The organism is Haloflavibacter putidus (genome assembly GCF_006546625.1).
Classification (GTDB): Bacteria; Bacteroidota; Bacteroidia; order Flavobacteriales; family Flavobacteriaceae; genus Mesonia; species Mesonia putida.
In genome coordinates this window covers 115,343-173,013 of the sequence record NZ_VIAR01000001.1, presented here as the reverse complement: position 1 = coordinate 173,013, position 57,671 = coordinate 115,343, and the positions used below count along the sequence as shown (strand labels likewise).

Annotated in this window: 46 protein-coding genes (2 of these 46 running past the window's edge); 22 read left to right on the top strand and 24 right to left on the bottom strand. The window is 36.6% G+C overall.

Annotated features, from left to right (window positions below; all coding sequences use genetic code 11):
* A protein-coding gene (gene gmk, locus FKR84_RS00730; RefSeq protein WP_141420266.1) for a guanylate kinase crosses the window boundary here: on the bottom strand, positions 1–276 show its 5' end (the start). Its footprint begins 303 nt before the window's first position; 276 of the gene's 579 nt are visible here — the first part of the coding sequence; it begins with the start codon at positions 274–276; the stop codon falls past the left edge of the window.
* Positions 276–1,151: a YicC/YloC family endoribonuclease gene (locus FKR84_RS00725; protein ID WP_141420265.1), complete on the bottom strand. Its 876-nt coding sequence runs from the start codon at positions 1,149–1,151 to the stop codon at positions 276–278. Before FKR84_RS00725 ends, gmk begins: the two co-directional genes overlap by 1 nt.
* Before the next feature lie 137 nt (positions 1,152–1,288).
* On the opposite strand from FKR84_RS00725, the gene FKR84_RS00720 reads away from it, so the two are divergent.
* Positions 1,289–1,780, top strand: coding sequence for an acyl-CoA thioesterase (locus tag FKR84_RS00720; protein WP_141420264.1), 492 nt, complete (start codon positions 1,289–1,291; stop codon positions 1,778–1,780).
* A 6-nt stretch (positions 1,781–1,786) separates the two neighbouring features.
* Here the strand turns inward: FKR84_RS00720 and FKR84_RS00715 are convergent, their stop codons facing one another.
* Positions 1,787–2,137, bottom strand: coding sequence for an arsenate reductase family protein (locus tag FKR84_RS00715; RefSeq protein ID WP_141420263.1), 351 nt, complete (start codon positions 2,135–2,137; stop codon positions 1,787–1,789).
* 17 nt (positions 2,138–2,154) lie between these two features.
* Positions 2,155–2,952: a DUF3298 and DUF4163 domain-containing protein gene (locus FKR84_RS00710; RefSeq protein WP_141420262.1), complete on the bottom strand. Its 798-nt coding sequence runs from the start codon at positions 2,950–2,952 to the stop codon at positions 2,155–2,157.
* A 95-nt stretch (positions 2,953–3,047) separates the two neighbouring features.
* Here FKR84_RS00710 and FKR84_RS00705 point away from each other — a divergent pair, with 95 nt between their 5' ends.
* Positions 3,048–4,190, top strand: a complete 1,143-nt coding sequence (locus FKR84_RS00705; protein ID WP_141420261.1) for a trans-sulfuration enzyme family protein — start codon at positions 3,048–3,050, stop codon at positions 4,188–4,190.
* A 76-nt stretch (positions 4,191–4,266) separates the two neighbouring features.
* Here FKR84_RS00705 and FKR84_RS00700 read toward each other — a convergent pair whose 3' ends face one another.
* A complete protein-coding gene (locus FKR84_RS00700) occupies positions 4,267–5,055 on the bottom strand; it encodes a THC0290_0291 family protein (protein ID WP_141420260.1) in 789 nt (262 codons plus the stop codon).
* A gap of 207 nt (positions 5,056–5,262) precedes the next feature.
* Between FKR84_RS00700 and gdhA the strand changes: the two genes are divergently transcribed.
* The 9 genes from gdhA (at position 5,263) to FKR84_RS00655 (ending at position 17,480) form a co-directional block, all read left to right on the top strand.
* On the top strand, positions 5,263–6,606 hold the full coding sequence (gdhA, locus tag FKR84_RS00695) for an NADP-specific glutamate dehydrogenase (RefSeq protein WP_141420259.1): 1,344 nt from the start codon (positions 5,263–5,265) through the stop codon (positions 6,604–6,606).
* Between the two features lie 126 nt (positions 6,607–6,732).
* Positions 6,733–9,030 carry a type IX secretion system anionic LPS delivery protein PorZ gene (gene porZ, locus FKR84_RS00690; RefSeq protein ID WP_141420258.1) on the top strand — a complete coding sequence of 766 codons (2,298 nt, stop codon included), beginning with the start codon at positions 6,733–6,735 and terminating at the stop codon, positions 9,028–9,030.
* The gene (gene recO / locus FKR84_RS00685) at positions 9,030–9,746 is read left to right on the top strand and encodes a DNA repair protein RecO (RefSeq protein ID WP_141420257.1); all 717 of its coding nucleotides are present in this window, start codon (positions 9,030–9,032) and stop codon (positions 9,744–9,746) included. Before porZ ends, recO begins: the two co-directional genes overlap by 1 nt.
* Before the next feature lie 473 nt (positions 9,747–10,219).
* Positions 10,220–11,248, top strand: a complete 1,029-nt coding sequence (locus FKR84_RS00680; RefSeq protein ID WP_141420256.1) for a ligase-associated DNA damage response exonuclease — start codon at positions 10,220–10,222, stop codon at positions 11,246–11,248.
* Positions 11,245–12,837, top strand: a complete 1,593-nt coding sequence (locus tag FKR84_RS00675; RefSeq protein ID WP_141420255.1) for an ATP-dependent DNA ligase — start codon at positions 11,245–11,247, stop codon at positions 12,835–12,837. The genes FKR84_RS00680 and FKR84_RS00675 overlap by 4 nt, the downstream gene beginning before the upstream one ends.
* Before the next feature lie 87 nt (positions 12,838–12,924).
* Positions 12,925–15,405, top strand: coding sequence for a ligase-associated DNA damage response DEXH box helicase (locus tag FKR84_RS00670; protein ID WP_141420254.1), 2,481 nt, complete (start codon positions 12,925–12,927; stop codon positions 15,403–15,405).
* Positions 15,406–15,577: 172 nt separating this feature from the next.
* On the top strand, positions 15,578–16,039 hold the full coding sequence (locus tag FKR84_RS00665) for a protease complex subunit PrcB family protein (RefSeq protein WP_141420253.1): 462 nt from the start codon (positions 15,578–15,580) through the stop codon (positions 16,037–16,039).
* On the top strand, positions 16,039–16,680 hold the full coding sequence (gene pdeM, locus FKR84_RS00660) for a ligase-associated DNA damage response endonuclease PdeM (protein WP_141420252.1): 642 nt from the start codon (positions 16,039–16,041) through the stop codon (positions 16,678–16,680). Before FKR84_RS00665 ends, pdeM begins: the two co-directional genes overlap by 1 nt.
* The gene (locus FKR84_RS00655; protein ID WP_141420251.1) at positions 16,677–17,480 is read left to right on the top strand and encodes a tryptophan-rich sensory protein; all 804 of its coding nucleotides are present in this window, start codon (positions 16,677–16,679) and stop codon (positions 17,478–17,480) included. The genes pdeM and FKR84_RS00655 overlap by 4 nt, the downstream gene beginning before the upstream one ends.
* Before the next feature lie 250 nt (positions 17,481–17,730).
* Here the strand turns inward: FKR84_RS00655 and FKR84_RS00650 are convergent, their stop codons facing one another.
* Positions 17,731–19,086, bottom strand: a complete 1,356-nt coding sequence (locus tag FKR84_RS00650) for a dihydrolipoyl dehydrogenase family protein (protein ID WP_141420250.1) — start codon at positions 19,084–19,086, stop codon at positions 17,731–17,733.
* Between the two features lie 507 nt (positions 19,087–19,593).
* On the opposite strand from FKR84_RS00650, the gene mfd reads away from it, so the two are divergent.
* Positions 19,594–22,986, top strand: a complete 3,393-nt coding sequence (mfd, locus tag FKR84_RS00640) for a transcription-repair coupling factor (protein WP_141420249.1) — start codon at positions 19,594–19,596, stop codon at positions 22,984–22,986.
* An 85-nt stretch (positions 22,987–23,071) separates the two neighbouring features.
* On the opposite strand, the gene FKR84_RS00635 is transcribed toward mfd, so the two are convergent.
* From FKR84_RS00635 to FKR84_RS00600, 8 genes are all read right to left on the bottom strand, one after another.
* The gene (locus FKR84_RS00635) at positions 23,072–26,983 is read right to left on the bottom strand and encodes a BspA family leucine-rich repeat surface protein (RefSeq protein WP_141420248.1); all 3,912 of its coding nucleotides are present in this window, start codon (positions 26,981–26,983) and stop codon (positions 23,072–23,074) included.
* Positions 26,984–27,065: 82 nt separating this feature from the next.
* Entirely contained in the window at positions 27,066–27,425 is a 360-nt protein-coding gene (locus FKR84_RS00630) for a YraN family protein (protein ID WP_141420247.1), read from the bottom strand.
* A gap of 163 nt (positions 27,426–27,588) precedes the next feature.
* The gene (locus FKR84_RS00625; protein ID WP_141420246.1) at positions 27,589–28,566 is read right to left on the bottom strand and encodes a YfaP family protein; all 978 of its coding nucleotides are present in this window, start codon (positions 28,564–28,566) and stop codon (positions 27,589–27,591) included.
* Between the two features lie 116 nt (positions 28,567–28,682).
* The gene (locus FKR84_RS00620; RefSeq protein ID WP_141420245.1) at positions 28,683–29,438 is read right to left on the bottom strand and encodes a succinate dehydrogenase/fumarate reductase iron-sulfur subunit; all 756 of its coding nucleotides are present in this window, start codon (positions 29,436–29,438) and stop codon (positions 28,683–28,685) included.
* Positions 29,439–29,445: 7 nt separating this feature from the next.
* Entirely contained in the window at positions 29,446–31,368 is a 1,923-nt protein-coding gene (locus tag FKR84_RS00615) for a fumarate reductase/succinate dehydrogenase flavoprotein subunit (protein ID WP_141420244.1), read from the bottom strand.
* 3 nt (positions 31,369–31,371) lie between these two features.
* Positions 31,372–32,028 (bottom strand): succinate dehydrogenase cytochrome b subunit, encoded by a 657-nt coding sequence (locus tag FKR84_RS00610; protein WP_141420537.1) that lies wholly within the window; start codon positions 32,026–32,028, stop codon positions 31,372–31,374.
* An 88-nt stretch (positions 32,029–32,116) separates the two neighbouring features.
* Entirely contained in the window at positions 32,117–33,019 is a 903-nt protein-coding gene (locus tag FKR84_RS00605; protein ID WP_141420243.1) for a S66 peptidase family protein, read from the bottom strand.
* Between the two features lie 87 nt (positions 33,020–33,106).
* Positions 33,107–33,691, bottom strand: coding sequence for a hypothetical protein (locus FKR84_RS00600; RefSeq protein WP_141420242.1), 585 nt, complete (start codon positions 33,689–33,691; stop codon positions 33,107–33,109).
* A gap of 106 nt (positions 33,692–33,797) precedes the next feature.
* Here FKR84_RS00600 and metG point away from each other — a divergent pair, with 106 nt between their 5' ends.
* Positions 33,798–35,870: a methionine--tRNA ligase gene (gene metG / locus FKR84_RS00595; protein ID WP_141420241.1), complete on the top strand. Its 2,073-nt coding sequence runs from the start codon at positions 33,798–33,800 to the stop codon at positions 35,868–35,870.
* A 17-nt stretch (positions 35,871–35,887) separates the two neighbouring features.
* Positions 35,888–36,790, top strand: a complete 903-nt coding sequence (locus tag FKR84_RS00590) for a histone deacetylase family protein (protein WP_141420240.1) — start codon at positions 35,888–35,890, stop codon at positions 36,788–36,790.
* 2 nt (positions 36,791–36,792) lie between these two features.
* On the opposite strand, the gene FKR84_RS00585 is transcribed toward FKR84_RS00590, so the two are convergent.
* Together FKR84_RS00585 and FKR84_RS00580 are read right to left on the bottom strand one after the other, a co-directional pair.
* Positions 36,793–37,254 carry a CBS domain-containing protein gene (locus tag FKR84_RS00585; RefSeq protein WP_141420239.1) on the bottom strand — a complete coding sequence of 154 codons (462 nt, stop codon included), beginning with the start codon at positions 37,252–37,254 and terminating at the stop codon, positions 36,793–36,795.
* 185 nt (positions 37,255–37,439) lie between these two features.
* Positions 37,440–37,775, bottom strand: coding sequence for a single-stranded DNA-binding protein (locus tag FKR84_RS00580; RefSeq protein ID WP_141420238.1), 336 nt, complete (start codon positions 37,773–37,775; stop codon positions 37,440–37,442).
* A gap of 185 nt (positions 37,776–37,960) precedes the next feature.
* On the opposite strand from FKR84_RS00580, the gene FKR84_RS00575 reads away from it, so the two are divergent.
* Positions 37,961–38,734: an amidohydrolase gene (locus FKR84_RS00575; protein ID WP_141420237.1), complete on the top strand. Its 774-nt coding sequence runs from the start codon at positions 37,961–37,963 to the stop codon at positions 38,732–38,734.
* Here the strand turns inward: FKR84_RS00575 and FKR84_RS00570 are convergent.
* On the bottom strand, positions 38,721–40,334 hold the full coding sequence (locus FKR84_RS00570; RefSeq protein WP_141420236.1) for an Ig-like domain-containing protein: 1,614 nt from the start codon (positions 40,332–40,334) through the stop codon (positions 38,721–38,723). The two genes, FKR84_RS00575 and FKR84_RS00570, sit on opposite strands and share 14 nt — an antisense overlap.
* Positions 40,335–40,373: 39 nt before the next feature.
* A complete protein-coding gene (locus FKR84_RS00565; RefSeq protein ID WP_233357615.1) occupies positions 40,374–40,943 on the bottom strand; it encodes a ComF family protein in 570 nt (189 codons plus the stop codon).
* A gap of 180 nt (positions 40,944–41,123) precedes the next feature.
* On the opposite strand from FKR84_RS00565, the gene FKR84_RS00560 reads away from it, so the two are divergent.
* Together FKR84_RS00560 and FKR84_RS00555 are read left to right on the top strand one after the other, a co-directional pair.
* The gene (locus FKR84_RS00560; RefSeq protein ID WP_141420234.1) at positions 41,124–42,005 is read left to right on the top strand and encodes a hypothetical protein; all 882 of its coding nucleotides are present in this window, start codon (positions 41,124–41,126) and stop codon (positions 42,003–42,005) included.
* A gap of 66 nt (positions 42,006–42,071) precedes the next feature.
* A complete protein-coding gene (locus FKR84_RS00555) occupies positions 42,072–43,613 on the top strand; it encodes a glycine--tRNA ligase (RefSeq protein WP_141420233.1) in 1,542 nt (513 codons plus the stop codon).
* A 223-nt stretch (positions 43,614–43,836) separates the two neighbouring features.
* On the opposite strand, the gene FKR84_RS00550 is transcribed toward FKR84_RS00555, so the two are convergent.
* Positions 43,837–47,244 (bottom strand): hypothetical protein, encoded by a 3,408-nt coding sequence (locus FKR84_RS00550; RefSeq protein WP_141420232.1) that lies wholly within the window; start codon positions 47,242–47,244, stop codon positions 43,837–43,839.
* A 122-nt stretch (positions 47,245–47,366) separates the two neighbouring features.
* On the opposite strand from FKR84_RS00550, the gene FKR84_RS00545 reads away from it, so the two are divergent.
* Both FKR84_RS00545 and FKR84_RS00540 read left to right on the top strand, forming a co-directional pair.
* A complete protein-coding gene (locus tag FKR84_RS00545; RefSeq protein ID WP_141420231.1) occupies positions 47,367–48,128 on the top strand; it encodes an exodeoxyribonuclease III in 762 nt (253 codons plus the stop codon).
* A 3-nt stretch (positions 48,129–48,131) separates the two neighbouring features.
* On the top strand, positions 48,132–49,091 hold the full coding sequence (locus FKR84_RS00540; RefSeq protein ID WP_141420230.1) for an OmpA/MotB family protein: 960 nt from the start codon (positions 48,132–48,134) through the stop codon (positions 49,089–49,091).
* 275 nt (positions 49,092–49,366) lie between these two features.
* Here the strand turns inward: FKR84_RS00540 and radA are convergent, their stop codons facing one another.
* The 5 genes from radA to panC are packed head-to-tail and all read right to left on the bottom strand — an operon-like array spanning position 49,367 to position 54,160.
* On the bottom strand, positions 49,367–50,728 hold the full coding sequence (gene radA, locus FKR84_RS00535; RefSeq protein WP_141420229.1) for a DNA repair protein RadA: 1,362 nt from the start codon (positions 50,726–50,728) through the stop codon (positions 49,367–49,369).
* 1 nt (position 50,729) lies between these two features.
* A complete protein-coding gene (locus FKR84_RS00530; RefSeq protein ID WP_141420228.1) occupies positions 50,730–51,872 on the bottom strand; it encodes an alpha/beta hydrolase in 1,143 nt (380 codons plus the stop codon).
* Positions 51,873–51,908: 36 nt separating this feature from the next.
* On the bottom strand, positions 51,909–52,826 hold the full coding sequence (locus FKR84_RS00525) for a lysylphosphatidylglycerol synthase transmembrane domain-containing protein (RefSeq protein ID WP_233357614.1): 918 nt from the start codon (positions 52,824–52,826) through the stop codon (positions 51,909–51,911).
* 58 nt (positions 52,827–52,884) lie between these two features.
* Positions 52,885–53,232, bottom strand: coding sequence for an aspartate 1-decarboxylase (panD, locus tag FKR84_RS00520; RefSeq protein ID WP_141420226.1), 348 nt, complete (start codon positions 53,230–53,232; stop codon positions 52,885–52,887).
* Between the two features lie 22 nt (positions 53,233–53,254).
* On the bottom strand, positions 53,255–54,160 hold the full coding sequence (gene panC / locus FKR84_RS00515; protein ID WP_141420225.1) for a pantoate--beta-alanine ligase: 906 nt from the start codon (positions 54,158–54,160) through the stop codon (positions 53,255–53,257).
* Between the two features lie 60 nt (positions 54,161–54,220).
* Between panC and FKR84_RS00510 the strand changes: the two genes are divergently transcribed.
* The 3 genes in view from FKR84_RS00510 to glmS are tightly spaced (at most 2 nt apart) and all read left to right on the top strand, a layout consistent with a single transcriptional unit that may run on beyond the window.
* Positions 54,221–55,045, top strand: coding sequence for a glycogen/starch synthase (locus FKR84_RS00510; protein ID WP_141420224.1), 825 nt, complete (start codon positions 54,221–54,223; stop codon positions 55,043–55,045).
* Positions 55,026–56,582, top strand: coding sequence for a DUF4270 domain-containing protein (locus FKR84_RS00505; RefSeq protein WP_141420223.1), 1,557 nt, complete (start codon positions 55,026–55,028; stop codon positions 56,580–56,582). The genes FKR84_RS00510 and FKR84_RS00505 overlap by 20 nt, the downstream gene beginning before the upstream one ends.
* A gap of 2 nt (positions 56,583–56,584) precedes the next feature.
* A protein-coding gene (glmS, locus tag FKR84_RS00500) for a glutamine--fructose-6-phosphate transaminase (isomerizing) (protein ID WP_141420222.1) crosses the window boundary here: on the top strand, positions 56,585–57,671 show its 5' portion. Its footprint extends 761 nt past the window's final position; 1,087 of the gene's 1,848 nt are visible here — the first part of the coding sequence; its start codon is at positions 56,585–56,587; the stop codon falls past the right edge of the window.

The following is a 57,671-nucleotide window of genomic DNA, read 5'->3' as shown; positions in this document are numbered from 1 at the left end:
GATGCGCTCTACTTCGCGTTTTAAAGTGCCGTAAAAATTATCGCGGTAAACTTCTTCCCATTCTAAAAAATCATCGTTTTTTATGTGTTGTTTAAACTCACTTAACGACATAAAATAATAATCTTTACCGTGCTCTTCGCCTTCACGCGGCTCTCGGGAAGTTGCAGAAATAGAAAAGTCTAAATTAAGCTCTTCTTGCTTTAATAAATGCTGTACGATGGTGGTTTTTCCAGACCCCGAAGGTGCCGAAAATACAATTAATTTGCCTTCTATCATTAGAGTACGTTTAGGAGTTGCTCTTTAATTTTTTCTAATTCGTCTTTCATTTGTACCACCAATTTTTGCATTGGTGCGTGGTTAGATTTGCTGCCAATGGTATTTATTTCTCTGCCAATTTCCTGACCAATAAAACCTAACTTTTTACCATTACTATCGGGAGAGGATAAGGTTTCTAAAAAATAATTAAGGTGGTTGTCTAATCTGGTTTTTTCTTCGGTAATGTCATACTTTTCAATATAATATACCAATTCTTGCTCAAAGCGGTTTTCGTCTACTTTTTCGATCAAATCGCTTATGGCTTTTGTTAGGCGTTCTTTTACGGCATCTATGCGGTTAGCATCTATTGCGCTAACTTTTTTTAGAAGTTCTTGCAAGTTTTTTATACGCAAAAGGAAATCTTTTTCTAAAGCTTCGCCTTCGTCTAAACGGTATTGGTTTATAGCCACCAAAGCTTCTTGTAAAGCATTTTCTATATGCAAAAACTCGTCTTGGCCTATGGTTTCTTTTTGCGTTTTTAGCGCATCCGGTAATTTCATGGCAATTTCTAACAACTGGGCGTCAGAAGAAGAAGAACCTATTCCGCTTAAATTTAAATCTCTAAATTGCTCTATATAATTTGTAACCACAGGTTTGTTAACTACGGTAGACGTGTTTTCTCCAATCAATTCGGTATTTAAAGAAAAATCTACTTTCCCGCGTTCTAAACTTTTAGCAATACGGTTTCTAAAAATTAATTCTTTTTCTCTGTATTGCGAAGGCATCCGCGCGTTTACATCTAAATTTTTACTGTTTAAAGATTTTATTTCTATTGTTATCTTTTTGCCGGAAAGCTCTAAAGTGCTTTTTCCAAAACCGGTCATTGACTTGATCATAGGCCTAAATTAAAAGTTGTGCAAAGGTAATAAAAACAATGTTTGCAGCCGAAGTCTTTGGCTGTTCTGCGTTAAAATTGCCTTATTTATTATGCGTGCATATTATAATTTTAGTAGTTTTAACCAAAAAATAAAAAATGTATACAAAGCAATTTGAAATTAGATGGAGCGATATAGATGCTAACCGGCATCTGGCAAATTCTGCCTATATGAATTTTATGAGCCATACCAGAATGAGCTATTTGGTAGAAAACGGTTTAGGACAAAACGATTTGGCAAAGCATAATATTGGGCCGGTGGTTTTTTACGAGCACATCTATTATTTTAAAGAAGTTTTTTCTAACGAACCCGTTACAGTTACTTTACAGCTAAAAGGTCTCTCAGAAGACGGTAAATATTTTGAATTTATACACGATATTTACGATAAAAACGGCAAGCATTCTGCCCAATGCGAAATGATGGGCGCTTGGATAGACTTGAAAAAAAGAAAAGTAACCGCGCTTCCTGAAAGTATGTTGCAAAGCTTAAATAATCTCGAAAAAACAGACGATTTTAGAGTTTTAACAAAAGAAGATACCCGTAAATACGGCAGAATGCCAAAAGACCAACCTTCTTTAAAAATAGAATAAAATATACTAAAACTGTTGTGCTTGCAATTGCGCAACAGTTTTTTTACTGTTGCCAACAAAAATCTTTTCGCCGTTTACAATTACCGGTCGTTTTAAAAAAGTATAGTGTTCTAAAATAAGTGCTTTATAATCTTCTTCTTGTAAATTTTGTGCTTTTAGGTTACGTTCTCTGTAAAGTCTGGCGCGCTTATTAAACAAAGCTTCATAACTTCCGCAAAGTTCTTTTAACTGCTCGAGTTCTTTTGCGCTGATATTTTCTTTTTTCAAATCTTGTTTAGGGAAACTTTCCGGCAGATTTATTGTTTTAAATATTTTTTTGCAGGTATCGCAAGTAGAAAGGTAATAAGCTTTTTTCATATTTTTTTAAAGGGTTTTTAATAGGCTAACCATTGCTGTATTTTATCTTTACGGAAACGCAACTTCAAACTACCTTCGGCATAACTGGCGGCTTCGTAAGGATGATATAGCAGCAATACTTCATCTTCCGTAAAGCCAATATTTTGGGGTAATTTAAACTCATTTTCTTCAAATAGAAACCCGGTTGCGTTAATAGATTCTCCCTTTGCAATATGGTATTTTTCACGGAATTTTTCCTCAGCATACTCTTGAAAAGCATCTATATCTGTAAACAAATCTTTTTTGGTAAGAATTTTACCGCTTTCCCGGTCAAAATTCAAATAATTTGTAGCTCCGTATCCGTGTGCGCCGCCGGTAAAAATATAAAACTTAGTTTTAAAAGAAAGAAGCTGGGGCGTTTCTGCCAAAAGGCTTTGTTCCATTTCTAATTCGTAACCAATATTGGTGGCGTCAAATTCAGTTTTAAACTTAAAATAATCTTCAATAAAATAATTTACAGCTTTTTTGAGGTCAGCATTGTTTAAATCCATCTGTAAGTTGGCATCTACAATACCAACTAAATGTCTTTTTAAAGCTTGGTTCAGCTCTGCGGCGTGGGTATAATTGCCTTTTACTTCTGCATACGTAATCCTAATTTCAGGACAAGCTTTGTCTTTACAAGCTGCAAAATCCTGCACCGATAAATTTTTAGGAATCAAACTAAAACTCTCTTTTTCTTCGGTGTGTGGTTGCGGTTCCGGCTGTGATTTTGGGTCTTCTTTACAACTCCAAAAAATGCTAAAAAATAAAAGTAAGAAGCAGGTCTTTTTAATCATAAGGCGGGCGTGTTAAACATCGTTTAAAGATAAGCGACATTTTGTATATGCACAACGGGAATGCTACTTTTGTTTAAAATAGGATTCTCTTTATTATGAAATTTAATACCAAAACAATTCACGGTGGCCAAGAAAATATAGATCCGGCATACGCATCTGTTATGCCGCCAATTTACCAAACTTCTACCTTTGGGCAAAAGACGCCTGGCCAACACAAAGGTTTTGCCTATTCGCGAAGTGGTAATCCTACTCGTTCTGCTTTAGAAAAAGCTATTGTCAGTTTAGAAAATGCCAATTACGGTTTGGCATTTGGTTCTGGTATTGCCGCTATAGATGCTATTTTAAAACTACTAAAACCCGGAGATGAAGTAATTTCTACCAACGATTTGTACGGCGGTTCTTATCGTTTATTTACCGAAATTTATAAAGATTTCGGAATCAAATTCAAATTCGTGGGAATGGAAAAAGCGCAAGAAATTGAACAACATATAAGTAGCGCTACCAAATTGCTTTGGGTAGAAACACCTACCAATCCTATGATGAATATTATAGATATTAAGGCAGTGGCGAAAATTGCTAAAAAGCATAATCTACTTTTAGGAGTAGATAACACTTTTGCAACCCCTTATTTGCAAACACCTTTAGATTTGGGAGCAGATATTGTGATGCACAGCGCTACAAAATATCTGGGTGGTCATAGCGATGTGGTTTTGGGCCTTCTGGCAGTAAAAGAAAAAGACTTGGCAGAGAAACTGTATTTTATACAAAAAGCAAGTGGCCCTATTGCCGGTCCGCAAGACTGTTTTTTGGTATTGCGCGGCATTAAAACACTGCATTTGCGTGTGCAACGCCATTGCGAAAATGCTAAAGAGGTAGCAGAGTTTTTAGCAAATCACCCTAAGGTAGAAAATGTATATTGGCCGGGATTAAAAAAACATCCAAATCATGAAATAGCCAAAGAACAGATGAAAGATTTTGGCGGAATGGTTTCTTTCTCTACCCGCAGTAATAAAAAAGCAGATGCTATGAAAATACTAGAAAATTTAAAGATTTTTACCTTAGCGGAATCTTTAGGTGGTGTAGAGTCTTTGGCAGGGCATCCGGCAAGTATGACACACGCTTCTGTTCCTAAAGAAGAGCGGGAAAAGTTAGGAATTGTAGACTCGTTAATCCGGTTGAGTGTTGGCGTAGAAGATAAAGAAGATTTGATAGAAGATTTAAAACAAGCTATTGGTTGAAATTCTAAATTAAACTCGCGCATAAAAGAAGCCTCGAAAAATCGAGGCTTTTATATTTATAAATATTGTTGTTCATTTAAAAATAATAAACGTAACCAAAATTAATCCAAGCAATCCAATCGTTGTGCTTATTTTGTGGTTTATCGTGGTTTAAACCGTCTACAAAATCAGAACCATAATAATGTGCTCTAAGTTCTAAAATTAAATCACCTGTAGCGTTTAAACGGTATCTTGTTCCTGCGCCTAAAGCAAGTGCAAACGTAGAACCGCCAGAAGTATCAATGTACGGAGCTTCTCCCGGAGGAGCTAAAAAATCGTAAAAAGTAACCTCCTCATCATACCCAAGTCTACCGGACAAGTCTGTTTCGGCCGAAGGATTAAAGTTTACATAATGAATACCAATACCTAAAAAGGGCGCAAAGTTAAAAGAACCGCCGTCAAAATCTATAATACTTCTTGGGTACCATTCTAAATGCGAGCCTAATTCAAAAACCCTTGCTTTTCCGTGCATGGCACGTAGTTGTTTGCCGGCTAAACTGTTAGATTCTGCTTCTTTCCCGTAATGATCTAAAGCGGTTACGTGGTAACTAAGCTCTGTTCTTACTTTAAAATGATCGTTAAAATAGGTGTCTTTTGCAAAGCACTCACAGTCATCTCGATAAGAGAAGTTGATAAAATGAGCAAGAGCGATTCCTAATCCAACATTCCCAAAATTGGTTTCGCTGTTACCGCGCAAACCATAATCAGATTTAAATTGGAGCGGTCCGGCTACTAAACCCAATTCTTGCGAAAAAGCCTGAGCTTTCACACTTTGGTGACCGGCTATTGCAAAAAGGAAAACCAAAATAAGGTTTTTAATTTTCATAGAATGGTTGTTTTTTCTGGTAAAGCAAATATATAAAAATAGAGCGTACAACGAAATAAATATGGAGCAAAGCTTGGAAAAATGATTTCTTACTTCATAAAAAATATTAAATTATATTAAAATTTTGATAATAAAAGCATTAAAAAACAATAAAAGATATCTTTGGGGAAATAGTTTATTGAAAATTTAAACCTAACTTTATAAAATATGCGTCAAACTTTACAAGATTTTCTGAAAGAAGTAGAAAATAAAAACCCAAATCAACCAGAATTTCTACAAGCTGTTTCAGAAGCTGCCGAAAATATCTTTCCTTTCATAGAAGAAAATAAAAAATACCAAAACCAAGCAATTTTAGAGCGCATGGTAGAGGCAGAGCGTATTATAATTTTTAGAGTAGCCTGGACAGACGATTCTGGTGCCATTCGGGTAAACCGCGGTTATCGGGTGCAAATGAATTCGGCTATCGGGCCATACAAAGGCGGTTTGCGTTTTCACCCAACGGTAAATCTTAATATTTTAAAATTTCTAGCTTTTGAGCAAGTTTTAAAAAACAGCCTAACAACCTTAGCTTTAGGCGGCGCAAAAGGAGGTTCAGATTTTAATCCGAAAGGTAAATCTGATGCCGAAGTGATGCGTTTTTGTCAAAATTTTATGACAGAATTGGCCAAACACATTGGGGCGCAAACAGATATTCCGGCTGGCGATATTGGCGTTGGCAATCGGGAAATTGGTTATTTATTTGGGCAATATAAAAAACTACAAAACAATTTTACGGGTGTACTTACCGGAAAAGAGATTGCTTATGGCGGCTCCTTAATTCGGCCGGAAGCTACCGGCTACGGCACGGTTTATTTTGTAGAACATATGTTGCAAGGCCAAAACAAAAGTATAAAAGGCAAGCAAGTATGCATTTCCGGCTCTGGCAACGTGGCGCAATACGCAGCAGAAAAAGCGATAGAATATGGAGCGAAAGTTATTACACTTTCTGATTCTTCCGGCTATATTCACGATAAAGAGGGTATAGACCAAGAAAAACTCGATTATGTAAAAGAGCTTAAAAATGGCAAACGTGGCAGGATTAAATCTTATGTAGAAGAATATCCGCACGCTGTCTATCACGCTAATAAAGCACCTTGGGAAGAAAAATGTGAAGTTGCTTTGCCTTGTGCTACAGAAAATGAGCTCAACGCCACAGCCGCGAAAACATTGGTTAAAAATGGCTGTTTAGCTATTGGCGAAGGTGCAAATATGCCGTGTACCAAAGATGCTGTAGATATTCTGCAAGAAGCAAAAATACTTTACGGAATAGGAAAGGCAGCTAACGCCGGCGGAGTAGCGGTTTCCGGATTAGAAATGTCACAAAATGCAATGGGCGTTCGTTGGTCTGCCGAAAAAGTAAACGAGGAACTTAAAAAGATCATGAAAGAAATTCACCAAGCCTGCGTAGAATATGGTACATTAGAAAATGGTGAAATAGACTATATAAAAGGTGCAAATATTGCCGGATTTAAAAAGGTAGCAGATGCTATGTTGGCGCAAGGAGCTGTATAGATAGGCGTAATTAATTCCGTAAAGCTCTTTTTATTAATCTATTTAAAGCGCTTTTTAAGAAAAGCATACCTTTGCAAAAAAATAATATTGCGCGGTATTTTTAGTTATAAGCCATATATCTACCAAATGAAATTTTTTACAGTAATTTTCTTTCTTTTTTCCGGATTTCTTTTTGCCCAAGAACAACAAGATTTTTCAGACTCTTGGTCAGATTTATATTCTTATTATCAAGTAAAAGATATTACGGCAGGTAATAATAAAATCTATGCGGCTGCTCAAAATGCGGTAATAGCATACAATTTATCTTCTGGCGAAATAGAAAAAATATCTTCTGTAAAAGGTCTTTCTGGCGAGAAAATTTCTACTATTCATTATGCAGAAAATTTACCTTATATAGTGCTTGGATACGAAAATGGTCTTATAGAAACCTTTAATACACAAACCGGAAAAGTGTATTCATTTATTGACATCTTAGAAAAACAAACCATAGCGCCAGATAACAAGCGTATTAATCAATTTAAAGAAGGACAAAACAAAATTTACATTGCTACAAATTATGGCATTTCTGTGCTAAATCTTGCCAACTTAGAGTTTGGCGATACTTTTTATATTGGTAATAACGGCAGCCAATTGGCAGTAGCAGGTATAGAAATTTTTCAAAATAAAATTTATGCTGCAACACAAGGAGGCGGCCTTAGATACGCCAATATAGATAACCCTAACCTTATAGATTATCAGGTTTGGCAAAGTATTGGGTCTAATTATTTAAAAGAAATTACCCGTCTGCAAGACAAATTATACGTACTTACTTTAGATAACAGGCAGTTTCAAATTGTAAATAATGCGTTTGTTTTTGCAAACCAATACAATTCAGATGTACGCGATTTTAGAAGTTTTGACGATAAATTGGTAGTCAGTTTACAAAATGAAGTGTTAGTATTAGATGCTTCTATGTCGCAATTGGCGAGTTTTGGCGGCACACAAGATTTTACTGCCAATTTTAATACAGCACTTTTGGCAGGAGAGCGTATTTTTATTGGCGACCAAAACGAAGGTTTGCTAAAAGCCAATACCGCTGTGGCTGGAAATTATGAATATTTGAGTCCGCCGGGACCTTTAATGAATAGAATTTTTGCCATGGAAGCTATTCCAAACGAGCTTTGGCTTACCTTTGGCGAATATTCTCTTTACTTAAATCCTTTTCCGTTAAATAAACGTGGCTTAAGCCATTTAAAAAATGAGCAGTGGATAAATTTTCGTTACCAAGATTTGCCACAAGCACGTTCTATTGTAGATGTTACTATAAATCCTAACCGAACAGAACAAGTGTTCTTTAGCTCTTATTTTGACGGGTTGTTAGAAATAGTAAACGACGAGCAAGTATTTTTGTATGATGAGAATAATTCTAATTTAGAACCTATAGACAATGCAGAAGCAAGTCCTGACGATCTTAGAATAGGAAGTAGTGTTTTTGATAACGCCGGCAATCTTTGGTTTACCGAAGCTTTATATACCAAAGGTTTGCTAAAAAAAGCACCCGAATCTACTAACTTCGAAATGTTTGATGTTTCAGAAGTCATTCAAGATCCGCCTAACCGAAATGCCGGTTTCCCCGATATTATTAGTGATAATCGAAATAATTTATTTTTAGGAAGTTACTTAGATGGCATCATTGGTTTTAACATCCAGACAGAAAGCTTTGCCAAAGTAAGCGGCGACGAAGGCGCAGGAAACTTACCATCTAACCAAGTTAACACCTTGGCGTTAGATAACAACAACCAACTCTGGATAGGCACTAACCGCGGTATACGCGTATTATACAACCCCGCCGCCATGTTTGAAGAGCCCAATTTACAAACCGATCAAATTATTATTTTAGACGACGATGGCGTGGCGCAAGAACTATTGGCTAATACCAATATTGCTGTAATTCGGGTAGATGGCAACAACAACAAATGGGTGGGTACAGAGGCCGGCGCCTTTTATTTATCTGCTAACGGACAAGAAACTATTTATCGTTTTACTAAAGAAAACTCCCCTTTGCCTTCTAATATAATTACAGATATTGCCATAGACCAAGCTTCGGGAGAGGTTTATATAGGAACAATAAATGGCTTATTAAAATTTAGAGGCAAAGCCACCGCTTCTGCAGAAGATTTTAGCAAAGTAAGAGCCTATCCCAATCCGGTGCGACCGCAGTATCACGGCGCAGTAACTATAGACGGTTTGCAAACCGGCGCCAACATAAAAATAACAGATATAGAAGGTAACTTGGTGTACGAAACTACCGCTCAAGGTGGCAGCATACAATGGGATACACGCGCCTTCGGAAAGCATAAAGTAGCCTCTGGCGTATATATGGTTTTAATAACCTCTCAAGACCAAACCGAAACCAAAATCACCAAAATAATGATTGTTCGCTAATGTTGGTAAAAACAAAAGCCATTGTCTTACAAGCCATAAAATACCGCGACAACGATTTGATTGTTCGTTGTTATACCCAAAAAAGCGGCATAAAATCTTACCTTCTACGCGGCATTTTAAAATCAAAAAAGGGTAAATTTCGCGCTGCAATGTTTCAGCCCTTAACCCAATTAGAAATAGAAGCCAATCATAAAGACAAAGAAGGCTTAGATTACCTAAAAGATGCAAAAGTGGCCCGACCTTATGCCTCTTTGCAAACCAATATGTACAAAGCCTCAATCTTGCTTTTTCTAGCAGAAATTTTGCGCAATTCCATTCAGGAAGAAGAGGAAAATCAAGCCTTATTTAAGTATTTAGAAGAGAATTTAAATTGGTTAGACCAAGCAGAAAAATTTGCCAATTTTCATTTGTTATTCTTAGTCCAACTAACCCAATATTTGGGTTTTTATCCCAACTATACAAAAATAGATTTGCCTTATTTTAATTTACTTGACGGCAACTTTCAGTACGAAGAAATTAACAAATATTGCATTAGCAACCCAAATTCAGAATTGCTCAAACAATTTTTGCAAACCAATTTTGAGCAATTACACCACATAAAACTCAATCAAACCAAAAGAAAAGACTTTTTAGAAATGCTTATTTTATACTACCAATTGCATTTACAGGGTTTTAAAAAACCAAAATCTATAGAAGTTTTACACCAGTTATTTTAATATGGGCGTGCCCCCTCATAAAATCGGGGTCGGGCTTTCATTACTCGCTTTTCACCGGCTACCGCCGTTGCAAGAGCTCAAACACGCCATTCAATCCCTCACGCGAAAAAAATTGGATAGTTTACCAATTTATTTCTCACCTAACACCTAAGGTTTAATTTCTACAACTTATAGCAAAAAGGAAATTTATTATCCTGCAAGGTTTTTTCTGCACTTCCAATTATCCTGCAAGTTTTTTGCAACCTTGTAGGTATCTTCAAAAGTGCTGCCTTCAAGAAAAGAATATTTTTTTATTCTTCACGCTAAGAAAACCTACAGGGTTTTAGAAACCCTGCAGGTTAAATTTTGCAAAATTTCTATTTTCCAATCCCCATTTCACCATTTCACCATTCTCCATCTACCATCTCTTAAATTTCCGCTAAGATTTCCGTAAAGCAAAAAGCCTAAACATATTTTTCTTTAAATTGTTGGTTATGAAAACACCCTTACTTCATTTTAACCAAAAAGGCATCTATTGCCAACAAGCCGATGTTTATTTAGACCCGTGGAAACCGGTAAAAAAAGCAATCATTTCGCACGGGCACGCAGACCATTCGCGCTGGGGGCATCAGCAATATATTACGCACCGTACCAACGTGCCAATTATTAAACATCGTTTAGGAGATATTAATGTTTCGGGAGTAGAATGGGGAGAAACATTTAGTATAAACGGCGTGAAGTTTTCGTTACATCCTGCCGGTCATATAATTGGCTCGGCACAAATTAGAGTAGAATATAAAGGAGAAATCTGGGTTTTTACAGGAGATTATAAAACCGAAGATGATGGTCTGGCCAAGCCGTACGAAGTGGTAAAATGCCACAGCTTTATAACCGAATGTACTTTTGGTTTACCGGCTTTTAAATGGCAACCTCAACAAGAAGTTTTTAGCGAGATAAATAACTGGTGGCAGCAAAATAAACAAGACGGCAATACCTCTGTTTTGTTTGGCTATTCTTTAGGAAAGGCGCAACGCTTGCTTAAACACTTAGATACTTCTATTGGCAAAATATATACGCACGGCGCTATAGAAAATATGAACGAGGTAGTGAGAGAAATCGTTACTTTGCCGGAAACCATTAGAATTACTAAAGATACCAAAAAAGAAGAGGTAAAAGGTAATATGGTTTTGGCACCACCAAGTGCACACGGTTCTCCGTGGATAAGAAAAATGGTGCCATTTGTTACGGCATCGGCAAGTGGTTGGATGACGTTTCGTGGCGCGCGTAGGCGCAGGGCTGTAGATAGAGGTTTTGTACTTTCAGACCATTGCGACTGGCAAGCTTTGCTTTCTTCTATAAAAGCAACCGGCGCAGAAAAAATAATTTGTACCCACGGTTATACCGATATTTTTTCACGCTTTTTATGCGAGCAAGGTTATGACGCGCGCACAGAGCAAACGCAATTTGAAGAAGAAAGCGCAGAGCAGGCAAAAACAACTTTATCTAAAAAAGAAAACGCATGAAACAATTTGCAAGCCTCATAAAAAAATTAGACAGCACCAATAAAACTACGCTAAAAGTAAATGCCCTAAGTAAGTATTTTGAGCAAGCACAGCCAAAAGATAAGGTCTGGACAATTGCAATCTTATCGCATAGAAGACCGCCACGACCTGTAAATACAAGGCTTATGCGAGAGTGGGCGTCAGAATTGGCAAAAATACCACTTTGGTTGTTTGAAGAATCTTACCATATTGTAGGCGATTTGGCAGAAACCATTGCCTTGATAATCCCGCCTTCCGAAGAATCTTCCGAAAAGAGTTTGCATCAATTTTTAGATGAGATTATTCGTCTTAAAATAAGATCGGACCAAGAGAAAAAAGAATATTTGTTCGAGAATTGGCTTAGCCTGAATTATTACGAACGTTTTGTGTTTACTAAACTCATAACCGGCAGTTTTCGTATTGGCGTTAGTCAAAAATTAATGACGCGTGCTTTGGCCAAAGCTACTCAAATAGACGAAGATATTTTAGCCTATAAACTGATGGGTAATTGGAATCCGGCCAAAACCAGTTTTAAACGTTTGGTTTTAGAAGAAAATAAATCGGATTATCTCTCCAAACCTTATCCTTTTTATTTGGCTTATGCTATAGAAAATGCTCCGGAAGATTTAGGTCCTGTGCAAGAATGGGCAGCAGAGCACAAGTGGGATGGTATCCGCTCGCAGGTAATCATCCGCGAAAGCGAATTGTTTGTTTGGAGTAGAGGAGAAGAGTTGGTAACCGATAAATATCCTGAGTTTGATGCCTTTACGGAAGTAATTCCGGACGGGACGGTTTTAGATGGCGAAATTCTACCCTTTCCTAACGGAGAGATAGGTACTTTTAAAGATTTACAAACACGTATTGGCCGAAAAAACATCAGTAAAAAATTACTTGAGAAAATACCTTGTATTTTGAAGGTTTACGATATTTTAGAATGGAAAGGGGAAGATATCCGGCAGCGTTCTTTTAAAGAAAGAATACAGATTTTAGAAAATTTATACCACCAAGTAAAAAATCTAAATATTCCGCTTCATCTTTCTAAAACTATATCTTTTTCCAGTTGGGAAGCGGCAGCGCAAGAACGCGATCGTAGTAGAAAAGTAAAATCTGAAGGCTTAATGCTTAAACGCTGGGATTCTCCTTATTTAATAGGTAGAAAAAAAGGCGATTGGTGGAAATGGAAGGTAGATCCGCTTACTATAGATGCAGTATTAACCTACGCAATGCGCGGTCACGGCAGACGTAGTAACTTATTTACAGATTATACTTTTGGTTTGTGGGATAAAGAAAAAAAGGAGTTAGTAACTTTTGCCAAAGCTTATTCCGGTCTAACCGATGCAGAGTTTAGAAAGGTAGATGCGTGGATTAAAAAAAACACTTTAGAACGTTTTGGTCCGGTAAGAAGCGTAACGCCACACCATGTTTTTGAAATTGCTTTTGAGGGCATAGCCGAGTCGAAAAGACATAAAAGTGGAGTTGCTACCAGGTTTCCAAGAATTTTACGCTGGAGAAAAGATAAAAAAATTGAGGAAGCAAATACATTAGAAGATTTAAAAGCGCTGATTCCGTGATATAACCACACCGTTTTCACCTGTGAAAACAAAGTATTACATCAGTTTGCCGATGACGGAAACGTAAAAAAATACGAAACACCATTAATGCATAAAAAACAACTTTTAAATACTGCCAATACCTGGTTTAAACAGCAAAATTGGAAAGCTTTCAAGTTTCAAAAAGACACTTGGGAGGCTTACTTAAAAGGAAAAAACGGTTTATTAAACGCTCCTACAGGAAGCGGAAAAACTTACGCCCTTTGGGTGCCTATTGTTTTAGAAATTTTGCATCAAAAAAGTAAAAAGAAAAAGACGGGTAAAGGTTTAAAAGCGATTTGGATTACACCGCTACGAGCCCTTTCGGTAGAAATTGAACAAGCAGCCAATAATTTTGCACAAGACATAGACCCCGAAATTAAAATTGGCATTCGTACAGGAGATACGCCACAAAAAGTACGTGCTGCGCAAAAGCGCAAAATGCCAGATTTACTTATTACCACACCAGAAAGTTTGCAACTTTTACTTTCTTCCAAAAAATATGATAAAACCTTTAAAAATCTAAATGCCGTGGTGGTAGATGAGTGGCACGAATTGTTGGGCAGTAAACGTGGCGTACAAATGGAACTGGCTTTAAGCCGATTAAAATCTGTTGCAAATAATCTAAAAATTTGGGGCATTTCTGCAACTATTGGCAATTTGCAACAAGCCCGAGAAGTTTTGCTGGGACCGCAAACGCCACAGTTTGAAAATTCGGTTTTAATAAAAGCCAAGCTTGCTAAGAAAATAAAGGTACAGTCGGTCATTCCTAAAAAAATGGAAAAATTTCCCTGGCGGGGACATCTGGGCTTGCATCTGCTCGATGAGGTGGTACCAATTATTAAAAATTCTAAAACCACTTTACTATTTACCAATACGCGCTCGCAATGCGAATTGTGGTTTCAAAAACTACTAGAAAAATATCCTGAATTTGCCGGAGAAATAGCCATGCATCACGGCAGCATAAATAAAGAAACCCGGTTGTGGGTAGAACAAGCTATTAGAAATGAAACCTTAAAAGCTGTAGTGTGTACTTCCAGCTTAGATTTGGGAGTAGATTTTGCCCCGGTAGAAACTATTGTGCAAATAGGAAGTCCAAAAGGCGTGGCTAGGTTTCTTCAACGGGCAGGAAGAAGCGGCCACCAACCTAAAAAAACCAGCGTTATTCATTTTTTACCCACCCACGCTATGGAGCTTATTGAAGCTTCTGCCTTACAAAAAGCGGTAAAAAAACAAGCTGTAGAAGATCGCGTTCCGTATGTACAAAGTTTTGATGTGTTGTTGCAATATCTAACTACTTTGGCGGTTTCCGATGGATTTTATCCGAAAGAAATTTATCCGGAAGTGCGTTCTAGCTTTTGCTACCAAGCATTAACCGCAGAACAATGGGAGTGGTGTTTAAGTTTTATTAGCACCGGCGGCAAAAGTCTGCATACCTACGACGAATACCAAAAAGTTGCTATAGAAGAAGATGGCAAGTTTAAGGTAAATAATCGCGGCGTTGCTATGCGGCACCGTTTGCAAATTGGCACTATTGTTAGCGATGCCGTTTTAAGTGTAAAATATATAAAAGGAGGTTTTATTGGCAGTATTGAAGAGTTTTTTGTTTCTAAACTTAAACCGGGAGACGTATTTATGTTTGCCGGAAGGAATTTAGAATTTGTACGCATAAAAGGTATGCAAGTGCAAGTAAGAAAATCAAAACAAAAAACTGCTAAAGTACCTAGTTGGGCAGGAGGCAGGATGAGCTTTTCTGCGCAAATGAGTGCCTTGCTTCGCGAAGAAATGTACGCGGCTGCGGCCAGTGTAGGTTTGCAAACAGCAAAAGATAAAAAGCTTAAAGCATCTAAAGAGTTAAAAGCTTTACAACCTATTTTTGAGCGACAATTGTTAGAATCTATTATTCCTACACAAAATGAATTTTTAATAGAAACCTTTAAAACCCGCGAAGGTTACCACGCGGTGTTTTATCCGTTTGAAGGCAGATTTGTGCATGAAGCTTTGGGAAGTTTACTGGCGTATAGAATTAGTTTATTGAGTCCCATTTCGTTTAGTATTGCCTTTAACGATTATGGTTTTGAATTGCTTTCTGACCAAGAATTAAATATGCAACAAGTATTGGATAACAACCTATTTTCTAACAAATTTGTGATGGACGATTTATACAAAAGTCTAAATGCAACCGAAATGGCGCGTAGAAAATTTAGGGATATTGCCGTAATTGCCGGTTTGGTTTTTACCGGTTATCCCAATAAGCTCATTAAAAGCAAACACTTACAGTCCAGCTCGCAATTATTGTTTGATGTGTTTCGGGATTACGAACCCGAAAATTTATTATTCCAACAAGCCTTTACGGAAACTTTTGAGCATCAATTAGAAGAAGGTAGGTTACGATTGGCTTTAGAACGTATTGAGCAGCAAAAGATAGTTTGGAAAAAATGTGAAAAACCCACACCTTTTTCGTTTCCTATTATTACTGATAGGTTGCGCGAAAAACTATCTTCAGAAAAATTGGAAGATCGTATTAGAAGGATGATTAAAAAACTCTAATTCGTTTTTCTTACGAAAATGCGGAAATATAAAAATTGTGATTTGCAAGAAAACCGGCTTGGGTAACTTCTTTTTAAAAATTCGCGGAAGCGAAAAAAGAAGTTTAAAAATTCTGTTAATCCTATCTGTTAAGCCTTCAGAAGATTTTATCTTGTAACAAAGTTTGAATAAAATGAAGACGTCTATAAGCTTCTTACTAATTTTGGTTTTTACGGCTTGCAGCACCCTGCAGCAGCAGGAAATTACCAAAGAATCTTTGGTGAAAATAGGCCAAGGAAATTTACACGGCGTGGGCGATGAAAAACTTCGGGCACAGCAAAAAATGATTGATTCTGCCGAAGAATGGCAAAAAATGAAGAGGAAATTAGATGCCGTAAATCCCACTACCAAAAACTTTAAAAATCTACCGGTAAATTTTCAACACGAGATGGTGTTGGTTTTGATAAGTGATTTGAAAAGTAGCGGCGGACACAGCATTATAATTGAAAAAATTGAAGAAACCCAAAAACAAATCGAAATTGTTTACCGCGAAAAATCTCCCGACGGAATTGCCACTACCGTAATGACACAACCATTTTTTGTAGCGAAAACCCCGAAAACTAACAAAAAGGTACGTTTTATAAAATTAAATTGATGCTAGAGGTAAATTTGCAAGAAGAAGCTTTTATTTTTCATCCTAGTGGCGCTTTATACTGCAAACGTTTGCAAACATTGCTTATCGCAGATGTACATTTAGGAAAAATTGCGCATTTTAGAAAACACGGCAGTGCGATTCCTCAAAAAGCGATTTTAAAGAATTTTCAGCAGCTTAAAAAAGTGGTAAACACGTTTAAACCGGAGAAAATCTACTTTTTGGGAGATTTATTTCATAGCGCTTTTAATACCGAGTTTACTTATTTTAAAACTTGGGTGCAAAAGCAGCAAGCAGATTTAACGTTAATAGTGGGGAACCACGATATTATTGCGCCAACACATTTTGAAAATTTAGGAATTAAAGTCGAAAAAGAAATTTATCTCGAAAATTTTCTCCTTACCCATCACCCGGAAATACGCGAAGGTTTTTTTACTATTTGCGGTCATATACATCCTGGGTTTCGCTTACGCGGAATGGGAAAGCAGCACGAAAAATTGCCGTGTTTTTTTAAAAGCAAACAACAATTAATTCTTCCCGCTTTTGGTACCTTTACAGGGAAATATTTGATGCAACAATCAGAAAGTGACCAAATTTACGTTTGCACAGAAACCGAAGTAATACCTATACCGCCAAAACTATGAAACCAAAAATACTCGCTGTCCTTAATTTTATTTCGGTGCTTATCGCAATTGCCACCAGTTACGTTACGCAAGCATTTCAGCTTAACGGAAACACTATTGGCAGTTTAAGCAAACAACCAGAATATGCCAATTTATTTACGCCGGCGGGTTATGCTTTTGCCATTTGGGGCATTATTTATTTGGCTTTATTGGCATTTAGTTTTTATCACTTATACCAAGTATTTAAGAAAAAAGAAGTAAAAACTTTTTTACAACAAACTGGATTTTGGTTGGTGGTGGCCAATTTGGCAACCTCGGCTTGGGTAATTGCTTGGTTGTATGAATATACTGGCTTATCTGTGCTATTTATGCTATTGGCTTTGGTTTCTCTACTCAAAATTATTCTGAATACAAATATGGAACGTTGGGAGGCGCCCTTAAAGACCATCGCTTTTAATTGGTGGCCAATTTGTTTGTATTCTGGGTGGATTGCCGTTGCAACTATTGCTAATATATCTGCTTATTTGGTAAAAATTGACTGGCAACCTTTTTTGTTTACAGAAATACAATGGACAATTATAATGGTAGTTATTGCTACACTGGTTAACCTGGCAGTGATTTATTTTAGAAATATGCGCGAATTTTCCGCCGTTGGTATTTGGGCATTCATCGCCATTTATGTAAAACAACAAGAAAATGTACAAAGCGTGGCTTACACTGCTTTGATTGGAGCAATTATCATTGGATTGTACGCCGCTTACCACGGTTTTAAAAATAGAAAAACCAACCCGATGTTTAGGATGATGAATAGTGGTGAGTAGTTAGTATTTAGTCTTGAGCATTGAGATTTTTCTGACATCATAAACCTGTTTCATTATTTTAGAAATAGAATTTGAAACAACTCGAGCAAGAGATCCTGAAATAAATTCAGGATGACAGGTCGCTGGAAACCTTAGGTGACTAGAAATACAAGCTTTTGTCTAGTTTTTAAAACCTCGCTACTGCTTTATCTTCAATTTCGATTTCACCTTCACTCATCTCTAACTACTCAATACTAACCACTAAAATCTATCAAACCATTCCCTTAATATCATTGCCCCAGGTTGGATAGGCAAAAATCATCGCTTTTAAATCTTCGCAGGTTAATTGTCCGCACATAGCTACGGTAAAAAGATTAATCATTTCGGCAGCTTGCGGACTTATAATATGAGCGCCCAAAATCTTTTTGGTCTTTTTATCTACAATGGTTTTATAGCCATAATGCTTTTCGTTAATGCGTTTTGCATTGTACCAATCTAAATTTTGCTTCTCTTCTACAACTACATCATAACCTTTTGCTTTGGCTTCTTCTTCCGTCAAACCTACAGAAGCCAATTGCGGATTGGTAAACACCACAGATGGTTGCGGCGGGTAGGTAGCTTTCTCTTTAACGCTATTGCCAACCAGTTGCGAAACAACCACTTTAGCTTCTTGCGACGATAAGGGCGTTAGCGGCAAACCATCACTATCCGAAACATCGCCACAGGCATAAACACTTTTATTGCCAGGGTTTTGTAGGTATTTATTAACGCTTATTCCTTTTTTGGTAAAACTTACGTTACCTTTTTCCAAATTTAATTCGTCTATAGAAGGTACTCGGCCGGCAGTATTAAAAACCATTTCGGCTTTAGCTTCTATTATTTTATCGCCCTGTTTTGCACTTACGCGGAAATATTTTTGCAGTTTTTCAATCTTATTTACTCCGGCGTTAAATATAAAATCGACACCCAATTCTTCAAAAGATTCTACTAAAGGGTTTACAATGGCTTTTTCAAAATTGGTAAGTGGTCTTTCGGCCATATCCATCATAGTTACTTTTACGCCAAGACTGGCAGCTAGGTGAGCAAACTCCATTCCAATATAACCCGCACCGATAAAGAGCATACTCTCCGGGAGTTTGGACAAGTCTAAAAAGTCGTCGCTCACTAATGCGAGATCCCTTCCGGGAATTTTTAATTCTAAGGGTTTATTACCGGTAGCAATCACGATTTTTTTGGCACGTACGGTTTTTCCTTCCACCGAAAGGGAATTTTCATCTAAAAACTTGGGCGATTGGTGGTACATTTTAATACCTAGCTTCTTTAAATCTTTTTCGGTTGCAGCGGGAACGGCATCTACAAATTGCTTTTTGTAGTCCTGTAATTCTTCCCAACTAAATTCAGGCATTTTGGTAATTCCTTTTCCCTTCATTTTTTGGGAACGATCGATAATTTCAGAAAGACCAACCAAGACTTTTTTAGGGTCACAACCTCTATTGGGGCAAGTACCGCCAAACTCTCTGTTGTCTGTAATAGCTACTTTTTTACCAGCTTCCGCGCAAGCTTTGGCTACGGTTTTTCCTGCAGTTCCGGTTCCTATTACAAAAACATCATACGCTTCAATACTCATAATTTCCTTTTTAGGCTAAAAAGATACAGGTATTTGTAAATTTAGGCTGTTAGTAAAATGGTAAAATATAAAGACAGATAGGTTAGTATAAAAAAGTACATTATTTATTACCTTAATTTTATGGAGACAGTAAATTAGACCAATTTTCGCTCCAAGCTAAAACATTGGTTTGATGTAGTTATAGACGATATGAGCGAAGCTATCATTAAACGTAAGGCGGCAAAAACCTCGTTCTTATATCTATGGATAAATACAATTCTTTAAAAGAAACCAATTACTTATTAACGGGTAAAAACAGAGATGTTTTATTAAAATCGATTAAAGAATTAGAGTCTGGTAAATGCTTAAAATAATCTTGCTATAACCAAATTGCCGTTACCATTGCGGTAAATAATTTTGCAGATTACTACCTCTAAATAATTCTATTTCAATTAAAAAAATACTTATAAAGCGTTAAAATAATTCTGCCTATTGCGAACCAAACCGGAAGCAATTATCTTTGCAAGAATGAGTTTATCTAAAATTACCGAAAAATTTTCACAGCTCCCGCAACAGCAGGAACTGGAAAAAGCTATTGCCCAACCCAAAGAACTTACCGCCAAAATACACGCCAAAGGACTGGTAGGTTCTGCCCTTTCTTTTGCAATAGCCCAAGCTTTTAAAACAACAGAAAAACCATTTTTGTTGGTGTTTAACGACAAAGAAGAAGCTGCCTATCATCTTAATGATTTAGAGCAATTGGTCGGTGAGAAAAACGTGTTGTTTTACCCCGGTAGTTACCGGCGGCCGTATCAATTAGAAGAAACAGATAATGCTAATGTTCTGCTTCGTGCGGAAGTGCTTAATCGCATCAACTCGCGAAAAAAACCTGCGCTTATTGTGACCTATCCGGATGCTTTGTTTGAAAAAGTGGTTACCAGAAAAGAGCTGGATCGCAGTACCTTAAAAATCAATCTGGGCGATGAACTTTCTATAGATTTTGTAAACGAAGTCTTGTTTGAATACAAATTTAAGCGAGTAGATTTTGTAACAGAACCTGGAGATTTTTCGGTGCGGGGGGGCATTATTGATGTGTTTTCTTTTAGCAACGACGAACCTTACCGTATAGAGTTTTTTGGCGATGAGGTAGATAGCATTCGTAGTTTTGATGTAGAAACGCAACTTTCTACAGACAAAGTGAAGAAAATTTCGGTGATGCCAAATGTAGAAAATAAACGTTTGGAAGAAGTAAGGGCTGGTTTTTTAGAATACGTAGCCGGTAAAACGGTAGTTTTTGTAAAAAATCTTGATTTATTAGGCGCACAACTCGATAAATTGTTTGAAAAAGCAGAAGAAGCTTTCAAGAAATTATCAGAAGATATTCGGCACCAAAGTCCGCAAGAATTATTTTGCAATGCAACAGAATTCAAGAAGCAACTTGTAAGTTTTTCGGCGGTAGAAGTTGGTAGTCAGGCGTTTTTAAATCCGCAGCAGCGTATAGAATTTCACACCAAACCACAACCTTCTTTTAATAAGAATTTTGATTTACTTATAGAAAACCTTCACAAAAACCATGCGGCTGGTTTTACCAATTATATTTTTTGTGGTAGCGAGCAACAAGCCAAGCGTTTTCGGGATATTTTTAAGGATAAGGAAGAAGAAGTGCATTATAAAACCGTGGTTTTTCCTATGTTTCAAGGTTTTATTGAAGAAGATGCAAAAACGGTTTGCTATACAGATCATCAAATTTTTGAACGTTATCATAAATTCCACTTAAAAAATGGTTATGCCAAAAAACAAGCAATAACTTTAAAGGAGTTGACCAATTTGGATGTAGGCGATTATGTAACGCATATAGACCACGGGATTGGAAAATTTGGCGGCTTGCAAAAGATAGATGTTGAGGGAAAAAAACAAGAAGCCATTAAGCTTTTTTATGGCGAAAGAGATATTTTATACGTAAGTATTCATTCCTTACATAAAATTTCGCGGTATAACGGTAAGGAAGGGAAAGCACCTAAAATTTATAAGTTAGGCAGCAAAGCTTGGAAAAAGCTAAAAACAAAAACCAAAGCCCGTGTAAAACACATTGCCTATAATTTGATAGAATTATATGCCAAAAGGCGCTTAGAAAAAGGTTTTGCTTTTGGGCCCGACAGCCATTTGCAACACGAGTTGGAAGCCTCTTTTATTTATGAAGACACACCAGACCAAAGCACGGCCACACAGGCGGTAAAAGAAGATATGGAGAACCAGAGACCAATGGATAGACTGGTTTGTGGTGATGTTGGTTTTGGTAAAACCGAAGTTGCTATTCGTGCCGCGTTTAAAGCGGTAGATAATGGCAAACAAGTAGCAGTTTTAGTGCCAACCACCATTTTGGCTTTTCAGCACCAGCAAACCTTTACAGAACGACTAAAAGATTTGCCCGTAACGGTAGATTATTTAAATCGTTTTAGAACGGCAAAAGAGAAACGGCAGGTTTTAGAAGAGTTGGAAAACGGTAGGATAGACATTGTAATTGGCACGCATCAATTAGTCAATAAAAGTGTGAAATTTAAAGATTTGGGCTTATTAATAGTTGATGAAGAGCAAAAATTTGGCGTTTCGGTAAAAGATAAACTAAAAACCATTAAAGAAAACGTAGATACGCTTACCTTAACGGCAACACCAATACCGCGTACCTTGCAGTTTAGTTTGATGGCCGCACGCGACTTGAGCACTATTACCACGCCGCCGCCCAATAGATATCCTATAGAAAGTCACGTAATTAGGTTTTCGGAAGAGAGTATACGCGACGCAATTTTGTATGAAATACAACGTGGCGGACAAGTGTTTTTTATTCATAACCGCATAGAAAACATTAAAGAAGTTGCCGGAATGTTGCAGCGTTTAGTACCCGATGCAAAAATTGGCATAGGGCACGGCCAGATGGAAGGCAAAAAATTAGAAAAGTTAATGCTAAGCTTTATCAATGGCGAATTTGACGTGCTGGTTTCTACCACCATTGTAGAAAGTGGTCTGGATGTAAGCAACGCCAATACGATATTTATTAATAACGCCAACAATTTCGGGTTGTCAGATTTGCACCAAATGCGTGGTAGGGTTGGCCGAAGCAATAAAAAAGCTTTTGCTTATTTTATCACGCCACCACATTCTGTAATGACAGAAGATGCCAGAAAAAGAATAAGCGCTTTAGAGCAGTTTTCTGCGCTTGGCAGCGGATTTAATATTGCGATGAAAGATTTAGAAATTCGCGGGGCCGGCGATTTGTTAGGTGGGGAACAAAGCGGCTTTATTAACGAAATTGGTTTTGATACCTACCAAAAAATCTTAAACGAAGCTATTGAAGAGCTTAAAGAAAACGAGTTTAAAGATTTATATGCCAATCAGGAAAAAGCAGAAGACAAGATTTTTGTAAAAGAAACCCAGATTGATACCGATTTTGAAATTCTCTTTCCAGACGATTATATCAATAATATTACAGAACGCTTAAATTTATATACCAAACTAAACGAGCTAAGCACCGAAGCAGAATTACAAAAATTTGAAACCGAATTAGAAGACCGGTTTGGCGAGTTGCCGGCAGAAGCGGTAGATTTGCTCAATAGCGTACGTATAAAATGGATTGCCGCACAAATAGGAATTGAAAAAATAATATTAAAGCAAGGCAAGATGATAGGTTATTTTATAGCCGACCAGCAATCTGCTTTTTACCAGACCAAAACCTTTACCAAAGTATTGCAATTTGTACAAACGCATCCGCACCAATGCGTTATGAAAGAAAAGAAAACCCGCAACGGTTTACGCTTATTGCTCACGTTTGGAAAAATTACCACGGTAGATAGAGCGCTAGAAGTATTGCAGCCATTAAAGGTGGAAAAACAAGAAAAAGGTAAAGCTGTAGCGGAAAATTCTTGATTTATTCTTTCTAGAGAAAAATGAAAAATAACAAACTACAACCAAATATCGCCTCTTTATTTGAGGCGATATTCAATTATAAAATTTATTGTTTAAGAATCTGTTGATTAATAGAACCTTGGTTTGTTTGCACTTTTAAAATATACATTCCTGCGCTTAGTTGCGATAAATTAATTCTTTTTGTGCTTTGCGGAAATTGAAGCAATTCTTGTCCTTGCAGATTATATAATTTTAAACTTTTTAACTGGATATTCTCTGCGGTTTCTATATTAAGCAAGTCAGTTACCGGATTTGGGTAAATGCGTACCAGGTTTTCTAAGCTGTAACTATCTGTGTTGAGATCGTCAACAAATTCCGTGGAAACGGTATTGGTAATAATAGGCGCGTTAAAATCGAAGAAAATACTGGCATCGCCGGTTATTACATCGCCAATTGCAACGCCTGCTTTTGGTTTGATTTTATAAGCTACAAAACCGTGACTTTCGGGTTCGTTTTCGTCCGCGTGCGGTAAATAAATATCATCAAAAATAAACTCGACTTCGTTGCCATTGGTTATTTCTACGCGATAATCTGCGCTGGCACTTATGAGTTTTATGGTGCTGTAATCTAAATCTGGATGTAAAGTATCTAAAATACGCACGTTGATGGCGCTTGCTGTTCCGGTATTTTGAAAACGGATAAGATAATCTAAATATTGGTCGGCTTTGTCTATATGCACTTGTTCGCCTTGTAAAACCTGCTTGTCGTTAGGGTCAAAAGAGTTTACCACGGTTTGTTCGTAAATAAATGTATTATCTTCCGGTGTATAATCGTTAGCATTTGGACTAATAGTAGCGGTAAAATTTAAAATGTCGTCTCCGTTTACTGTTGGCGGCTGAAAGGTTTGCATGGTAAAATCTATTACCTGCTGCCCAAAAGGCGGTAAATTATTTACTTCAAAATTTAATTGATTGTTTGTACTGGAAGTTTCTGCCGGAGTTGCGCTTACAAAACTTTGTTTGGTGTCGTCGAATATCAAGCTGATGTTGGCCGTAGCAAGACTCTGCGTTCCTATATTTTCTACTACCAATTGGTAATCTGCTTCAAAACCGGGCCGGGCTTCTGATGTTGGTAATAGTGTTATGTTTAGATCTTCTACTGTTTGATTGGCGGTAAGGCAGAAATCTAGTTGTTCCTGCTCGCCGGCACCTGTGAAATTAAATGTTGTGGTTTCTGGGTTTACAGTATAATATTGAGGCAGGTTGTTTAATGTAATGGTATAATTACCTTCAAGTAAATTCAAATTGTAAGTTCCGTCTGCCAAACTAAAAGTACCAAAATCGTAGGTGCCGTCATTGGCATTTATAAGAAAACCTTCTGCAGGTATATCGTTATTGTCGCAACCGTCGTTATTATCATCATAATGAAGATTTCCAGATACATAATTGAAAGCACAATCTTCCGAAACGCTATCGCCGCTTATTGTCCAACCAAGATTGTCTATCAATTCGTTTCTAACCCCCGCATTGCAATATTCTAGATTGTCTGCGATTAGGGTTTTATTTTCTATACCCAATTCTTCAAAACGTGCCAGTAAAGCATCATAGTTGAAAGGATCTAAACCGCTGTTTTCTATAAAGCCATAATCATCGATACTATTAAGAGTCACCTCATTGTTAAAACTCCAATTGGATAGGTTCTGGTTGAAATTTGTAGTATTACTAAACATACCTCTCATATTCGTTACATTGTCTACAAGCCAATTATTTAATGGTTGATTAAATAGTTTATTGTTAAGAAACATCCAATCCATATCTGTAACATTACTAGTGTTCCAATTATTAAGTGGCTGATTGAAGGAATTTGTTCCCGAAGTATTATCTGAATCATAAAATTGAAACATCCGTTCCATGTTTGTAACATTTGAAACATCCCAGTTGTTTAATGGCTGATTGAAGTAGGGTGAATTGTGAAACATTTGTGCCATATTTGTTACATTTGAAACATTCCAATTGCCTATAGGTTGATTAAATGATGATTTAGGATTAAATGTCCCCCCGTAAAACATTAAACTCATATCTGTAACACTAGAAACATCCCAATTATTTAAGGGCTGATCAAAAAACTCAGCTTCCTCAAACATTCCTTTCATATTGGTAACATTTGAAACATTCCATTCATTTAAAGGCTTATTGAATCTAGTAGCTCCACTAAACATAGCGTTCATATTAGTAATATTAGATACATCCCAATTATTTATTGATCTATTAAAAATTCGTGCATTGTGAAACATAAAACTTAGGTTTGTTACTTGACTTAAATCTGGTGTATCAGTTGCATTAATAACCATTCTAATGCAAGATTCAAACGTCTTTCTCATAGATTCCCATTCAATATTTCCCCATTGCTCAATACTTCTAAGTTTATAGCCTTGCTCTGCACCTAAAATAATATGTGGGAATTGTCCAGTTATACTTATAACATATATTCCTGGCGCACCATAAGTGTGGGTAATACTTCCGGTTTGATTATTAAATAAGGTACCGTCACCAAAATCAATAGAGTAATTATAATTTTGCGAAAAATTAGCAGGAATAGTGATACTTAAATCTGCATTTGATACTTCCCATCGTGTTACGAAGGCATCTTCAGGTATTGACGTATTGCAATTTACCAATAAAGCGTCTCCATCTATAGACCAACCTAAATCTTCGGTAAGATAGTTGTGTGTAGTAGCATCACAATAAATCAAATTCCAAGCAGATAAATTTACGTTTTGAAGGTTTAGATCTTGAAATCTTGAAAGAAGTAAATCGTAGTTTGCTATATCTAAACCAGAGTTATTTAAAAAATTAGATAAATCAACATTTCCATTAAAATTCCAATTCGATAAGTCTTGATTAAAATTCCAAGCATCTAAGAACATACTTTCTAGATTAGTAATATTGGAAACATCCCAATTACTTAAAGGCTGATTAAATAATATAGCGTTAGAAAACATTTTAGCCATAAAGCTCACATTAGAAACATCCCAACTATTTAATGGTTGGTTGAAAGAACTTGCATTTTTAAACATACTGTTCATGTCGGTTACGCTAAGAATATTCCAATTATTAATTGATTGATTAAATTTACGTGTATAACTGAACATACGACCCATATCTGAAACATTAGATACATCCCAATTATTTAAAGGTTTATTGAATTTTACAGCCCCGCTAAACAAAGAATTCATATTTATAACATTAGAAACGTCCCAATCACTTAAGGATTGATTAAAAGAAGTTGCGTGGAAAAACATTTCCTTCATATCAGTAACACTCGAAACATTCCAATTATTAAGAGGTTGATCAAAGGACTCTGCTTTATAAAACATTTTACTCATATCATTAACACTTGAAACATCCCATTCATTTAATGGTTGGTTAAAAGCATCCGTATAACTGAACATCCCGCCCATATTAGTGACATTAGAAACATCCCAATTATTTAGGGATTGATTGAAAGTAGTTGTTCCGTAAAACATTCCATTCATATTAGTAACATTAGAAACATCCCAATTATTTAGAGATTGATTCAACGACTCAGCATTATAAAACATTTTACTCATATCAGTAACTTGACTTAAATCTGGAGTATCATTGGCATTAAGGATAAGATTTTTGCAAAATAAAAATGCTCCTTGCATTGATGCCCATTCTATGTCCCCCCATTGCTCAACACTTTGTATCCTATGACGATATGGAGATGCAAGAAAATATATCCTAGGAAAATCACCAGTAATACTTACGGTATATGTTCCCGGAGAATCATAAGTATGAGAAATATTCCCAGATACGTTATTCTCGACAGTTCCATCGCCAAAGTCAATTGTATAATCATATCCGCTTCCTGTAGTAGGAATAGTTATTTCCAAATCATTCGCCTCTACCTCCCAAGTAGTAATAAATGGCGCATCCTGAGCATTAGAAAAAGAAAAGAAGAAAGAGAAAACTAGAAGTAAGTAAAGTTTTTGCATGGTTAGAAAGGTTTAACCGCAATATAACGACTTACTCTATAAAAAACTTTAAAAATGTTAATTTTTTTAAGATTTTGACTGCTTAAAAATGATAAAAAGCATTTTTTAAATGCTCTAAGCGCGTGCCACTTTTGTTTTTAATTATGGCTACAATATCAAAACGCACTTCTACATCTAAATCTTTGCTGCTAACGTAATGGTCTATGGCTTTTACCAAAAGCTGAATTTGCTTCGGTTTTACAAAATCTTGCGGATTGCCAAAATCTGGCGTACTTCTGGTTTTTACCTCTACCGCGCAAAGCGTGTTGCCCATTTGGGCAATTATATCTACTTCGGCTTTTAGGTAACGGTAATTGCGTTCTAAAATTTTATAGCCGTTTTTAAGCAGGTGTTCGGCTGCCATTGCTTCGCCAATTTGGCCTAAATCGTTGTGTGCTGCCATTTGTTTACAAATTATGCTTACTAAGATACAACATTTGGTGCATTTGTACATATTCCGATACATCGCATTATTTTTACAAGAAATCCTTAAATGGCTTATAAAAAAATAAGGCAGGTACAAAATAAATTGCGCCTGCCTTAACAACTTAGCTTTGGTTAAGCAATTATCGTTGATTAGAAATTTCTAATTTATCTTTAGCACTTTGCGTTAAAGGTTTTGGCTCAAACACTTTTTTGGCTGCCGAAACTGCTCTAGCCGGATCTTCTGTAATATCAAAAGTTAGAACAGGAGCTATGTCATTTTCTATACCTGAGCCGCCATGATTACTTGGGAAACCTACCGGAAAATTACCGCTGTAAGGATTGTTTCCTGAAGTAGTAATTTCTACCCCATCTAGATAAACCGAAACTACAAAATTAGTAGCAATAGTTTCGTCGCAATTGGAATACATATCTACGTATACAGAATAGGTTCCGGCATCTAATTCTGCATCTTCCGGGTAAAAAATGTTTTCGTTATTAATACCGTCAATAGAACAGCCTGGGTTAGAATCTAAATCTAATTCTCCTCCGTTACTACTGCTCATACTAGCGTAAAAAATATGTTCGCCATCTGGCTCTATTAGGTGTAAATCTACGTCTTTGTCGTTATCAAAAGAAAGACTTACCTGCAAAGTTCCCGTGCCTACGTTGGTTACTAAAAGATCTGCATATACGGTCTGGCTCACTTGATTGTTTTCATCTAAATAGGCCAATCTAACCGTAAAACTTTCTTCCTCGTTTAACTGGTTGATTTTTAAAATAAAGTTTTGATCTAATTCTGCACTGTTTTCCGGTTGTATTTCATAATAACCAGCTTCTTCAACAGCACCTACATAAATTTTTTGTGCAGGAGTACTGGTTTGAATGGTAGCATACGAAGTTCCGCCGGGAATTACATTGGTGTTTATACTTACTATCTCTAATGTAGCATCTGAGGTAGCGGTAGGAAATTCTTTGTGCTGAAGATTAGCATTTTGCACCTGAAATAAATCATTAACGGTGGCATCTATTTGTTGCTCGCTGTTACTGTCGTCACTGCTGCAAGCGCCAAATACACCAATCAATAATAATAATCCTAATTTCGGTAAATTATTCTTCATAATTTTATAGTTTTAGTGTTAAACAACTACTAATTTATGAATAAAATTTGAATTAAGTTCTTAAAATGTATGATCTGATTCTAGAAATGTATAATATGTATTAAATAGTGTATATTTTACAACTTCTTTTTTTTCTTTAATTTAGCCTTGTTATATTCATAATTCATACGGCCAATATGCAATACAGAAATATCTTGTGGACATTCTACTTGGCAGGCTTCTGTGTTGGTGCAATGACCAAATTCCAGTTCTTCCATTCGGTTTACCATTTTTACAGTCCGCTGGGCACTTTCTTTTTTACCTTGGGGTAAATTGGCAAAATGAGAAATTTTAGATGCTGTAAAAAGTGCTGCGCTGGCGTTTTTGCACGATGCCACACAAGCCCCGCAACCAATACACGCTGCGGCATCAAAAGCATTTTCTGCTTCATAATGCGTTACCGGAATACTATTGGCTTCTGGCGCCTGGCCGGTGTTAACAGCAATATAGCCGCCGGCAGCAATAATAGCATCCAAACCAGTTCTATCTACTTTTAAATCTCTAATTACAGGAAAAGCTTTTGCCCTAAAAGGTTCAATATAAATCGTATCGCCATCTTTAAATGTGCGCATATGTAATTGGCAAGTGGTGGTATTTTTTAACGGTCCGTGTGCAATACCATTTATCATCATCCCGCATTGCCCGCAAATACCTTCTCTACAATCGTGACCAAATTCTACGGGCTGCTCGCCTTTTTTGGCTAGTTTTAAATTAAGCATATCCAGCATTTCCAAAAAAGACATTGCAGGATTTACTTCCGTCAAGGTATAATTTTTTAACGCCCCCTTACTTTCTTGGTTTTTTTGTCGCCATATTTTAAGATGTATCTCCATAACCTTGCTATTTATAGTTCCTTTTGGTAGGTTTCACAAATTCAAATACCAGCGGTTCTTTATGTAAAACGGGTGTTGAGGCGGTTTTGTGCCATTCCCAAGCGGCAGAATAACAGAAATCTTGATCGTTGCGTTCTGCCTCGCCTTCATCACTTTGGTATTCTTCCCTAAAATGTGCGCCGCAAGACTCGTCTCGGTTTAACGCGTCTAAGCACATAAGTTCTGCCAGTTCTAAATAATCTTTTACCCGACCTGCTTTTTCCAATTCGCTGTTAATTTCTTCTTCTTTGCCGGGAACTAATAAATTTTCCGAAAAATCTTTCCGTAAAGTTTTTATAGAAGCAATTGCCTCTTCCAATCCTTTTTTGGAGCGCGATAAACCACATTTGTCGTAGAGTATTTTCCCTAATTCGCGGTGGTATTCTTCGGCGGTTTTGTTGCCTTTATTCTGAATAAATTCTTGTAGCTGCGCTTTTATTTCCTTTACGGAAGTGGTAAAGGCTGGATGATTAATAGCTGGTTTTTCTACTTGAATTTGGTCTGCCAAATAATTTTGCAGAGTATAAGGCAAAATGTAGTACCCATCTACACAAGCCTGCAATAAAGAATTTGCACCCAACCGATTGGCGCCATGATCTGAAAAATTTGCTTCGCCAATGGCAAAAAGACCGGGAATGTTGGTTTGTAAATCATAATCTACCCAAAGTCCGCCCATAGAAAAATGAGCCGCGGGAGAAATTTTCATAGGTTCTTTGTAGGCATTTACACCTGTAATTTTTTCGTACATTTTAAATAAGTTACCATAACGCTCGCTAATAATTTCTTTACCATATTCTTTTAACGCGTGTTTAAAATCTAAATAAACGGCATTTTTTAAGGGGCCAACGCCTTTTCCGGCATCAATTTGTTCTTTGGCAGAACGCGAAGCAATATCTCTAGGTGCCAAATTTCCGAAAGCTGGATATTTACGCTCCAAATAGTAATCGCGTTCTTCTTCCGGGATTTCGTTTGGTTTTCTGGTTTCGTTTTTATCTTTTGGTACCCAGATCCTGCCATCATTCCGTAAAGATTCAGACATTAAGGTTAGTTTAGATTGGTAAGTGCCGCTTTGTGGCAAACTTGTTGGGTGAATTTGCGTCCAGCTGGGATTGGCCATCCAAGCTCCTTTTTTATGGGCGCGCCAAATTGCCGAAGCGTTACAACCCATTGCCAGCGTAGAAAGATAATAGATTTTTCCAAAACCGCCGGTAGCCAAAACTACGGCGTGTGCGCTGTGAGGTTCTAATTTTCCCGTGTCTAAATTACGGGCAATTATTCCTTTTGCTTTGCCATCTATGGTAATTAATTCCAGCATTTCGTGGCGGGCAAATAACTGTACTTTGCCGGCTTCTTTTTGCCGCATTAAAGCTTGGTAAGAACCCAAAAGTAATTGTTGTCCCGTTTGTCCGCGCGCATAAAATGTTCTGGAAACCTGCACGCCGCCAAAAGAACGGTTGCGTAAATAACCGCTGTATTCTCTACCAAAAGGAACGCCTTGCGCCACTGCTTGATCTATTAAACTGGCAGAACATTCTGCCAATCTATAGGTATTTGCTTCTCTAGCTCTAAAATCGCCTCCTTTTAAGGTGTCATAAAACATGCGGTAAACGCTGTCGCCATCGTTTTTATAGTTTTTCATGGCATTAACGCCACCTTGCGCGGCAACAGAATGTGCGCGTCTTGGCGAATCTTGAAAACAGAAACTTTTTATGTTGTAACCCATTTCGGCAAGAGAAGCTGCGGCCGAAGCTCCCGCCAAGCCGGTTCCTACAACAATTATTTCTAGCTTTTTACGATTGTTGGGACTTACCAGTTTTGCCTTGTTTTTATAAGTACTCCATTTATCTTTTAAATCGCCTTCGGGAATATTGGCGTAAATATTTTGTGCCATAATTTATAGATTTAAATAGAGGTAAAACGGAATGATGAGGTAGCCAAAAGTCATAACAACTGCAAAAACAACTCCTATAAATTTTATTATTTTATTGTAATACGGGTGGTACAAACCCAAACTTCTGTGGGCGCTAAAAAAACCGTGTAATAAATGAAAACCCAAAGCCAAAATAGCAACAGTATACAAAATTACATACCATAATTCTTGAAAAGCAAGAACAACCAACGTGTATAAATCTTTGTTTCCTTGAAGATCGGTTGGCATTTTTGTGAACTTATACGGAAACCAAAAGTCTTTAAAATGAATTACCAAAAAAGCAAAAACAATAAGTCCTAAGAGCATCATTTGGCGCGAGTACCAAGTGCTTGCACGATTTCGCCTATCTTTTGCATACGATTTTCCGGCAGCTTTTTTGGCTTTTATGCTAAGGTAAACAGCATCTATACTATGCAAGATTATTGTAGCATACAAAACATAGGAAACCATTTTAATAAGAATGTTACCAGATAAGAATGCGCTATACGCATTGTATTGCAGCTGTGCTTTTTCCTGCGGTAGCAATAATTGTAAATTTCCCAACAAATGTATAATTAGGAAAAAACAGAGAAAAAGACCGGTTAAGGCCATTAAGTTTTTGCGGGTAATTGCATTTTTGATAAACCACACAAGCGCGTAATTTTAAATTGACGTCTAAAATACGGGTTTTCTGGAAGTAAATTCAGTAAAAATCTAATTTAGAATTGGTTTAAAAACCAGAATATTTTAAAGCACTTCCTTTTGCTTCTACCTGTAAGTTTACTTTTTGTCCCAATAGGAGGGTGCAGTTGTCGTCTATATGTCCGGCGGGGAAATTAAACGCTACGGGAAAATCATATTCTGCTACGGTTTCTGCAATTATTTCTTTGGCGGTTTTACCAAAGGGTATGTTGTTATCGTTCATATTGCTCATTCCGCCAATTATAAGACCGTTAAGTTGTTTAAACCAGCCGTTGCGTTTTAGGTTTTGCAGCATTCTATCAATATGGTAAAGGTATTCGTCTAAATCTTCTAAGAATAAGATTTTTCCGTTAAGGTCAAGATCTGTTTTACTTCCCATAAGCGAATATAAAACCGAAAGATTTCCGCCTACGAGCTCTCCTTTAGCGGTTCCGTTTCGGTTTAAACTATCGCTTTTAAATTGGTAATTTAAGTCTTCTTGAAAAAGTGCTTTTCGAAGAATATCTCTTGTTTTTTGTGGTTTTTTTTCTATATCTAAAGCAATTGGGCCGTGTAAAGTGGCAATTCTTAAAGTGTTTAAATGACTATGTAAAGCGGTAACATCGCTATAGCCAATTAACCATTTTGGATATTTTTTAAATTTAGAAAAATCGAGTAAATCTAAAATACGCACCGTGCCATAACCGCCTTTGGCACACCAAATGGCTTTAATTTCAGGGTTGTCTAGTTGTTGTTGCAAATCTGCTGCGCGCTCTTTATCACTGCCGGCAAATTGATTGTTTTCCAAACCAATACTAGAACCAATTACAGTAACCAGGTTCCAAGATTCTAATAGGTTAATTGCGGGTTGTAAGTCTTCTTTTTTTACTTTTCTTGCAGTGGCAATTATTGCTACTTTGTCGTTTTTTTGAAGTTTTTTAGGAATGTTCATAAAGGCTTTTTAGTAATATGGGAAGATAAAAAAATCCCTCCAATTTAAAAAAAGGAGGGATTGATTGTATTAAAGTTTAACTATGTGTTATTTTTTGTGAAACTTTATGGAAGAATTACTGGTTTTCTCCAAATCTGGACAAATCAAACCGCCTTTATAATAAAGCGATACCGGTATGTCGTTTGTAGTGCTTCCTTCAAAAGAAAATTCATAAACATTACCATTTTGTAAAACTTCCAGTTCTCCGGAGTTAATTCCTCTATAATGTCCTTCTTCGGTATCTATATTATAATTCTCTACTGTTGTCGCGCCGTTGAAAGAATAATCTATATAATCTGTACTGGCTGTATAGGTGCCGGTATTAATATCAGCGGGAGTGCTGGTGTTAATTTCAAAAATAATGCCGTGAAGGTTCTCTGTTGTTGGCTCGCCATTTTCTGAGCTAATTCCCTCATTTAGTAATTCCAAATCAAAGCTGTGAACACCATTATATTCTTCAAAATATTCTAGTCTTCCAAATTTTAAATCATAGGTGTTTTCTCCAATTTTAAGATAATTGTCACTCGACGGTTCAGGAGTTGGCGTAGGCGTGCTGTCATCATTGCTACTACAGGCAATCAAGCTCAGGCTCAAGATAAAAAAGAGCAAAATTTGATTTGTTTTTTTCATCATTTTAAGTTTAGTTATTTAGGATGTGAATATAGAAATAATTTCACATTGCAAAAATTTATAAATTGTCTGCTTTCCGTACCTTTGCAGCTTAATAAAATTAAAAACAATGAGCACACCAAAAAGATATACCATTACCGCCGCTTTGCCATATACCAATGGTCCTATTCATATTGGTCATTTGGCGGGCGTTTACGTTCCTGCAGATATTTATGCGCGCTACCAAAAAATGCGTGGCGAAGATGTTTTATTTGTTTGCGGTAGTGACGAGCACGGTGTGCCAATTACGCTTAAAGCGAAAAAAGAAGGGGTTAGTCCGCAAGATGTGGTAGATAAATACGATGCTATTATCCGTAAATCTTTTCAAGATTTCGGAATTGAATTTGATAATTATTCCAGAACTTCCGGAAAAACACACCACGAAACCGCTTCTGCTTTTTTTAAAAAATTATACGAAGAAGGTAAATTTATTGAAGAAGTAACTCAGCAACTCTACGACGAGGAAGCAAAACAATTTCTGGCAGATAGATTTGTGGTTGGTACTTGCCCAAAATGTGGTTTTGAAGAAAGTTATGGCGATCAATGTGAAAAATGCGGAACATCGCACAACGCAACAGATTTAATTAATCCAAAATCTGCCATAACCGGCAACGTGCCAACTTTAAAAGAAACCCGACACTGGTTTTTACCTTTAGACCAATACGAACCTTGGCTAAAAGAGTGGATTTTAGACCAACATAAAAAAGATTGGAAATCTAACGTTTACGGCCAATGTAAATCCTGGATAGACGATGGTTTGCGCCCGCGCGCCGTAACCCGCGATCTCGATTGGGGAATTCCCGTTCCCGTAGAAGGCGGCGACGGTAAGGTTCTTTACGTTTGGTTTGATGCGCCAATTGGCTATATTTCTGCCACCAAAGAATGGGCAGAACGTCAAAATAAAGATTGGGAACCTTATTGGAAAAACGATGATACCAAATTGGTACATTTTATAGGAAAAGACAATATTGTTTTTCACTGTATTATTTTTCCGTGTATGTTAAAAGCCCACGGCGACTATATTTTGCCGGATAACGTGCCGGCCAACGAATTTTTAAATTTAGAAGGTAACAAACTTTCTACTTCCAGAAATTGGGCGGTTTGGTTGCATGAATATCTCGAAGATTTTCCCGGCAAAGAAGATGTTTTGCGCTATGTTTTAACCGCAAACGCACCAGAAACCAAAGACAACGACTTTACGTGGAAAGATTTTCAGCAGCGCAACAATAGCGAATTGGTGGGTATTTTTGGTAATTTTATAAACCGCGTGGCAGTTTTGACGCATAAATACTATGACGGAAAAGTTCCCGCTTTCGCGGAATTAAAAGAAATAGATAAAAAAACCATAGAAGAGTTAAAAGCCTATCCTGCCGTAATTGCAAGCTCTATAGAAAAATATCGCTTTAGGGAAGCTCAGGCAGAAATGATGAATTTGGCACGATTGGGAAATAAATATTTAGCAGACGAAGAGCCTTGGAAAACCATTAAAACAGATGAAGAGCGTACAAAAACTGTAATGTATGTGGCACTTCAAATAGCGGCTGCCTTGGCTACTTTGAGCAAACCATTTTTGCCGTTTACCGCTGCCAAGCTTAGTAAAATGCTAAACATCACTTCTAATAAGAGCGAAAATAATTCGGAGTGGAGGGCAATCGCTTCCGCGGAAGCTTTACTAGAAGCCGGACACCAAATAGGCAAAACCGAATTGTTGTTTAGCAAAGTAGAAGACAACGAAATTCAAACCCAGTTAGATAAATTGGAAGCTACCAAAAAAGTAAATGCCACGGAAGAAGAAGAGGTGATCCCGCAAAAAGAATTGATAGAGTTTGACGATTTTACCAAATTAGATCTACGCGTAGGAACCATCTTGGAAGCCAAAAAAATGCCAAAAACCAAAAAATTAATGGTGTTAACTGTTGATACCGGTATAGATAAACGCACTATTGTTTCGGGAATTGCAGAGCACTTTACCGCCGAAGAAATTGTTGGTAAAAAAGTGAGCGTTGTTGCCAATTTAAAACCTATAAAACTGCGCGGTACCAAAAGCGAGGGCATGATTTTAATGACAGAAAATGCAGACGGAAAATTGGTTTTTGTAAATCCGGATGAAAAAGCCGTGAACAGCGGAAAAATTATAAGCTAAAAAACGGATTTTAGGAAGTGCTAAAAATAGGTTTTCATCCTAGTTATGTTTTGTCTTTGCCGCCTAGGCATCGTTTTCCTATGGAAAAATATGAACTATTGCCGCAACAATTATTACTGGAAGGCACGTGTAATAAAGATAATTTTTTTGAGCCGGAAATTTTAAACGATAAATCTATTTTGGCTGTTCACGATGCCGAATATTATTATGATTTTTTAAACTTAAAATGGACTCAAAAACAAATTAGACGAAGTGGTTTTCCGCTTTCGCGGATTATGGTAGAACGCGAACGTTTAATTACTGGCGGTACGGTGCAAGCAGCCCAATTTGCATTAGAAAATGGCGTAGGAATGAATATTGCCGGCGGTACACACCACGCTTATAGCGATAGTGCAGAAGGTTTTTGTATGCTCAACGATCAAGCGGTAGCAGCCCAATATTTGTTAGATCAAGGTTTGGCAAAGCAGATTTTAATTATAGATTTAGATGTGCATCAAGGCAACGGGACTGCAAAAATTTTTGAGGAAGAACCCCGGGTTTTTACTTTTTCTATGCACGGCGAAAAAAACTATCCGTTTAAAAAAGAAAAATCAGATTTAGATATTGGTTTGCCTGATGAGACTCAAGATGCAGAATATCTTAAAAAGTTTAAGGAAACATTGCCAGGTCTTTTAGAAAAAGTAAAGCCAGATTTTGTTTTCTATTTAGCTGGAGTAGATGTTTTAGAAACCGATAAACTAGGGAAACTTAGTTTAAGTCTTGCCGGTTGCAAAGAGCGAGATAAATTTGTTTTGCAAAGCTTAGAAGAACAAAATTTGCCGGTAGAAATAAGTATGGGCGGCGGCTACTCTAATGAAATAAAATATATTGTAGAAGCCCACGCCAATACTTACCGATTGGTGCAAGATATTTATTTTTAAGTTTACCAACTATGGCCGTGAAGGGCTAAAGCGGTTTTCAACACGCTTTTTTGACTAACCAATCCTATTAATTTGTTTTCGTGACAAACGGGGAAACGTCTTATTTTTAGCGTTAGAAATTTGTTGGCTAAATCAAATAAATGCATATCCGGACTTACGGTTTCTACATCTTTTATCATATAGTCTTCTACGTTTGTAGCTTCCATAGGTTGATTATAATAGCGGGACTCTGCAATTTGTTTTATACAATCTCCTTCAGAAATTATTCCTATAAGTTCGTTGTGGGAGTCTACCACCGGTCCGCCAGATATTCCTAATTTCACCAAAGTTTCCATCACGTCTAAGATAGATTCGCCTTTTTTAAAAGTGGTAATATCTTCGGTCATAAAATCGCGTACGGTTATTTTCTCTGCAGCAACCGGTTCTTTACCAATATGATTTCCTTGAAAGTTTTTAATGCCCATAATGTTAAATTTATAATGTAACTTTCTAAATATAAGAAATTTATAATTATAAACATAAAAAAAGCATTCCGTAAAGAATGCTTTTATATAAAATTAGCAGTTATTTATCGTTTAAGAAACAATAAAAATACTGGCTATTGCATTTACTTCGTCCGTAGTTAAAAGCACATTAAGAAAAGTCTTATTTATGCCTTACTTAAAAGCAATAATTCATTGCACAAAACCTCGGTAATATATTTTTTATTACCGGCTTTATCTTCCCAACTACGGTTGGTTAATTTGCCTTCTATAGCAATTTCTTGGCCTTTGTTAACGTAGTTTTCTACCACATTTACCAAACCACCGCGAACTATTACATTATGCCAGTAGGCGCGTTCTACTTTTTGGCCGTTTTTGTCTTTATAACTATCGTCTGTAGCCATAGAGAATTTGGCAATTTTGTTGCCGTCTTTAAAATTTACAATTTCAGGTTCTTGTCCTAATCTGCCAATTAACTGTACTTTGTTTCTAAGTGCGTTCATAATAAAAGATTTAATTAATTGAATATCGTTTGGTCAATTCAACAGGACAAATATGCGAGCCTTGGTAAAATTTAGTTGGTTCTTAAACAGTTGTTTACATTTATATCTGTTTGCAATTGTTTGTAAACGTTTGTAATTAGATAATCGTTTTTTGTTTCTGTTTACAATTTCAGTATATTTCCTTTATGGAAAATTTAAAAGTCGCCTTAATTCAAACCGAATTATTTTGGGAAGATGCAGAACGCAACAGAGAACATTTCAGTAAAAAAATTGCTTCTATTCAAAATACAGATTTAATTATTTTGCCCGAAATGTTTAGCACCGGTTTTTCTATGCACCCGGAGCCTTTGGCAGAAACCGAAAGCGGAAAAACCTTAGCGTGGATGCAACAAACCGCGCAGGAAAAAAACACGGCGCTGGCCGGTAGCATAATTATTAAAGAAGGCGAAAACTACTATAACCGTATGTTTTTTGTTTTTCCGGATGCGCATTACCAGACTTACGATAAACGCCATAGATTTACTTTTGCCGGCGAACACCATAAATATAGTGCGGGAGAAAAGCGTTTATTGGTAAATTATAAAGGCTGGAAAATTTGTCCGCTTATTTGCTACGATTTACGTTTTCCGGTTTGGGCTAGAAATACAGAAGACTATGATTTTTTATTTTATAATGCCAACTGGCCGCAAAAAAGAGTTTATGCCTGGGATCATCTTTTAAAAGCGCGAGCTATAGAAAATATGAGTTATGTGGCCGGCGTAAACAGGATTGGCAATGACGAAAATAACAATGCGTACAATGGACATTCTATTGTTTTAGATGCTTTGGGCCAACCGCTCTCACCAGAAAATCTGGAAACAGACGAAATTATTCAGGTAGAACTAGATGCAGAAAAATTGCAGCAAACCAGAAAAGATTTTGCTTTTTTGCAAGACCAAGATGCTTTTACCTTAAAATAAAGGTTTCTACCACATCCCAATTTGGTCGTATTTCTAAGGCTTTTGGGTAATGAATTACTTTTTCGGGTTGTTGGTTTTTTAGGAAATTACCGGGATCCCATTTTTTATTGCTGTTTTCATCAAAAATTAAACGTACATAATAGGTGCCGGGTTTTATATAAGATAACTCAAAACTATTGCCATCTTCTTGGGTGTGGTATTTTTCTTTTACTACTTCGTCTTTTTCGTTGGTTAGTTGTAGTAAAACCGGATAATTATTCAAGTTGCTTACCGTAAAATTCAAAATACCCAAATCTGCCAAATTTGGGGTTTGCAACCTATATTGCAAGCTGTCGTTTTGGTTTTCGAAAAAATCTGTTAAGGCACCGGGTAGTAAATTGAGACGATATTTTTGTTCTGGTTCTTTTTCAAAATCTATAAAATAATTGTTGTATAAAGCTTCATAACGCGTTTTAAAATCTACCAAAACAGAGTCTTTATCAAATAATTGTATTTTAGAGGTGTCTACTTTCCGTAAAGGAATATTAGCGCTCAACCCAAAATCTTCGTCTATATTAATGCTTCCGCGAGCAGAAGCTTTTATATCTAAGCTGTCCGGTAACATATCTTTAATGCGCGTTACCAAAGTGTCTTTATAATTTTTTCCCGAAACTTCAAAAACAAGACTGTCGGTTTCAAAAAATGGTTTAAACCAATAATGCAAAGTATCGGTTTTATTATCTTTTATAATTTGATAGTCATAACTGCTTGTTTGGGCATTAAGTAAATTTATTTTTACGCTGTCTGCCAGACCTTCGTAACCAAAAATAAGATGATTTTTAGATACTTGTTTTGGTCTAATTAGTTTTAAATCTAAGTTTTCTTGAAAAACAGAAATGCTAAAAGTGCTATCTGTAGGTAAGTTTACAAAACCTTCTACAAACCCAATTTTTTCTGTTTTTGGATCAAATTTATAATTCTCGTTTTTATCGGCTACAGCCAACATTTTATATTTTCCTTCTTTCAAATTTTCTAAAGAAAAAACGTTTGTACTGTCTTTTGTGTAGGCGATATAAGTAGGTGCTTTTTCGTAGATAACAGAGTCTGTATAGGTAGAGTCTACTTTATATAACATTACAGAAATAAAAGCATCTGTTTCTTTTTGTAAGACGTTGCTTACTTTTCCTGTAACTTGCAAAGAATCTATATAACTGCCGGTAGAAAATACATATTTGTAAAAAGGAAATGGATTTTCCTCATTGTTGTCTGCAATGCTTTTTCCAAAATTTATACTGTAGGTGGTGTTTTTGGCAAGCGTGTCTAAAATAAGAATTTCTAAAGATTTGCTGGCTCCTCCCATTGGGCGTAAACTTGGTTTAGGATCCATAGGAGGCGAGAAAATAATTTGCTGCCGCGGATTTTGTAATTTAATATACTCGTTAAAAGTAATGGTAATTTCCTCTTTGTCAAAATTGGTACTGTAATTTTCTGGAAAAGTGCGTATTACAGAAGGCGGAATGGTGTCTTTTGGTCCGCCGGTAGGCATTCCGCGTTTAGCGCAATGTGTAAAATGCGCAAGAAAGAGAACACTGCCAAGTATATAGAAAAAACGCTTCGCCATTTTTAAAGTAAATTTGCAACAAAGAAACGAATTTTTTTCTTAAGCCGTAAACGCCATGCTGGCAAGACTTACCTTTACGGAAGAAGCCTGTAATAGGGTTTTTACGCAGGTTTGCATTGTAGATCCGGTGGTAATAACGTCGTCTACCAACAAAACATGCTTGTCTTTTATTTTTTGCGGATTTTTAAGGTTAAAGAAGTGCAAATCTATTTTTGAGCGCGCAATTTTGCTTTTAAAAACCTGTGTTCTGGCTGCCGAAGTTTTTTGTAAAACATCTAAATAACAGGGTTTTGCCAATTTTTTACTCAGTTCTTTAGCAAAACCTTCTGTCTGGTTATAGCCTCTTTCGCGTAAACGTTTGGCATGCAAGGGTACGGGAATTATGACATCTATTTCTCTAATCCATTGCGTTTGCTGTAGTTCTTCTGCATACCAAAGACCAAAATAATTACTCAGTTTTGGAGTGTCTTTGTATTTTAAATTGTGTAAAATTTGTTGGGTAATGCCCTTTTTATGGAAATAAAAAAGAGCCGTGGCGTAATTAACCGGAATCCTGCCCGAAAATATATTTTTTAACGTATTTTCGTTATGTTTATGAAAATTGGTCAAAGGAAGTTGGTGCTTGCAAAATAAGCATAACAGTTTTTCTTTTTTGACCAATATTTTTTGACAACCGGCGCAAGTTTCCGTGAAAACGAAATTGTAAATATCCCTAAACATTTTTGTAAGAATAAAGTTAAAGGGGCAAAACAATGTTTTAAAAGTAATAAAAAATATAACAAGTTGGTTATGAGCGAGAAAAAGAATGTGAAAGTTTTGCAACTTTTAATTATAGTTTTGGGCATTTCTTTGATAGGACTTTCTTTTTATACCTATAATTTCTACACTAATTCTGTAAACAGTGCAAGCCAATTAAAAAGACAAAACGACCTGCTAAAATCAGATTTGCAAGAAATGCAAGACGATTACCAAAAGCTAATAGAATCTAATAGTAACTTGCGTACCAATCTAAAAACCGAACAAGAACGTATTATTATTTTGTTAGACTCGTTAAATGCAATGGAACTGGATTTTGAACGCTACAGAAAATATAGAGTGCAAGCAGATTTATTAAAAATGGAAAAAAAACGTTTGCTTAAAACCGTAGACAGTCTCACCCAAAAAAATCGTGCTTTGCTTTCTACCATAGACAGTACCAAAAGCCAAATAGAAAACCAACGCTTTGTAGCAGATTCTATTTTAGAAGCTAATGCTAAACTTAATGAAAAAATTGAAAAAGCATCTGTTCTGCAACTAAGCGGTTTACACACAGAGGCGGTTTATCTCAAAAAAAACAGGAATATTTACGCTACCAAAAAAGCTAACAAGGCAGAAAAAATACGAGTATGCTTTACGGTAAATAAAAATTTAATCGTAGATGCGGGAGAAAAAACCTTCTTTATTCAGGTAATTAATCCTAAAAACAATTTAATGGGCAAAAAAATGTCTAAAAATTATAAAAAACAAATATTATATTATAGTGAGTCTACTAACTTGCAATACAATAATGAAGAAGTAGATGTTTGTATACTTATGCAAGCGCAACCAAAAAATCTTTTAGAAGGCAGATACATTGTAAACATTTTTGATGGTCCGCGACGGCTTGCCAGCACAAGTTTTAAGTTGCAGTAAGCTTATTTATAATAATTTGAACAATAGAATATACTAAATACAAACCCAATTTTATAATTTTGCGCTATGGCAAAACAACAAGATACTTTTAAGCAAGTAATTTCGCATGCAAAGGAATATGGATATATTTTCTCATCGAGCGAGATTTATGACGGCCTGAGTGCCGTGTACGATTATGGCCCCAACGGTGCCGAATTGAAAAAAAACATTAAAGATTATTGGTGGAAAAGCATGGTGCAAATGCACCAAAATATTGTAGGCTTAGATGCTGCAATTTTGATGCACCCAACAACTTGGGCAGCTTCCGGGCATTTAGATGCCTTTAACGATCCGCTTATAGATAATAAAGATTCTAAAAAACGCTACCGCGCAGATGTTTTGGTAGAAGACCACGCCGAAAAAATAAACCAAAAAGCGCAAAAAGAAATAAAAAAAGCCCGCAAACGCTTTGGCGATAAATTTGACGAAGAAGAATTTGTAAGCACCAATCCGCGGGTGTTACGGTATAAAAAAGAAGAAAAAGAAATTTTAGAACGCTTGGCAAAATCTTTAACCAACGAAGATTTACAAGACGTAAAAGCTTTAATAGAAGAACTGGAAATTGCTTGCCCTGCCAGCGGTTCTAAAAATTGGACAGACGTAAAACAATTCAACTTGATGTTTGGTACCAAATTGGGCGCCTCTTCAGACAGTGCTACAGATTTATTTTTACGTCCCGAAACCGCGCAAGGTATTTTTGTAAATTTTGCTAACGTGCAAAAAACCGGAAGGATGAAAATACCTTTTGGAATTGCACAAATAGGAAAAGCTTTTAGAAACGAAATTGTAGCGCGACAGTTTATCTTCCGTCAACGGGAATTTGAACAGATGGAAATGCAATTTTTTGTACGTCCGGGAGAAGAGTTCAAATGGTTTGACCACTGGAAAGAAACCCGACAAAAATGGCACGCTTCTTTAGGTTTAGGAGAAGATAAATACCGCTTTCATGACCACGAAAAAATGGCGCATTATGCCAATGCCGCTACAGATATCGAGTTTGATTTTCCGTTTGGGTTTAAAGAGTTGGAAGGCATTCACTCCAGAACAGATTTCGATTTAAAGGCACACGAAGAGCATTCCGGTAAACGTTTACAATTTTTTGATCCGGAAATGAACAAAAATTACACGCCTTACGTAATCGAAACTTCTATAGGTTTAGACCGCATGTTTTTGGCGGTTTTCTCCAGCTCTTTGCAAGAAGAAACTTTAGAAGACGGCAATACCAGAACGGTTTTAAAATTACCCGCAATTTTAGCGCCCTACAAAGCGGCGGTTTTTCCTTTGTTGAAAAAAGACGGTTTACCCGAAATTGCTCAGGAAATCGTAGAAGAATTACAATGGGATTTTAACGTTATTTACGACGAAAAAGATGCTGTAGGAAGACGTTACAGAAGACAAGACGCAGCGGGAACGCCGTTTTGCATTACCGTAGATCACGACACCAAAGAAGACAAGAAAGTAACCATTCGCCATCGCGATACAATGGAACAAAAACGCGTAGCAATTACCGAGTTAAAAGCTATAATAAAGAAAGAAATAGATTTTAAAACCTGGATGCAAAAGGCGTAAAGTTTAGCATAATTATTTAAACTAGGATGTTTTGTTTTGGCGCAGGCACTTTGTTAATAGTATAATCTAATAATCCTGATGTCACGTCGAGCGGAGTCGAGACGGATTTGTTAAACTTTTATTTTGGCTTTAAGAAACTATTATCGGTATAAATAAATTGTAAAAGAAACGGGGAGATTAAATATTAATCTCCCCGTTTTTCTATTTGTAAAAGTGGCAGCGTTTAAAAATAAGCTCGCAATTGTACGCTTCCCGTGTGAATTGCTCGCGTGTCTTCTCCTTTTCTACCGTAATAAGAAAGGTTGAGGTCTAAATAATCGGTTAGTTTTTTTTGTGCCAAAAGACTCCACGTAAAATTTTTATCGGGTTGTAAACCCTCTAACATTTGGTAGGCAACCGGCGAAAATGGGTCGCCTTCAAATTTGTTATAGATATAATTAAACTCCCCGTTTATAGAATATTTTTGAGCATTGTTAAACGTAAAAGAAGTGCCAAACTTATTCTGACTTAATTGCTCTTTTTGACCTATGGTATTTTCTTTTTCTTGTAAACGGTAAAAAATTCCCCATCGGGTTTGATCGGAAAATAGATAAGAAATCTCCGGATTTATTAAATAACTATCTATTGTATAATTGCGCGAATCAAAATTTTCTGAAGTGCTTTTATTATCGGTTAACGCACTTTCTAAGGTAAACAACCAGCTTTCTTGCAATTTATGGTTAAAGTTAAGTTGGTGACTTTGCAATTTGTTTTCTTGCAATCCGGTAGCCAATAAATTTTTAGTGCGATTAGAAATATAGGTATATGAACTGGTATAATTTTGCTTTCCGCGATTAAAGTAAAGCGTGTTTCTAAAGTTGAGGTTTACCGCCAATTCTTTTCCCTTATCCGAAAAAGGATTCAAATTAAAATTATCGCCTTCGCGTTCTATTTTCCTGTCTATTAAATAGGAAGTTTGGTTGTAAAATTGCGATAAGAATTTTTTAATTCCATCAGTATCGCTCCACTGTAAGAAATTAAGTGTAACTATCTGACTAAATTTATTTTGGTTCGTTTTTACATAAATTTGGTTGGGTAAAAGCACCCGAATGTATTTGGCCTCATCGGGAAAAGGAGAAATTTCAAACTCGTCCAGTTCTTGTATTCCGTTATTGTTATAATCGTTCCAAGCGTATTGGCCTTCGCCGGCGTTTACTTCCACGTAAGTGAACTCTTGCTGCGGCAAAGTACCACTATTGGTCTCGTAAACCGTATTCAAATTAAGCAACCTATCCCAAAAAAAATGATTGTACAAAATTCGGGAGTTAAGCGAGTGTTCTTTTTCTTTTGCAGCATCTTTGTTTGTTAACGTACGGTAATTGGCAAAAACCGAAAGTTTTGTAGTTTGCGTCTGTACCAATTGCGAGCGCAAATAATAGTTATTAGAGCTGCTAACTTCTTGTAAAGTATTGCTCTGCAAACTGTCGTTTATGCGATGACGGTAACCTATTTCTGCATAAACTTTGGTGCTGTCACCAATGCCCGTAAACACCTCATAACTTTTAAATCGCTGACTGATTCCGGTCAAATTTCTGGTGGCATTTTCTTTCTGTTGGTTATCTTCTAAAGCAATTCGCGTTCCTGCCCAAGCAGTTTTAAAATCGTAAACGCTGTTTAGGTTAAACCGAAGAAACTCGGAGTCAAAAATTTCTCCTTCACTTTGTAAATAACTAGCGTTTACATCTAAACGCAAATTCTGAAAATTCAAATTAGCGTTCAAACGATGCCGCGCGCCGGAATAATTTTTAGAATAATCTAATTTTTCAAAACGATAAGTAGTGCTGCCCAAATTTAAACTTGTATAGCGTAAACCGGTGGTTAATAAATTCTGGTCGCCACGCGGCATTGTTAAATTCCAATCTCTATCAAACTCTATGTTATATAAAGGTTCTATGCTTTGGTAATTTTCTCCCACGTGGTCAAATTCGGCGAAAGCTTGTAAATTTTCTCCATTTGTATTGCTAAAAATTTCGCGATCTGCTTTTATATGTGCCGCATAGCCGTTGTTGTCTTCATCGTCTAAATCTGAAAATAAATTTAAATCGTTTTTACTGCCGCTTAACTCAAAAGCAAGCTTTGTTTTTTTATCGGGTGCATATTTTCCGTTTACCACGGCAACCTGTAATTTTTCGGGAGCAAAAAGCTGGGTAACCGGAGCATAATTACCTTGCGGAATGCCGTTTTGTGGTGGCGCATATTCAAATACTTTGGCAAGCAAATTGGCATCTGCCAAAATATAATTGCCTTGGTTTGCACCAACAAAACTAAATTTTACCCTAAATAAATCGTCTTCCGGATTGCTGGAATAAACAAAAACCTCTTCGCCATTTATAAACTCTTTTTTATATAAAACTTTGTTTTCGTCAAAACTATCCGGCACGGCGCTGGGCGCCAACATTTGGGAAGAATCGTCTCCGGCTTGGGCCAAAACTTCTTTTTGCTCATTGCTGAGATTTTGTTGCAACGGCTGATTTTTCAAATCGTTTTCGGAATATACAAAAGCGCCAATTTCAAAATTATTGCCAGAATGTTTCCCGCCGCCGCTTGCTACCAAACGCGAATAATTTCTGTCGGAATATTGAAACTCTACCGTTATACGCATTTCTGAAGTAATGGGAAATGTTGGATTAAAAATAATCTCCCCGGCATTATAATCTATAATATAATCTTGGTTTTCGCCGCGTTCTAAACGAATGCCGTTAACAAAAACACTTTCGCTACCCGAAACTATTAAAGTATACAATTCGCCATTGGGGCCACTTAATTTATACGGACCTTGGTTGCCTTCTTGGCCTTGAAATTTATTGCGCGTAAAAACGCCGCGCACCAAAGCTGCCGCGCCAAAAATTTCGGTGGGATTGGCTTCTGCATTTAAAATTGCTCCAACCGATAGACCTTGCACTTTTTTGGTGAAATTGCCAAAATAAGAATCGGTTTGGGTCAAATCTACATCGCCGGCCCTAATGTTCCAATTTTTTCCGTAAAGCTCTATAAACACTTGGTCAAACTCATCTAAATTTTGCGAATAACCACTTTCTTGAATGGGCACGTTTGCATCTTGTATAGAAGCGCGCAAACTGACGTTGGGCGAAATTTTTCCGGAAATTTGCAGGTCTAATTCAGAATCTAAAACCGTGTTTTGGTTGGTGCCGGCAGTAACACCGCGAGAAATACTTCCGCTGGTGTTTAGGCCATCAAAAGGAGTAAAATTCTCTGTATTTTTCTTTTCTTCCAAATCAAAAATTCTACGTGTACGATTTTGTGAAGTAATACTGGACGGGTCGTATTGAAAATACTTTTTGGTTAAAAACTCCGGATACCTTCGGTAAAAAACGGTAACAGAATCTGTTTTTTTAAGAGTAGGCGCATTTAAAAAAAGTTTTCCGCCGGCAAAATCTATTGTATAGTTTTTAGCAGTAATTTCTTTGTTGTTAGAAAACACTTTAAAATCTGCAGTTTGTATACTTAACGTATCTATACTTAGCGTGTCTTGTACGGGCAAAGTTTTAGAAATTATGCCAGAAGTTTTTTCTTGCGCGAGTAGCGCAAAAGGAAAACATAAAAATATAAGAAAAAGACTACGTGCTTGCATTAAAATTAAAACTATAGAAGCGGCAAAATATTTTAACTAAAATACATTTTCTTTGCTTAGGCAAATTACCGAATGACTGGTTTCTTGCGCTAAAAATTCTATTTTTGTAGCAAAACTACAATATGCGAATCATTTCTTATAACGTAAACGGAATTCGTGCCGCTTTGCGAAAAGATTTTTTAGTCTGGTTAAAACAAGCCAACCCCGATGTTCTCTGTCTGCAAGAGATAAAAGCCAACCCCGAGCAATTTGACGAAAAAGTTTTTCACGAATTGGGTTACGAACATTGCTACTGGTATCCGGCGCAGAAAAAAGGTTATAGTGGCGTAGCAATATTGAGTAAACAAAAACCGGATAATGTGGTTTACGGAACTGGTATAGATTATATGGATGCAGAAGGCCGCAACCTACGCGCAGATTTTGGCGATATTTCTGTAATGAGTCTTTATTTGCCCTCCGGCACCAATATAAAGCGTTTGGAATTTAAATTGGGATATATGGCAGATTTTCAAAAATATATTAATCAGCTTACGCTAGAAAAACCCAATTTGGTTATTTCCGGAGATTATAATATTTGCCACGAACCTATAGACATTCACGATCCCGTTCGTTTAAAAAATGTTTCGGGCTTTTTGCCGGTAGAGCGGGAGTGGTTAACGCAATTTTTAGAAAGTGGTTTTACAGACTCGTTCAGGCATTTAAACGAAGATGTGGAACAATATTCCTGGTGGAGTTATCGTGCAAATGCGCGTGCTAGAAATAAAGGCTGGCGATTAGATTATCATTTAGTTTCAGAAGAATTACAAGAAAAAATAGATAGGGCGGTTATCCTATCAGAAGCTTACCATAGCGACCATTGTCCTATATTATTGGAAATAGCATAAATTATGAAAAAGAAAATATTTTATCCCCTAATTTTTGCCGCTTTAGCAGTTGCTTGTGTGCCGGCAAAACAGTTTAACGAGTTAGAGCAAGAACACGAAAACTTGCGCCAGAAAAGCAACGAATTGGAACAAAATTTGGCAGATTGCCAAGAAGAGCAAAACAAAACCAATAGCGCTTATGCTATTTTAAAAGAAGAATTTGCCAAAACCCAAGAAAAAAAGGAAAGTCTGCAAGAAGAATTAAATCGTTTGAGCGATAACTTTGAAAACCTCCAAAATGCTTACAACGCTTTAGAGAAAAACAGCTCTTCTGCCCTAACCGAAAATTCTAAACGCAATAGAGAATTATTGGCAGATTTAGAAGAAAAACAAAATGCACTCAGCAGCAAAGAAACCCGTTTAAATAGACTGGAAAAAGACTTGCAAGCCCGTTCGCAACGCGTGGCAGAATTAGAAAAATTAATTGCCGCCAAAGATGCTAAAATGCGCAAATTAAAAACCAGCATTTCGCGCGCCTTAACAGATTTTGAAGGCAAAGGTTTGACGGTAGAGCAACGCAACGGAAAAGTGTATGTTTCTATGGAAAATAAACTTTTATTTAGTTCTGGTAGTTGGGCGGTTGGTACAGAAGGCCGGCGCGTGGTAAACCAGTTGGGCAGCGTTTTGGCAGAAAACCCCGATATAAATGTACTTATAGAAGGCCATACAGATAATGTTCCCTATGGCGGAAGCGGGGTTTTAAAAGATAATTGGGATTTGTCTACCAAACGTGCCACGGCCATCGTGCATTTGTTGCAAGCCAACGCCAATATAAATCCGCAGCGTCTTACGGCTGCCGGTCGCGGAGAATATGCGCCAATTGCGAGCAATAAATCCGCGCAAGGCAAGGCAAAAAACAGGCGTATAGAAGTCATTCTTACGCCAAAATTAGAAGAAGTTTCCCAGCTTTTAAAAGGTATTTAAAAGTTTAATTTGGGCGCTCCTCCCGATAAAAAAATCGGGAGGCGGGCTCTCCGCTATATCTTTTTTTGAGTAAAATCAAAAAAAGGATGCCGCTGCGATCCCTAGCGCAAAAATTATTACAAGAGCGAAAGTTAGTGAAAGATGATAAAAAATTTGTAGGTTGAGCACTCGTCGGAGACGATCGCCAGCGCGTCAATGTTACGAATTTAGATAATAGATTCACTAAAAAATAATTTAGCTTTCAAGTTTCGGGCATCTATTTTTTCCGTAAAGTTTTACCCGAATAAGTGTTCTACTACTTCTTCTACTTTGCTCACTTTAACAATCTGTATGCTAAATTGTGTAGAGGGCAATTTGCTTTGTTTGGAAACCATAATTCTCGCAAAGCCTAATTTTTCTGCTTCGCTTATGCGTTGTTCTATTTTTGGTACGGGTCGTATTTCTCCTGCCAATCCAATTTCGGCAGCAAAACATATATCGTGTTCTATGGCAATATCTTCATTAGAAGATAAAATAGCGGCTATTACTGCCAAATCTATCGCCGGGTCGTCTACTTGAATGCCGCCGGTAATATTTAGAAAAACATCTTTTGCTCCTAATCTAAACCCGGCTCTTTTTTCTAAAACGGCTAATAACATATTGAGGCGTTTTACATTATAACCTGTGGTAGAGCGTTGTGGGGTTCCGTAAACGGCAGAGCTAACCAAGGCTTGAATTTCTATCATTAACGGCCGCATTCCCTCTAAAGTAGAAGCAATGGCAGTTCCGCTTAAGCTTGTTCCGTTTTTAGAGATTAAAATTTCAGACGGATTGCTAACTTCGCGCAAGCCTTCGCCTTGCATTTCATAAATACCCAACTCGTGCGTAGAGCCAAAACGGTTTTTGTGGGCACGTAAAATTCTATAGACGTGGTTACGGTCTCCTTCAAATTGCAAAACCGTGTCTACCATATGTTCTAAAACTTTTGGTCCGGCAATACTGCCTTCTTTATTAATATGGCCAATGAGTAAAACCGGCGTATGGGTTTCTTTTGCAAATTTTATAAGTTCTGAGGTACATTCGCGTATTTGCGAAATGCTACCGGGAGAGCTTTCTATAAAATCGCTGTGCAAAGTTTGAATAGAGTCTACAATTAAAACTTCCGGCTCTAAAGCTTCTATTTGTTTAAAAATATTTTGGGTTTTGGTTTCGGTTAGAATGTAGCAATTGGCCGGATTGGCATTTACACGCTCGGCACGCATTTTTATTTGCTGCTGACTTTCTTCTCCAGAAACATATAAGGTTTTGTAATTTAAATTTAAGGAAATTTGTAAAAGCAAAGTACTTTTTCCTATTCCGGGTTCACCGCCTAACAAAGTTAGCGAGCCGGGAACCAAACCGCCACCTAAAACGCGGTTTAATTCTTGGTTATTGGTGTTTAATCTTTCTTCACGCTCATAGGTAATTGCGTTTACCAAGGTTGGTTTTGCTATGCGTTTGGGAGATGCTTGATTTGTTTTCCAGTCTTTATTCTCTTTTTTTTGAACAACTTCTTCTACTAAGGTGTTCCATTGGCGGCAAGAAGTACATTGGCCTTGCCATTTTGCGTGTTGTGCGCCACAATTTTGACAAAAAAATGTGGTTTTGGTTTTGGCCATATTATTGGTCTCTTTTTATTTTTAATTCTTCTGATTTGTCTAAAACCAAATCGACTGTAATATACGAAACACTTTCTTTTGCATAGGCTTTTTCATACTCTTTTATAGCGCGTCTTAGTCTTCCTATTTCTTCGTAGAATCTGCCATAAAAATAGTTGGCTAACATGGTTTTTGGGTGATGTTCTTCTGCCAATTTTGCCAAATCGTTGTATTGCTCAAACTTTTCCTTTTCTTCTATAGCCTTGGCAATGGTCATAAAATCTTCTGTTCTAATATTAATATCTAGCTCGTAAAGCTCTTCAATACTTTCGTATTTTTCCGTAAGGAAATCTATATAATCTTCTTCCTTATCAATAAGTTTTTTGTACTCTTTTTCGCCTATGGGTTTGTAGATGGAGAAAAAGTTTTTAAGTGCCAACGGAATAGCTTCGCCTACTAGAGAATAATGCGTGCCTTCTTCAAAATCATTAAAATAATAATGTAATAACGGGTTGCTAATTTTCTCTAATTTAGCATTCATAGCTTGGTTTTGTTCGCGTAAGGTTTCAATATCTCCCGCTGCCGTTGCCAAATAATACCAAGTTTTCTGTTCGGTATCTGCTAGAGCGTTGTAAACTTGGTCTTGCATACCGGGGGCATAGTCTGGACTAAGATTTATATAGGCTTTAAATAAGGGTTTTGGTTTGAGTAAATAGTAATTCATTAGATTGGCGGTAATGTTATGCCCTACAATAATAGAAAAAGGAACGGTTCTGTATGTTTGGTCTATTAGCGGTAATAATTCCATACCCAAAAACTCAAAAAAATCTGCACCAGATTTAGATGGAAAAAAATTCTCTTTATCTAATTTTGTATCTGCTTTTCGGGTAGATATTTGGTTTACACCAACTACAATTGCTTCGGGCATTTCTCCCCAATAACTGTAATAATCAACATTTCCTGCGACCGGCTCAAAAAGATAATCGCCATCTAAAACCACAAAAACAGGATAAGATTTATGGGTATTTTTTTTATAATTACGTGGCAGTTGAATTTTAACTTCCCTTTCTGCTTCCAGAATGGTAGAGCTAATCATCTTATACTCCACTTGTGATTTTCCTGTTAAAAAAGAGAACAAGAAAACCAGTATTATAATATTTTTCATTATAAATTGGTTTGAAGCGAAAAGTAATTAAAATATTTAATTACTCCTGTTAAAAATAGGCAAAAAAAGCATGGAGAGTCCGCCAATAACTAAATTTAATAAAGTTTGCGTTCCCCAGACTATCCACCCAAAAGCTTCGCCTGCTTCTTTACTTATGCCAAAAAGCAACAAAACAGCGCCTACAGCAATAGGGTAAACTCCAATACCACCATTGGTTATAGAAATTGCAAAAGAACCTACTACAAAAGCTACCATAATGGCGCCAAAGCCAAGATTTTGCGTTTCTGGGATGGCGTATTTAATAAGGAAAAACATGCAGATATACATTGCCCAAATAAATACGGTATGGCATAGAAATGCAAAAGTTTTGCGCATTTTTAAAATACTTTTCATTCCGTCTAAGATGCCAATTGCAAAGTTTTTTAAACGTTTTAGAAATTTATTTTTCGATTTTTTAATTAACCGAAGAAAAAGCAAACCAAACATAACCAATGCAAATAAAACCAATAAGCTAAAAAACGGATTGATGTTTTTTTCGTTAAAAAAAGTTACTAAGGTAGTGGTATGAAAAAGAAGCGTACCGGCTACAATAAGTAACAGCATAAGCAAATCTGCTACTCGCTCTGAAATTATGGTTCCAAAAACTTTTTGAAAGGGTATTTTTTCATAGGTTGCAAGGCTGGCACCGCGTAAAACCTCGCCAGATCTAGGAATACCTAAATTGGCAAGATAAGCTGCCATTACGGCCATAAAGCTATTGGCAAAACCCACTTTGTAACCTAAAGGTTGTATAAGGTATTTCCACCGGTAAGCGCGAGAAGCGTGCGAAAGTAAACCGCAAATAGCAGATAAAATCAACCAAAATAAATTGGCATTACGAATGTTTTGCCATAAAATTTGGCGTTCTTGTTCGGTTGCGCTGCCAATAGAGTAAATAATTAAAAAAACTCCCAAAACGAGTGGGAGTGTAATTTTTAATATTTTAATTATTTTTTTACGCGTCAAGTCGGTTTTATTTTAATAGGTTATTTTCGTTAGGAAAAACCAAGGCAGGTTTAAATTCTTTTGCCTCGTTTGCAGACATCATTGCGTAGGTAATTAAAATAAGAATATCGTCTTTGGCTACTTTTCTAGCAGCAGCACCATTAAGTGTAATTTCGCCACTATTACGCGGACCGGGAATAGCATAAGTTTCTAAGCGCTCGCCATTATTGTTGTTTACAATTTGCACTTTTTCGCCTTCTATAATATTTGCAGCATCCATCAAATCTTCATCTATCGTAATACTGCCAATATAATTTAAATCTGCTCCGGTTACTTTTACCCGATGTATTTTAGATTTTACTACGTGAATTTGCATAAGAATTTTATTCAAGTTTATATTAGTTTAGTGCTATATTATCTATTAACCTTACTTGGTTTGCGTAAGCAGCAATAAATGCACGGTATTTTTTGTCTGAGTTTTTACCGTTTTTGCCAATAGGCAATAAGCTTTCTGCGTTGGCAATTTCAAAATATTCTAAGTCTAAAAACGGGTGCTTTTTAAAAGCTTGTTCTACCCATTTGCCAATATCTTCTGCATTTTTTATGCCAAAATCATGTTTTACCTGTTGCAAGCTGGTATAAATAAAACTGGCTTCTTCCTGCTCTTTCGCGGTTAAACGTTTGTTACGCGAACTTTTGGCAAGGCCGTTCTTTTCACGGTTTATTGGACAACCTATAATTTCTACAGATTGCTTGGTAAGTTGCACGAGCTTTTTAACAATTAATAATTGCTGGTAATCTTTTTCGCCAAAAAAAGCTTTATCGGGTTGTACAATGGTAAACAAATTTTCTAAAACAGTGCCCACACCATCAAAATGGCCATTTCTGTATTTTCCTTCCATTTGAGCGGCGAGTTCGCCAAATTCAAAATGTTTTGTTTTTAGACCGTTTGGATAAATTTCTGAGGTTTCGGGTGCAAAAACAATACAGGAAGAACAATCTTTTTCCAACAATTTTATATCGGTTTCCAAACTACGCGGATAGGCATCTAAATCTGAGCTGTTATTAAACTGTGTAGGGTTTACAAAAATGCTAACCACTACCACGTCACAAACTTGTAAAGCTGCGTTAATCAGTGATATGTGCCCTGTGTGTAAAGCTCCCATTGTAGGGACTAAACCAATATTTTCGTGCTTATTTCTATGCGGTAAAAGTTGCCTATTTAACGCTTCTTTGGTATGAAATACTTGTACCATATTTTGTTTTAAGTCGTGCAAAATTAATATATTACTGGCAGACTGCATAAAATTTTGTAATTTTGCCTGTTTTTTGACGTTAATACTAAAACCAATTGCAGATTATTTATGAAGGATAAGCGAATTTTGTACGTGTCTTCTGAGGTTATACCATACCTCCCGGAAACAGAAATATCATCTATGTCTTTTGAGGCGCCCAGAATGGTAAACAGCCAAGGAGGGCAGATACGTATTTTTATGCCACGTTTTGGTAATATTAACGAAAGGCGTCACCAATTACACGAGGTTATACGACTTTCGGGGATGAATTTGGTTATAAACGACCTGGATATGCCACTAATTATAAAAGTAGCATCTATTCCTAAAGAAAGGATGCAGGTTTATTTTATTGATAACGAAGATTATTTTAAGCGGAAAGCAACTTTTACAGATGAAGACGGTAACTTGTTTGATGATAATGACGAGCGCGCTATCTTTTTTGCAAAAGGAGTTATTGAAACGGTTAAAAAATTAAACTGGTCGCCAGATATAATTCACGTAAATGGCTGGTTGGCTTCATTATTGCCATTATATTTGCGGAATTATTACGGTAACGAACCATTGTTTTCAGAATCTAAAATAGTTACTTCTGTATACAAACAAGGCTTTGAAGGTACTTTGGCAGAAGATATGGATAAAAAAATATTGTTTGATGGTCTAGAAGATGAGAAAGTTGCTCATTTAAGTACACCAAATTATGATAATTTAATGAAAACTGCCATCGATAATTCCGATGCTGTAATAAAAGGTAGTTCGGAAATTCCTGAAAGCCTTAACAAGTATATAGAAAATTTAGACAAACCTGTATTAGATTTTAAATCTTTAGAAGAGTTTTCGTCTGCTTACCAAGAATTTTACCTAGAAAAAGTATTAAATGAAGAAACCGAATCCTAAAGTAAGACTGTCCTCTATTTCAAAAATTACACTTTTAGTAATTGTAGGAACTTTTTGTTTTACCTCCTGTGATGATGATTTTAGTGAAGTAGGAAGCAATATTGTAGATAATCCTAATTTTGAGGCTCTTTTGTTTGACTCAGCAGAGATAGAAGCTAAAACCCTTAAGTTAAAACGGGTGCAAACCAATAACCTTAGTGGTTATTCCTTTGGCGTATATAACGATGATGTTTACGGAAAGAAAACAGCCAATTTTGTAACCCAGCTAAGTTTAAGTAACCCTAATCCAGAATTTTTTACAGATCCTGTTTTAGATAGTGTGGTGCTAAATTTGCCATATTTTAGTACGGTGGTAGGAGTAGAAGACGAGCAATATTTATACAAATTAGATTCTGTATATGGTGACAATCCCATAAAACTTTCTATTTATGAATCTACTTATTTTCTGCGCGATATAGATCCTGAAAACAATTATGAGCCACAGGTATATTATTCTAATCAAACCGATTTGTTTGAACAGCACTTAGCTCCAACTCCACTGCTTGAAATACCAGATTTTAAGCCAACCAACAATCGAGTTGTTTATTTTGAAGAAGGAGAAGAGCAGGAAATAGATACAGTTTATACCGCTCCCGCATTAAGAGTAAATTTACCAACTGCATTTTTTCAGGAGAAAATATTAAACCAGCAAGATAGTGAGGTGTTATTGAGTAACGCCAACTTTAGAAATTATCTTAGAGGTCTTTATTTTAAAGCAGAAAGTGCTGATGCTGAAGGTAATTTAACCTACTTTAATTTTAATGCAGCATTAGACGGTAAGGCGGCAGCCAATATTACCCTCTATTTTAAAACATATTTAGAAGAAGATTATACAGAACAAGATTCGGCGGTAAGTAGAGAATACCGTTTAAATTTTGGCCCCTCTAAAGTAAATCTTTTCGAAAACGAATATCAAACTGCTCCGCAAGATGAAAAATTATACTTAAAAGGGGGCGAAGGCTCTATAGGAGAAATAGACTTATTTAAAGATCAAAATCAATTAGATTCCTTGCGGGAAAAAAACTGGTTGATCAATGAAGCTAATTTGGTTTTTTATGTAGACGAAACGCAAGTGCCAGATAACCAAAAACAGCCTGAACGTATTTTTGTTTATGACATTAAAAACGAAAAGGTTTTAGGAGACTATATTTTTGATGCAAGTGCAAACGAAAATAATCCGTTAACGTCTAGAACGGTTCATTTGGGCAGTCTCTCTAAAGACGAAGATGGTAATAGGTTTTATAAAATTCGTATAACCAATCTTGTAAATAATATTATTAATAAAGATTCAACCAATACGCGTATAGGAGTAAGTGTTTCACAAAACGTAAATATTTCTTCATTGGCAAAAGCAGATTTTGAAGACCAAGATATAGACGTAGAAAAAATACCTTCTACGCACGCTATCTCTCCGGAAGGCACGGTATTATATGGTCCGGATGCTGCGCTTGAACCAAAGAAATTAAAGTTGAATATCTTTTATACAGAAGCTAAGTAATTATGTGTGGAATAGTAGGATACATTGGGCATCGCGATGCCTATCCCGTAGTTTTAAAAGGACTACAACGGTTAGAATATAGGGGTTATGATAGTGCAGGAATAATGCTTTACGACGGCAAAGAGCTTAACGTCTGTAAAACCCAAGGGAAAGTAAAAGATTTAAAAGAAAAGTTGGAGAAAGAGATTTCTACCGAGGGTAATATTGGTATTGGCCATACACGATGGGCTACTCACGGAGTGCCAAATGATGTAAACTCGCATCCGCACCAATCTAATTCTGGTGATATTATTATAATTCATAACGGGATTATAGAAAATTACGACACCCTGAAAAAAGAGTTGATAAAACGCGGTTACACCTTTGAATCAGATACCGATACGGAAGTTTTAGTAAACCTTATTGAAGAAGTAAAAAAACAAGAAAACGTAAAACTAGGGAAAGCCGTACAAATTGCGCTAAACCAAACGGTGGGCGCTTATGCTATTGCGGTTTTTGACAGAAATAAACCAGATGAGATTGTAGTAGCTAGATTGGGAAGTCCTTTAGCTATAGGAATGGGCGAAGATGAATACTTTATCGCTTCCGATGCATCGCCATTTATAGAATATACCAAAGACGCCATTTATCTGGAAGATGGCGAAATGGCAGTGGTAAGAAAAAGTAAAGGCGTTAAGATAAGAAAAATTAAGGACGACGAGTTGGTGGCGCCTTATATTCAAAAACTACAACTCAATCTAGAACAAATAGAGAAAGGTGGCTACGAGCATTTTATGCTTAAAGAAATATATGAGCAACCAGATGCTATTACAGATACCTACCGTGGTAGAATGCTGGTAGATCAAGGTTTGATTAGAATGGCCGGAATAGATGATAATTTAGATAGACTGCTAAATGCAAAACGTATTATCGTGGTTGCATGTGGTACTTCTTGGCATGCAGGTTTGGTAGCAGAATATATCTTTGAGGATTTGGCGCGTATTCCGGTAGAAGTAGAATATGCCTCAGAATTTAGATATCGTAATCCTATTATTAATAGTGACGATGTAGTAATTGCAATTTCACAATCCGGCGAAACTGCAGATACAA

Bases quoted from the DNA above. Each gene is read 5' to 3' on its own strand.
- FKR84_RS00605 (WP_141420243.1), bottom strand. From the start codon at position 33,019: ATGAACATTCCTAAAAAACTTCAAAAAAACGACAAAGTAGCAATAATT.
- FKR84_RS00580 (WP_141420238.1), bottom strand. From the start codon at position 37,775: ATGAACGCACTTAGAAACAAAGTACAGTTAATTGGCAGATTAGGACAA.
- panD (WP_141420226.1), bottom strand. From the start codon at position 53,232: ATGCAAATTCACGTAGTAAAATCTAAAATACATCGGGTAAAAGTAACC.
- FKR84_RS00545 (WP_141420231.1), top strand. From the start codon at position 47,367: ATGCGAATCATTTCTTATAACGTAAACGGAATTCGTGCCGCTTTGCGA.
- panC (WP_141420225.1), bottom strand. From the start codon at position 54,160: ATGCAGTCTGCCAGTAATATATTAATTTTGCACGACTTAAAACAAAAT.
- pdeM (WP_141420252.1), top strand. From the start codon at position 16,039: ATGCTAGAGGTAAATTTGCAAGAAGAAGCTTTTATTTTTCATCCTAGT.
- FKR84_RS00585 (WP_141420239.1), bottom strand. From the start codon at position 37,254: ATGGGCATTAAAAACTTTCAAGGAAATCATATTGGTAAAGAACCGGTT.
- FKR84_RS00710 (WP_141420262.1), bottom strand. From the start codon at position 2,952: ATGATTAAAAAGACCTGCTTCTTACTTTTATTTTTTAGCATTTTTTGG.
- metG (WP_141420241.1), top strand. From the start codon at position 33,798: ATGAGCACACCAAAAAGATATACCATTACCGCCGCTTTGCCATATACC.
- FKR84_RS00655 (WP_141420251.1), top strand. From the start codon at position 16,677: ATGAAACCAAAAATACTCGCTGTCCTTAATTTTATTTCGGTGCTTATC.
- radA (WP_141420229.1), bottom strand. From the start codon at position 50,728: ATGGCCAAAACCAAAACCACATTTTTTTGTCAAAATTGTGGCGCACAA.
- FKR84_RS00530 (WP_141420228.1), bottom strand. From the start codon at position 51,872: ATGAAAAATATTATAATACTGGTTTTCTTGTTCTCTTTTTTAACAGGA.
- FKR84_RS00575 (WP_141420237.1), top strand. From the start codon at position 37,961: ATGGAAAATTTAAAAGTCGCCTTAATTCAAACCGAATTATTTTGGGAA.
- FKR84_RS00540 (WP_141420230.1), top strand. From the start codon at position 48,132: ATGAAAAAGAAAATATTTTATCCCCTAATTTTTGCCGCTTTAGCAGTT.
- FKR84_RS00600 (WP_141420242.1), bottom strand. From the start codon at position 33,691: ATGATGAAAAAAACAAATCAAATTTTGCTCTTTTTTATCTTGAGCCTG.
- FKR84_RS00615 (WP_141420244.1), bottom strand. From the start codon at position 31,368: ATGGCACAAAATATTTACGCCAATATTCCCGAAGGCGATTTAAAAGAT.
- FKR84_RS00550 (WP_141420232.1), bottom strand. From the start codon at position 47,244: ATGCAAGCACGTAGTCTTTTTCTTATATTTTTATGTTTTCCTTTTGCG.
- FKR84_RS00505 (WP_141420223.1), top strand. From the start codon at position 55,026: ATGAAGAAACCGAATCCTAAAGTAAGACTGTCCTCTATTTCAAAAATT.
- FKR84_RS00715 (WP_141420263.1), bottom strand. From the start codon at position 2,137: ATGAAAAAAGCTTATTACCTTTCTACTTGCGATACCTGCAAAAAAATA.
- FKR84_RS00625 (WP_141420246.1), bottom strand. From the start codon at position 28,566: ATGAAGAATAATTTACCGAAATTAGGATTATTATTATTGATTGGTGTA.
- FKR84_RS00620 (WP_141420245.1), bottom strand. From the start codon at position 29,438: ATGGAGATACATCTTAAAATATGGCGACAAAAAAACCAAGAAAGTAAG.
- FKR84_RS00725 (WP_141420265.1), bottom strand. From the start codon at position 1,151: ATGATCAAGTCAATGACCGGTTTTGGAAAAAGCACTTTAGAGCTTTCC.
- FKR84_RS00720 (WP_141420264.1), top strand. From the start codon at position 1,289: ATGTATACAAAGCAATTTGAAATTAGATGGAGCGATATAGATGCTAAC.
- FKR84_RS00665 (WP_141420253.1), top strand. From the start codon at position 15,578: ATGAAGACGTCTATAAGCTTCTTACTAATTTTGGTTTTTACGGCTTGC.
- FKR84_RS00570 (WP_141420236.1), bottom strand. From the start codon at position 40,334: ATGGCGAAGCGTTTTTTCTATATACTTGGCAGTGTTCTCTTTCTTGCG.
- gdhA (WP_141420259.1), top strand. From the start codon at position 5,263: ATGCGTCAAACTTTACAAGATTTTCTGAAAGAAGTAGAAAATAAAAAC.
- mfd (WP_141420249.1), top strand. From the start codon at position 19,594: ATGAGTTTATCTAAAATTACCGAAAAATTTTCACAGCTCCCGCAACAG.
- FKR84_RS00630 (WP_141420247.1), bottom strand. From the start codon at position 27,425: ATGGCAGCACACAACGATTTAGGCCAAATTGGCGAAGCAATGGCAGCC.
- FKR84_RS00560 (WP_141420234.1), top strand. From the start codon at position 41,124: ATGAGCGAGAAAAAGAATGTGAAAGTTTTGCAACTTTTAATTATAGTT.
- FKR84_RS00555 (WP_141420233.1), top strand. From the start codon at position 42,072: ATGGCAAAACAACAAGATACTTTTAAGCAAGTAATTTCGCATGCAAAG.
- porZ (WP_141420258.1), top strand. From the start codon at position 6,733: ATGAAATTTTTTACAGTAATTTTCTTTCTTTTTTCCGGATTTCTTTTT.
- FKR84_RS00675 (WP_141420255.1), top strand. From the start codon at position 11,245: ATGAAACAATTTGCAAGCCTCATAAAAAAATTAGACAGCACCAATAAA.
- FKR84_RS00650 (WP_141420250.1), bottom strand. From the start codon at position 19,086: ATGAGTATTGAAGCGTATGATGTTTTTGTAATAGGAACCGGAACTGCA.
- recO (WP_141420257.1), top strand. From the start codon at position 9,030: ATGTTGGTAAAAACAAAAGCCATTGTCTTACAAGCCATAAAATACCGC.
- FKR84_RS00700 (WP_141420260.1), bottom strand. From the start codon at position 5,055: ATGAAAATTAAAAACCTTATTTTGGTTTTCCTTTTTGCAATAGCCGGT.
- FKR84_RS00680 (WP_141420256.1), top strand. From the start codon at position 10,220: ATGAAAACACCCTTACTTCATTTTAACCAAAAAGGCATCTATTGCCAA.
- FKR84_RS00705 (WP_141420261.1), top strand. From the start codon at position 3,048: ATGAAATTTAATACCAAAACAATTCACGGTGGCCAAGAAAATATAGAT.
- FKR84_RS00635 (WP_141420248.1), bottom strand. From the start codon at position 26,983: ATGCAAAAACTTTACTTACTTCTAGTTTTCTCTTTCTTCTTTTCTTTT.
- FKR84_RS00510 (WP_141420224.1), top strand. From the start codon at position 54,221: ATGAAGGATAAGCGAATTTTGTACGTGTCTTCTGAGGTTATACCATAC.
- FKR84_RS00670 (WP_141420254.1), top strand. From the start codon at position 12,925: ATGCATAAAAAACAACTTTTAAATACTGCCAATACCTGGTTTAAACAG.